General features: G+C 33.5%; 62 protein-coding genes and 1 pseudogene (1 of these 63 running past the window's edge). 28 read left to right on the top strand and 35 right to left on the bottom strand.

Annotation, left to right across the window (positions count from 1 at the left end; all coding sequences use genetic code 11):
- From B5X64_RS09485 to hisIE, 10 genes are all read left to right on the top strand, one after another.
- Window positions 1–184: the final stretch of a glycosyltransferase family 32 protein gene (locus tag B5X64_RS09485; RefSeq protein ID WP_079464987.1), read on the top strand. 491 nt of this gene lie to the left of the window's left edge; 184 of the gene's 675 nt are visible here — the last part of the coding sequence; its start codon lies beyond the left edge, outside the window; it ends in the stop codon at window positions 182–184.
- Window positions 168–1,268, top strand: coding sequence for a glycosyltransferase family 4 protein (locus B5X64_RS09480; RefSeq protein ID WP_079464986.1), 1,101 nt, complete (start codon window positions 168–170; stop codon window positions 1,266–1,268). The genes B5X64_RS09485 and B5X64_RS09480 overlap by 17 nt, the downstream gene beginning before the upstream one ends.
- A 254-nt stretch (window positions 1,269–1,522) precedes the next feature.
- Window positions 1,523–2,380, top strand: coding sequence for an ATP phosphoribosyltransferase (gene hisG / locus B5X64_RS09475; protein WP_079464985.1), 858 nt, complete (start codon window positions 1,523–1,525; stop codon window positions 2,378–2,380).
- Window position 2,381: 1 nt separating this feature from the next.
- On the top strand, window positions 2,382–3,656 hold the full coding sequence (hisD, locus tag B5X64_RS09470) for a histidinol dehydrogenase (protein ID WP_079464984.1): 1,275 nt from the start codon (window positions 2,382–2,384) through the stop codon (window positions 3,654–3,656).
- Window positions 3,657–3,660: 4 nt separating this feature from the next.
- A complete protein-coding gene (hisC, locus tag B5X64_RS09465; RefSeq protein ID WP_079464983.1) occupies window positions 3,661–4,695 on the top strand; it encodes a histidinol-phosphate transaminase in 1,035 nt (344 codons plus the stop codon).
- 43 nt (window positions 4,696–4,738) lie between these two features.
- Window positions 4,739–5,833 (top strand): bifunctional histidinol-phosphatase/imidazoleglycerol-phosphate dehydratase HisB, encoded by a 1,095-nt coding sequence (hisB, locus tag B5X64_RS09460; RefSeq protein ID WP_079464982.1) that lies wholly within the window; start codon window positions 4,739–4,741, stop codon window positions 5,831–5,833.
- Window position 5,834: 1 nt separating this feature from the next.
- A complete protein-coding gene (hisH, locus tag B5X64_RS09455) occupies window positions 5,835–6,413 on the top strand; it encodes an imidazole glycerol phosphate synthase subunit HisH (protein ID WP_079464981.1) in 579 nt (192 codons plus the stop codon).
- Between the two features lie 2 nt (window positions 6,414–6,415).
- Window positions 6,416–7,129, top strand: a complete 714-nt coding sequence (gene hisA / locus B5X64_RS09450; protein ID WP_079464980.1) for a 1-(5-phosphoribosyl)-5-[(5-phosphoribosylamino)methylideneamino]imidazole-4-carboxamide isomerase — start codon at window positions 6,416–6,418, stop codon at window positions 7,127–7,129.
- 200 nt (window positions 7,130–7,329) lie between these two features.
- Window positions 7,330–8,082 (top strand): imidazole glycerol phosphate synthase subunit HisF, encoded by a 753-nt coding sequence (gene hisF, locus B5X64_RS09445; RefSeq protein ID WP_079464979.1) that lies wholly within the window; start codon window positions 7,330–7,332, stop codon window positions 8,080–8,082.
- Window positions 8,079–8,669 (top strand): bifunctional phosphoribosyl-AMP cyclohydrolase/phosphoribosyl-ATP diphosphatase HisIE, encoded by a 591-nt coding sequence (gene hisIE, locus B5X64_RS09440; protein WP_079464978.1) that lies wholly within the window; start codon window positions 8,079–8,081, stop codon window positions 8,667–8,669. Before hisF ends, hisIE begins: the two co-directional genes overlap by 4 nt.
- Before the next feature lie 22 nt (window positions 8,670–8,691).
- On the opposite strand, the gene B5X64_RS09435 is transcribed toward hisIE, so the two are convergent.
- From B5X64_RS09435 to B5X64_RS09380, 12 genes are all read right to left on the bottom strand, one after another.
- Window positions 8,692–9,861, bottom strand: a complete 1,170-nt coding sequence (locus B5X64_RS09435; protein ID WP_079464977.1) for a M28 family peptidase — start codon at window positions 9,859–9,861, stop codon at window positions 8,692–8,694.
- Between the two features lie 96 nt (window positions 9,862–9,957).
- Window positions 9,958–10,302, bottom strand: coding sequence for a 50S ribosomal protein L20 (gene rplT / locus B5X64_RS09430; protein ID WP_066678564.1), 345 nt, complete (start codon window positions 10,300–10,302; stop codon window positions 9,958–9,960).
- Window positions 10,303–10,420: 118 nt separating this feature from the next.
- A complete protein-coding gene (gene rpmI, locus B5X64_RS09425; protein ID WP_066678566.1) occupies window positions 10,421–10,618 on the bottom strand; it encodes a 50S ribosomal protein L35 in 198 nt (65 codons plus the stop codon).
- A gap of 382 nt (window positions 10,619–11,000) precedes the next feature.
- The gene (locus B5X64_RS09420; RefSeq protein WP_079464976.1) at window positions 11,001–11,822 is read right to left on the bottom strand and encodes an alpha/beta fold hydrolase; all 822 of its coding nucleotides are present in this window, start codon (window positions 11,820–11,822) and stop codon (window positions 11,001–11,003) included.
- A 241-nt stretch (window positions 11,823–12,063) separates the two neighbouring features.
- Window positions 12,064–12,564 (bottom strand): translation initiation factor IF-3, encoded by a 501-nt coding sequence (gene infC / locus B5X64_RS09415; protein ID WP_034676299.1) that lies wholly within the window; start codon window positions 12,562–12,564, stop codon window positions 12,064–12,066.
- Between the two features lie 138 nt (window positions 12,565–12,702).
- Entirely contained in the window at window positions 12,703–14,640 is a 1,938-nt protein-coding gene (thrS, locus tag B5X64_RS09410) for a threonine--tRNA ligase (RefSeq protein ID WP_079464974.1), read from the bottom strand.
- A 303-nt stretch (window positions 14,641–14,943) separates the two neighbouring features.
- Window positions 14,944–15,126 carry a hypothetical protein gene (locus B5X64_RS09405; protein ID WP_074228712.1) on the bottom strand — a complete coding sequence of 61 codons (183 nt, stop codon included), beginning with the start codon at window positions 15,124–15,126 and terminating at the stop codon, window positions 14,944–14,946.
- Between the two features lie 11 nt (window positions 15,127–15,137).
- The gene (locus tag B5X64_RS09400) at window positions 15,138–15,743 is read right to left on the bottom strand and encodes a DUF4230 domain-containing protein (RefSeq protein WP_074228713.1); all 606 of its coding nucleotides are present in this window, start codon (window positions 15,741–15,743) and stop codon (window positions 15,138–15,140) included.
- The gene (locus tag B5X64_RS09395) at window positions 15,740–16,336 is read right to left on the bottom strand and encodes a TlpA family protein disulfide reductase (protein WP_079464973.1); all 597 of its coding nucleotides are present in this window, start codon (window positions 16,334–16,336) and stop codon (window positions 15,740–15,742) included. The genes B5X64_RS09400 and B5X64_RS09395 overlap by 4 nt, the downstream gene beginning before the upstream one ends.
- 26 nt (window positions 16,337–16,362) lie before the next feature.
- A complete protein-coding gene (locus B5X64_RS09390) occupies window positions 16,363–16,830 on the bottom strand; it encodes a pyrophosphohydrolase domain-containing protein (RefSeq protein WP_079464972.1) in 468 nt (155 codons plus the stop codon).
- Window positions 16,831–17,080: 250 nt separating this feature from the next.
- Window positions 17,081–20,011, bottom strand: a complete 2,931-nt coding sequence (locus tag B5X64_RS09385; protein ID WP_079464971.1) for a reprolysin-like metallopeptidase — start codon at window positions 20,009–20,011, stop codon at window positions 17,081–17,083.
- Between the two features lie 221 nt (window positions 20,012–20,232).
- Window positions 20,233–21,372: an acyl-CoA dehydrogenase family protein gene (locus tag B5X64_RS09380; RefSeq protein ID WP_076558408.1), complete on the bottom strand. Its 1,140-nt coding sequence runs from the start codon at window positions 21,370–21,372 to the stop codon at window positions 20,233–20,235.
- 192 nt (window positions 21,373–21,564) lie between these two features.
- On the opposite strand from B5X64_RS09380, the gene B5X64_RS09375 reads away from it, so the two are divergent.
- The 5 genes from B5X64_RS09375 to purF all read left to right on the top strand — a co-directional run bounded on the left by B5X64_RS09375 (window position 21,565) and on the right by purF (window position 27,438).
- A complete protein-coding gene (locus B5X64_RS09375) occupies window positions 21,565–23,430 on the top strand; it encodes an endonuclease (RefSeq protein ID WP_079464970.1) in 1,866 nt (621 codons plus the stop codon).
- 299 nt (window positions 23,431–23,729) lie between these two features.
- On the top strand, window positions 23,730–24,335 hold the full coding sequence (locus tag B5X64_RS09370) for a SatD family protein (RefSeq protein WP_079464969.1): 606 nt from the start codon (window positions 23,730–23,732) through the stop codon (window positions 24,333–24,335).
- A 2-nt stretch (window positions 24,336–24,337) separates the two neighbouring features.
- Window positions 24,338–25,033 carry a DUF3307 domain-containing protein gene (locus B5X64_RS09365; protein ID WP_079464968.1) on the top strand — a complete coding sequence of 232 codons (696 nt, stop codon included), beginning with the start codon at window positions 24,338–24,340 and terminating at the stop codon, window positions 25,031–25,033.
- A gap of 73 nt (window positions 25,034–25,106) precedes the next feature.
- On the top strand, window positions 25,107–25,829 hold the full coding sequence (gene purC, locus B5X64_RS09360; RefSeq protein WP_079464967.1) for a phosphoribosylaminoimidazolesuccinocarboxamide synthase: 723 nt from the start codon (window positions 25,107–25,109) through the stop codon (window positions 25,827–25,829).
- Between the two features lie 109 nt (window positions 25,830–25,938).
- On the top strand, window positions 25,939–27,438 hold the full coding sequence (gene purF, locus B5X64_RS09355) for an amidophosphoribosyltransferase (RefSeq protein ID WP_079464966.1): 1,500 nt from the start codon (window positions 25,939–25,941) through the stop codon (window positions 27,436–27,438).
- Between the two features lie 80 nt (window positions 27,439–27,518).
- Here purF and B5X64_RS09350 read toward each other — a convergent pair whose 3' ends face one another.
- Both B5X64_RS09350 and aroB read right to left on the bottom strand, forming a co-directional pair.
- The gene (locus B5X64_RS09350; protein ID WP_079464965.1) at window positions 27,519–28,172 is read right to left on the bottom strand and encodes a porin family protein; all 654 of its coding nucleotides are present in this window, start codon (window positions 28,170–28,172) and stop codon (window positions 27,519–27,521) included.
- Window positions 28,173–28,421: 249 nt separating this feature from the next.
- A complete protein-coding gene (aroB, locus tag B5X64_RS09345) occupies window positions 28,422–29,468 on the bottom strand; it encodes a 3-dehydroquinate synthase (protein WP_079464964.1) in 1,047 nt (348 codons plus the stop codon).
- 286 nt (window positions 29,469–29,754) lie between these two features.
- Between aroB and B5X64_RS09340 the strand changes: the two genes are divergently transcribed.
- Window positions 29,755–30,720 carry a pseudouridine synthase gene (locus tag B5X64_RS09340; RefSeq protein ID WP_079465115.1) on the top strand — a complete coding sequence of 322 codons (966 nt, stop codon included), beginning with the start codon at window positions 29,755–29,757 and terminating at the stop codon, window positions 30,718–30,720.
- 223 nt (window positions 30,721–30,943) lie between these two features.
- Here the strand turns inward: B5X64_RS09340 and pncA are convergent, their stop codons facing one another.
- Complete coding sequence (gene pncA, locus B5X64_RS09335) at window positions 30,944–31,549, bottom strand: bifunctional nicotinamidase/pyrazinamidase (protein ID WP_079464963.1); 606 nt, start codon at window positions 31,547–31,549, stop codon at window positions 30,944–30,946.
- 170 nt (window positions 31,550–31,719) lie between these two features.
- On the opposite strand from pncA, the gene B5X64_RS09330 reads away from it, so the two are divergent.
- The 5 genes from B5X64_RS09330 (at window position 31,720) to B5X64_RS09310 (ending at window position 34,967) form a co-directional block, all read left to right on the top strand.
- Window positions 31,720–32,862 (top strand): DEAD/DEAH box helicase, encoded by a 1,143-nt coding sequence (locus B5X64_RS09330; RefSeq protein ID WP_079464962.1) that lies wholly within the window; start codon window positions 31,720–31,722, stop codon window positions 32,860–32,862.
- 146 nt (window positions 32,863–33,008) lie between these two features.
- Entirely contained in the window at window positions 33,009–33,548 is a 540-nt protein-coding gene (locus tag B5X64_RS09325) for a YfiT family bacillithiol transferase (RefSeq protein WP_079464961.1), read from the top strand.
- Entirely contained in the window at window positions 33,545–34,000 is a 456-nt protein-coding gene (locus B5X64_RS09320; RefSeq protein ID WP_228418831.1) for a DUF1569 domain-containing protein, read from the top strand. The genes B5X64_RS09325 and B5X64_RS09320 overlap by 4 nt, the downstream gene beginning before the upstream one ends.
- Window positions 33,997–34,377 (top strand): bacillithiol system redox-active protein YtxJ, encoded by a 381-nt coding sequence (gene ytxJ / locus B5X64_RS09315; RefSeq protein WP_066676371.1) that lies wholly within the window; start codon window positions 33,997–33,999, stop codon window positions 34,375–34,377. Before B5X64_RS09320 ends, ytxJ begins: the two co-directional genes overlap by 4 nt.
- Complete coding sequence (locus B5X64_RS09310) at window positions 34,374–34,967, top strand: Crp/Fnr family transcriptional regulator (RefSeq protein ID WP_066676372.1); 594 nt, start codon at window positions 34,374–34,376, stop codon at window positions 34,965–34,967. The genes ytxJ and B5X64_RS09310 overlap by 4 nt, the downstream gene beginning before the upstream one ends.
- 41 nt (window positions 34,968–35,008) lie before the next feature.
- Here B5X64_RS09310 and B5X64_RS09305 read toward each other — a convergent pair whose 3' ends face one another.
- Entirely contained in the window at window positions 35,009–35,359 is a 351-nt protein-coding gene (locus B5X64_RS09305; protein ID WP_079464960.1) for a hypothetical protein, read from the bottom strand.
- A gap of 40 nt (window positions 35,360–35,399) precedes the next feature.
- Complete coding sequence (locus B5X64_RS09300; RefSeq protein WP_079464959.1) at window positions 35,400–35,906, bottom strand: pyridoxamine 5'-phosphate oxidase family protein; 507 nt, start codon at window positions 35,904–35,906, stop codon at window positions 35,400–35,402.
- 454 nt (window positions 35,907–36,360) lie between these two features.
- Here B5X64_RS09300 and B5X64_RS09295 point away from each other — a divergent pair, with 454 nt between their 5' ends.
- The 3 genes from B5X64_RS09295 (at window position 36,361) to B5X64_RS09285 (ending at window position 38,301) form a co-directional block, all read left to right on the top strand.
- Entirely contained in the window at window positions 36,361–36,726 is a 366-nt protein-coding gene (locus tag B5X64_RS09295; protein WP_079464958.1) for a Crp/Fnr family transcriptional regulator, read from the top strand.
- A 92-nt stretch (window positions 36,727–36,818) separates the two neighbouring features.
- A complete protein-coding gene (locus B5X64_RS09290) occupies window positions 36,819–37,433 on the top strand; it encodes a Crp/Fnr family transcriptional regulator (protein WP_228418829.1) in 615 nt (204 codons plus the stop codon).
- A 367-nt stretch (window positions 37,434–37,800) separates the two neighbouring features.
- On the top strand, window positions 37,801–38,301 hold the full coding sequence (locus B5X64_RS09285) for a CinA family protein (RefSeq protein ID WP_079464956.1): 501 nt from the start codon (window positions 37,801–37,803) through the stop codon (window positions 38,299–38,301).
- Window positions 38,302–38,333: 32 nt separating this feature from the next.
- Here the strand turns inward: B5X64_RS09285 and B5X64_RS09280 are convergent, their stop codons facing one another.
- The gene (locus tag B5X64_RS09280; RefSeq protein WP_228418826.1) at window positions 38,334–38,978 is read right to left on the bottom strand and encodes a Crp/Fnr family transcriptional regulator; all 645 of its coding nucleotides are present in this window, start codon (window positions 38,976–38,978) and stop codon (window positions 38,334–38,336) included.
- A 408-nt stretch (window positions 38,979–39,386) separates the two neighbouring features.
- Here B5X64_RS09280 and B5X64_RS09275 point away from each other — a divergent pair, with 408 nt between their 5' ends.
- Window positions 39,387–39,737 carry a helix-turn-helix domain-containing protein gene (locus tag B5X64_RS09275; protein WP_079464955.1) on the top strand — a complete coding sequence of 117 codons (351 nt, stop codon included), beginning with the start codon at window positions 39,387–39,389 and terminating at the stop codon, window positions 39,735–39,737.
- 6 nt (window positions 39,738–39,743) lie between these two features.
- Here B5X64_RS09275 and pdeM read toward each other — a convergent pair whose 3' ends face one another.
- The 15 genes from pdeM to B5X64_RS09200 form a co-directional block, all read right to left on the bottom strand.
- Window positions 39,744–40,469 carry a ligase-associated DNA damage response endonuclease PdeM gene (gene pdeM / locus B5X64_RS09270; protein ID WP_228418823.1) on the bottom strand — a complete coding sequence of 242 codons (726 nt, stop codon included), beginning with the start codon at window positions 40,467–40,469 and terminating at the stop codon, window positions 39,744–39,746.
- Window positions 40,470–40,489: 20 nt separating this feature from the next.
- Window positions 40,490–42,946, bottom strand: coding sequence for a ligase-associated DNA damage response DEXH box helicase (locus B5X64_RS09265; protein WP_111944958.1), 2,457 nt, complete (start codon window positions 42,944–42,946; stop codon window positions 40,490–40,492).
- Window positions 42,947–43,129: 183 nt separating this feature from the next.
- Window positions 43,130–44,710, bottom strand: coding sequence for an ATP-dependent DNA ligase (locus B5X64_RS09260; RefSeq protein ID WP_079465110.1), 1,581 nt, complete (start codon window positions 44,708–44,710; stop codon window positions 43,130–43,132).
- Window positions 44,711–44,962: 252 nt separating this feature from the next.
- Window positions 44,963–45,982, bottom strand: a complete 1,020-nt coding sequence (locus B5X64_RS09255; protein WP_079464954.1) for a ligase-associated DNA damage response exonuclease — start codon at window positions 45,980–45,982, stop codon at window positions 44,963–44,965.
- Window positions 45,983–46,029: 47 nt separating this feature from the next.
- Entirely contained in the window at window positions 46,030–46,275 is a 246-nt protein-coding gene (locus B5X64_RS09250; protein ID WP_228418844.1) for a rhodanese-like domain-containing protein, read from the bottom strand.
- 10 nt (window positions 46,276–46,285) lie between these two features.
- Complete coding sequence (locus B5X64_RS09245; protein ID WP_079464953.1) at window positions 46,286–46,588, bottom strand: DUF3817 domain-containing protein; 303 nt, start codon at window positions 46,586–46,588, stop codon at window positions 46,286–46,288.
- Window positions 46,589–46,590: 2 nt separating this feature from the next.
- Window positions 46,591–47,049 (bottom strand): hypothetical protein, encoded by a 459-nt coding sequence (locus tag B5X64_RS09240; protein ID WP_079465108.1) that lies wholly within the window; start codon window positions 47,047–47,049, stop codon window positions 46,591–46,593.
- A 70-nt stretch (window positions 47,050–47,119) separates the two neighbouring features.
- Entirely contained in the window at window positions 47,120–47,710 is a 591-nt protein-coding gene (locus tag B5X64_RS09235) for a TetR/AcrR family transcriptional regulator (RefSeq protein WP_079464952.1), read from the bottom strand.
- An 89-nt stretch (window positions 47,711–47,799) separates the two neighbouring features.
- Entirely contained in the window at window positions 47,800–48,876 is a 1,077-nt protein-coding gene (locus tag B5X64_RS09230; protein WP_079464951.1) for an SDR family oxidoreductase, read from the bottom strand.
- Between the two features lie 103 nt (window positions 48,877–48,979).
- Window positions 48,980–49,561 (bottom strand): Crp/Fnr family transcriptional regulator, encoded by a 582-nt coding sequence (locus B5X64_RS09225; RefSeq protein ID WP_079464950.1) that lies wholly within the window; start codon window positions 49,559–49,561, stop codon window positions 48,980–48,982.
- Between the two features lie 21 nt (window positions 49,562–49,582).
- The gene (locus tag B5X64_RS09220; RefSeq protein WP_079464949.1) at window positions 49,583–50,053 is read right to left on the bottom strand and encodes a PPC domain-containing DNA-binding protein; all 471 of its coding nucleotides are present in this window, start codon (window positions 50,051–50,053) and stop codon (window positions 49,583–49,585) included.
- A gap of 6 nt (window positions 50,054–50,059) precedes the next feature.
- Entirely contained in the window at window positions 50,060–50,455 is a 396-nt protein-coding gene (locus tag B5X64_RS09215; protein ID WP_066678298.1) for a MauE/DoxX family redox-associated membrane protein, read from the bottom strand.
- A 3-nt stretch (window positions 50,456–50,458) separates the two neighbouring features.
- Complete coding sequence (locus tag B5X64_RS09210) at window positions 50,459–50,749, bottom strand: DUF3861 domain-containing protein (RefSeq protein WP_079464948.1); 291 nt, start codon at window positions 50,747–50,749, stop codon at window positions 50,459–50,461.
- A 3-nt stretch (window positions 50,750–50,752) separates the two neighbouring features.
- Window positions 50,753–51,874 carry an aldo/keto reductase gene (locus tag B5X64_RS09205; RefSeq protein ID WP_079464947.1) on the bottom strand — a complete coding sequence of 374 codons (1,122 nt, stop codon included), beginning with the start codon at window positions 51,872–51,874 and terminating at the stop codon, window positions 50,753–50,755.
- 30 nt (window positions 51,875–51,904) lie between these two features.
- The gene (locus tag B5X64_RS09200) at window positions 51,905–52,888 is read right to left on the bottom strand and encodes an aldo/keto reductase (RefSeq protein WP_079465107.1); all 984 of its coding nucleotides are present in this window, start codon (window positions 52,886–52,888) and stop codon (window positions 51,905–51,907) included.
- 161 nt (window positions 52,889–53,049) lie between these two features.
- Between B5X64_RS09200 and B5X64_RS09195 the strand changes: the two genes are divergently transcribed.
- Window positions 53,050–53,889: an AraC family transcriptional regulator gene (locus B5X64_RS09195; protein ID WP_079464946.1), complete on the top strand. Its 840-nt coding sequence runs from the start codon at window positions 53,050–53,052 to the stop codon at window positions 53,887–53,889.
- Window positions 53,890–53,970: 81 nt separating this feature from the next.
- Window positions 53,971–54,597 carry a chloramphenicol acetyltransferase gene (locus tag B5X64_RS09190; protein ID WP_079464945.1) on the top strand — a complete coding sequence of 209 codons (627 nt, stop codon included), beginning with the start codon at window positions 53,971–53,973 and terminating at the stop codon, window positions 54,595–54,597.
- Window positions 54,598–54,714: 117 nt separating this feature from the next.
- On the opposite strand, the gene B5X64_RS09185 is transcribed toward B5X64_RS09190, so the two are convergent.
- The gene (locus B5X64_RS09185) at window positions 54,715–55,464 is read right to left on the bottom strand and encodes an NUDIX hydrolase (RefSeq protein WP_079464944.1); all 750 of its coding nucleotides are present in this window, start codon (window positions 55,462–55,464) and stop codon (window positions 54,715–54,717) included.
- A gap of 299 nt (window positions 55,465–55,763) precedes the next feature.
- On the opposite strand from B5X64_RS09185, the gene B5X64_RS09180 reads away from it, so the two are divergent.
- Window positions 55,764–57,185, top strand: a complete 1,422-nt coding sequence (locus tag B5X64_RS09180) for a sugar MFS transporter (protein WP_066678310.1) — start codon at window positions 55,764–55,766, stop codon at window positions 57,183–57,185.
- Window positions 57,186–57,467: 282 nt separating this feature from the next.
- On the opposite strand, the pseudogene B5X64_RS09170 reads toward B5X64_RS09180, so the two are convergent.
- Window positions 57,468–57,671 (bottom strand): annotated as a pseudogene (locus B5X64_RS09170) (IS5/IS1182 family transposase); the annotation flags it as partial.

The raw sequence follows: 57,671 nt of genomic DNA, 5'->3' as shown, positions 1-57,671 counted from the left end.
TAAAGCCTGTTTAAAAGAAGATCCAACTATTCCGCATCGATTTATGGGACCGCATTATGATAATAATATGCAGTTTAAATATAAGCTGGGAAAATTCTTTCTTTACAGTGACAAATCTGAACACTGGAAGAGAAAACAGCTTACCCAAAACATTATAAAACCTGAGAATGAAGATAGCATTTGATGCCAAACGTTTTTTTCATAATACCTCAGGATTAGGGAATTATTCGAGAGATTTAGTAAGAATTTTGTCTAAATATTATCCTGAAAATCAATACTTACTACTCAATAAAAATAAGTCGAAAAGAGGTTCTGATATTTTAGAAAACGCCAATGTTACCTTTGTAGAAACCTCCAAAGGAACAATGTCTCGACAGTTTAAAATGGGAAAAGATGCGCAAAAAAAAAATGCGGACATTTTCCATGGATTATCGGGCGAATTACCTTTAAAATGGGACAAAAAACCGATTAAAAAAATCGTCACTATTCACGATTTGATATTCGTAAGATATCCTCAATATTATTCTTTTTTTGACAGAAAAATCCATCTTTGGAAATTTAAAACAGCAGCAAATACAGCAGACAAAATCATTGCCATTTCAGAGCAGACCAAAAGAGATATTATTCAATACCTGAAAGTTCCGGAAAGCAAAATTGAAGTGATTTATCAAGGTTGTCACAAAACTTTTAAAGAAGAACAAACTGAAGAATTTATTCAGAAAACTAAAGAGAAATTCAATCTTCCAGAACGGTTTATTTTAAATGTTGGAACGATTGAAGAGCGCAAAAATCTTTTCAATATTGTTAAAGCTGTAAAAGACACAACAATTCCTCTAGTTGTTGTTGGGAAGAAAACAAAGTATTTTCAAAAAATAAAGCATTTTATTGAGAAAAATAAAATGGAGAACCAGATTCATTTTTTGGAAGGAGTTTCTATGGATGAGTTGGCTGTCATTTACAAATCAGCAGACATTTTTGTTTATCCAAGCTTTTTTGAAGGCTTTGGTATCCCTGTAATTGAAGCCCTTTTCTCAAAAACAGTTACAATTACGAGCAATATAAGTTGTCTTCCAGAAGCAGGAGGTCCAGATTCTGTTTACATTGATCCCAAAAATCATCTGGATATTCAGGCAAAAATAAAATTTTTATGGGATAGCGAATCTGAAAGAAAACGTCGTTCTGATAAGGGTTTTGAGTTCGTTCAGAAGTTCAATGATGAACCCATTGCACATCAACTGATGAATCTCTATCAAAAAATTATTTCGTAAAATTCTTGCGGGATTAAAAATTAGTCCTACATTTGTACCACAATATTCAAAGAAATATGAAACCGAATTTTTTAACAGTACATCATTATTATCATCATCTCTGCTAGACGGAATTGTTGATCTATTGACTATGTTAAAAATCAAAATAATTAAAAACCGTCTGAGTAAACAGACGGTTTTTTGTTTCTAAATTCTTCCGCGGCAATTTATTTCAAACAATCAGTTTTTATTTACTCAGACTCAATACAATTGAAATGAGTACATTAAAAATTGCCATACAAAAAAGCGGTCGCCTTTACGAAGAATCTCTTCAGCTTCTCAAAGACTGCGGAATTTTCGTCAACAACGGAAAAGACCAACTGAAAGTTTCTGTAGATAATTTCCCAATGGAAATCATGTATCTGCGAAATTCTGACATCCCTCAGTATTTGGAAGATGGTGTAGTTGACATCGCGATTGTCGGCGAAAACCTCTTGGTCGAAAAACAAAAAAATATTGAAATTATCCAAAGTTTAGGATTTTCAAAATGCAGAGTTTCTTTAGCCATTCCAAAAGAAATTGAAACAGACGATATCAATTACTTTCAGGGCAAAAAAATTGCTACTTCTTACCCGAATACATTGAAAAATTTTCTTCAGAAAAATAATATTTCAGCAGACATACACGTCATTTCCGGCTCTGTAGAAATTGCTCCCAATATCGGTCTTGCAGATGGAATCTGTGATATTGTAAGCTCCGGAAGTACTCTTTTTAAAAATGGTTTGAGAGAAACAATTACCATCTTAAAGTCTGAAGCGGTTCTTGCAAAAACATTCCAGTTAAATAATGATAAGCAAAAAATCTTAGAAAAATTTCTGTTTAGAATTCAATCTGTTTTAAGGGCAAAAAATTCCAAATATATTTTGATGAATGTCCCAAATGAAAAGATTTCAGAAGTATCAAATATTCTTCCGGTTTTAAAAAGTCCTACGGTAATTCCTTTAGCTGAAAAGAATTGGAGCAGCATTCATTCTGTGATTGATGCAGAACGGTTTTGGGAAGTCATAGATGAACTAAAAGAAAAAGGGGCACAAGATATTTTAATCATTCCAATCGATAAAATGGTGATTTAATATGAAAATTAATAAATATCCTCAAAAAGAAATCTGGCCAGAATTGGTAAAAAGACCGGTCATCAAAAGAGAAGAATTGACAGAATTAATAGCCGGTATTTTTAATGAAGTTGAAAAAAATGGTGATCAGGCTTTAATAGCTTTCAATAAAAAATTTGATCAGGCTACAGTTGAAAAGATTCAAGTTTCAGAAGAAGAAATAGAAAGTTCAGAAAATTTAATAAGCGAAGAACTGACACTTGCCATTCAAAAGGCAAAAGAAAATATTACGAAATTTCACTCGTCACAAATTCCTGAAATTCAAAAGATTGAAACCACAAAAGGAGTTGTTTGCTGGAGAGAAAACAGAGCCATCGAAAAAGTTGGGATCTATATTCCAGGAGGAACAGCACCTTTATTTTCTACAGTTTTAATGTTGGCAATTCCTGCTCAATTGGCTGGTTGTAAAGAAATTATTTTATGCACTCCGCCTGATAAAAAAGGCAATATTAATCCAGCCATATTGTATACTGCAAAGCTTTGTGGAGTTACAAAAATATTTAAAATCGGCGGAGCTCAGGCTATTGCAGCCATGACTTTAGGAACAGAAAGTATTCCGAATGTTTATAAAATTTTTGGACCAGGAAATCAGTATGTTGTCGCAGCAAAAGAGTTTACTCAAAATTATAATGTCGCAATAGATATGCCTGCAGGACCAAGTGAAGTTTTGGTCATTGCTGATAAGCAGGCAATTCCAGAATATTGCGCTGCAGATTTACTTTCTCAGGCAGAACACGGAAGTGACAGTCAGGTGATTTTTCTTTCAACTGATGAGAAAATTTTTAACCAAACCATTGAAGAAACAGAAAAACAGCTTAAAAAACTTCCAAGAAATGAATTTGCAAAAGAAGCTTTGAAAAACAGTCATTTCATTTTGTTAGATTCTTTAGATGAAGCCATTGAATTCAGCAATCTGTATGCTCCTGAACATTTGATTTTAGCTTTGGAAGATTTTGAAAAATATATTCCAAAAATTCAAAATGCAGGTTCGGTTTTCCTTGGAAATTACTCATGTGAAAGTGCAGGAGATTATGCAAGTGGAACCAATCATACGCTTCCAACCAACGGATTTGCAAAAAATTACAACGGAGTTTCTTTAGACAGTTTTGTAAAGAAAATTACGTTTCAGAATTTATCACAAGAAGGGCTCCAAAATTTAGGAAAAACAATAGAACTCATGGCAGAAGCAGAAGGATTATTTGCTCACAAAAACGCCGTATCAATCAGATTAAAATAAGAAAATGAAAGAATTTAATATCAATAGTTTAGTAAGAAAAAATATCTTAGAATTACAGCCTTACATTAGTTTTAGGGATCATAATGAATTTGAAAATGCGGTTTTGCTGGATGCTAATGAAAGCCCGTTTGGAGAATTGAACCGTTATCCTGATTCTACTCAAAAAAAAATGAAGCAAAAACTCTCTGAAATAAAAAATATTTCTGCCAATCAAATTGCAGTAGGAAATGGAAGTGATGAATTAATTGATTTAATTATAAAAGTTTTCTGTGAACCTAAAAAAGATTCAATTTTAATGATGAATCCGTCGTTTGCAATGTATGATTTTTATGCTTCAATCAATGAAAATAAAGTTATAAAACTAGATTTAAATGCAGATTTTGAGATTGTAAAAGATGATTTCATAAGAATTTCAAAAGATTTTAAATCGAAAGTTTTTTTCTTATGCTCACCCAATAATCCTACAGGAAATTCTGTAAAAGATATTGAGTTTTATATTCAAAATTTCAATGGAATTGTGGTTGTGGATGAAGCTTACATTGAGTTTTCAGGGGAAAAATCTTGTATTGACTTATTAGAAAAATATCCAAATCTAATTGTTCTTCAGACTTTTTCAAAAGCCTGGGGAATGGCTGGAGCGAGAGTAGGAATGGCATATTCTTCTGAAGAAATTATTAGGTTAATTAATACGGTAAAAGCGCCTTACAATGTAAATTCTTTAAGCTCGAATAAAGTAATTGAGCTCATCGATAAACAGGAAAATGTAAAGCAAAATATTGAAAGTATTTTAAATGAAATTTCATGGTTAAAAAATGAATTTCAATCAGTTAACTGTATTAAAAAAGTGTATCCCACTGATGCTAATTTCTTCTTGATGGAGTTTGAAGATGTAGAAAAGGTTTACGAAAAACTGTTGGAAAAAGAAATTTTGACAAGCAAAAGAAGTCCGCAAATCCCAAATTGTATCAGAATTAATGTAGGGAATAGAGAAGAAAACATTCAATTGATTAACGTTTTAAATCAGTGCGAAACCTTATAGGTTTAATAGAGTTTCAAAATAATAGATTTACAATTATTTAAAAATGAAAAAAGTATTATTTATAGACCGTGACGGAACTTTGATTTTAGAACCTCCAACAGATTTTCAAGTAGATTCTTTAGAAAAGCTTGAGTTCTATCCCGGAGTTTTTCAAAACCTTTCAAAAATTGCCAAAGAACTTGATTTTGAATTGGTCATGGTGACGAACCAGGATGGATTGGGAACAGAAAGTTTCCCAGTTGAAGATTTCATAAAACCACATGAAAAAATGTTGAAAGCTTTTGAAAATGAAGGAATTATTTTCAATGAAATTTTGATCGATAAAAGTTTTGAAAGTGAAAATTCACTAAATCGAAAACCTGGAACCGGAATGTTGGGAAAATATATTTACGGTAATTACGATCTTGAAAATTCTTTCGTTGTCGGAGATAGAACTACGGATATTCAATTGGCAAAAAACTTAGGTTCTAAATCTATATTTATTAGTGAAATTCAAAATAATGATGCGAATTTGACGACTGAAAGTTGGAGTGAAATTTACCAATATTTAAAGCAAATTCCTCGAAAAGCTACTGTTTTTAGAAAAACCAATGAAACTGAAATTGAAATTCAAATCAATCTTGACGGAAGTGGAAAATCTGAAATTTCAACAGGATTAAATTTTTTCGATCACATGCTTGAACAAATTTCAAAACACGGCAATTTAGATTTAAAAATTAAAGTAATTGGAGATTTACAAGTTGATGAACATCACACGATAGAAGATACAGGAATTGTTTTAGGAGAAGCTATTTTAAAAGCATTAGGAAAGAAAAAAGGAATTGAAAGATATGGTTTTCTGCTTCCCATGGATGATTGTTTAGCGCAAGTTGCTTTGGATTTTGGCGGTCGTTCCTGGTTGGTTTGGAAAGCTAATTTTACACGTGAAAAAATTGGAGATGTTCCCACCGAAATGTTTGAGCATTTTTTCAAATCTTTCACCGATTCGGCAAAATGTAATCTCAATATTAAAGTGGAAGGAGAAAATGAGCACCATAAGATCGAATCTATTTTTAAAGCCTTTGCAAAATCGATAAAAATGGCTGTAAATCAATCGGACCAAAATTTTAATGTACCGTCAACTAAAGGAAGTTTGTAAAATGATTGCAATTATAAAATATAATGGAGGAAATGTGAATTCTGTACAAAATGCTTTGAATAGATTAAATGCGAAATCAATTGTTACGGATGATTTTGAGTTAATAAAAAATGCCGATAAAGTGATTTTTCCGGGAGTTGGAGAAGCATCTTCAACAATGAAAATTTTAAAGGAAAAAGGATTAGACCAGTTAATTCCAACTTTGAAGCAACCTGTTTTGGGAATCTGCCTAGGAATGCAATTGATGTGTAAAAATAATGAAGAAGGAAATACAATCGGAATGGGAATTTTTGATTGTAACGTGAGGATGTTTCCACCGCTTGACCTTGTTCCACATATGGGTTGGAATACTGTTTCAGATTTTAAATCATCCTTGTTTACAGAGATTACAGAAGAAAATGACTTCTATTTTGTTCACAGTTTTTATTGTGAATTATCAGAAAATACAACTTCTATTTGTGATTACATTTTACCTTTCAGTGCTTCATTACAAAAAGATAATTTTTATGCAATGCAGTTTCACCCTGAAAAATCGGGAGTAATTGGAAGTAGATTATTACAAAACTTTTTAAAACTTTAAATATGAAAATTATCCCTGCCATTGACATTATCGACGGAAAATGTGTACGTCTGTCGAAAGGTGATTATGGAACAAAAAAAATATACAACGAAAATCCTCTAGAAGTAGCTAAAGAATTTGAAAGTTTCGGAATAAAATATCTTCATTTGGTTGATTTAGATGGCGCAAAATCTAAACATATTGTTAATCAAAAAGTATTAGAAAATATTGCCAATGAGACATCTTTAGAAATCGATTTTGGCGGCGGTTTGAAAACTATTGAAGATATAGAAATCGCTTTTAATTCAGGAACAAAGCAAATTACAATCGGAAGTATTGCTGTTCAAAATCCTGAATTTTGTTTTGATTTAATTGAAAAATATGGTTCAGAGAAAATTATTTTAGGAGCCGATTGTGAGGATAGAAAAATAAAAACTTCAGGTTGGCTGGAAAAAAGCGATCGAGATGTGATTGATTTTATTCTTGACTATCAGAAAAAAGGAATTAAAAATGTGATCTGTACTGATATTTCAAAAGATGGAATGTTGGAGGGAGCCTCAGAAGATTTGTACATAGAAATTTTAGAGAAAACAAATATTAAACTTGTTGCAAGTGGTGGAATTTCCTGCATTGAAGATGTTTATAAAATGAAAGAAATAGGCTGCACCGGAACAATTATAGGAAAAGCGATTTATGAAGGAAGAATTTTACTGAAAGATTTACAGAATTTATTTTAGCCGCAAAAGGCACAAAAGTTTTTAAACACATTAGGAATTTTTAAGTTGCTACTAACTGCTAAATAAGAACACATAAGCTTTAGTAAATCAAAGATTTCCAGAGAGAGTCCCAAAGGGACGATTTAGTAAAGGATAGGATGAAGTCCTATCAAAAATATAATTAAAAAATTTGCGCCTTTGCATATAACCAATTAAATAAAATGTTAAAAAAAAGAATCATTCCATGTTTGGATATAAAAGACGGAACAACCGTAAAAGGAATTAATTTTGAAGGCTTGAGAAACGCTGGAGATCCAATAGAATTGGCAAAAAAATATGAAAATGAAGGCGCTGACGAATTGGTTTTCCTAGATATTACCGCAACTATTGAAGAGCGAAAAACTTTTGCAGAACTAGTAAAAAGCATAGCCAAAGAACTGAGTATTCCTTTTACCGTCGGAGGTGGAATTTCTTCTGTTGAAGATGTGCGAAAACTCTTGGAAGCCGGAGCAGATAAAATCAGCATTAATTCGTCAGCCGTGAAAAATCCAAAACTTATTTCTGATTTAGCTAAAGAATTTGGTAGCCAGTGCATCGTTGTTGCCATAGATACAAAATTGATTAACGACACCGATTGCGTTTTTGTAAAAGGTGGAAGAGAGTTGACCCATTTAAAAACTTTAGAGTGGGCAAAAAAAGTAGAAGAATTAGGTGCAGGCGAAATCCTTTTAACCTCAATGAATGGAGACGGAACCAAAAATGGTTTTGATTTGAGATTGATACGGTTGATTGCTGATGCTGTAAATATACCGGTGATTGCTTCGGGAGGCGCAGGAAAAACTGAAGATTTTGAAAATGTTTTTACCGAAACCAAAGTAACTGGAGCTTTGGCGGCGAGCATTTTTCACTTTGGGGAAATTAAAATTAATGATTTAAAAAACGAATTAAAATCTAAAAAAATAGCCATACGATGAATATAAATTTTAATAACAATAATGATAACCTACTTCCTGTCATCATTCAGGACGATAGAACTTTGCAAGTTTTAATGTTGGGTTATATGAACGAAGAAGCTTTCGAAAAAACAAATAATAATGGAATTGTTACTTTTTTCAGCCGTTCAAAAAACAGACTTTGGACAAAAGGTGAGGAGTCAGGAAACTTTTTAACTGTAAAAAGTATTCATATAGATTGCGATAACGATACCATTTTAATTAAAGCGATTCCCACAAATACCGTTTGCCATACCGGAAGCTTCAGCTGTTTTGGAGAAAAAAATGATAAAGGATTTTTATATGAATTAGAAGAAAAGATCAATCAGCGAATTGATGATAAAATTGAAGATTCTTATACTTATTCTTTATTTCAGACAGGGATTAATAAAGTTGCTCAAAAAGTAGGAGAGGAAGCTGTGGAATTAGTGATAGAAGCTAAAGATCATAATGATAACCTATTTAAAAATGAAGCCGCAGATTTATTATATCACTTTTTAATTTTATTGAAAGCTAAAAATATACATTTAGAAGATATTGAAGAAATACTTTTAGCCAGAAACAAATAAGCCTGCAAATTGCAGGCTTATTTTATTTTTCGATAATTACTTTTTTCGTAACCGTTTCACCCTCGGATTTTACAGTGCATAAATAAACTCCGCTTGATAATTTTGAAACATTAATAGCCGTTTCATTTTCGTGGTTTGAAATGAGCCTGCCATTCATATCTTTTATTTCAAAACTGAAGTCTTTAATTTCTTTCGGAATTTCAACATTCAAAATATCTTTTGCCGGATTAGGATATATTTTAATAGATTCCAATTTACTTTGAGAACTTTCATTAGTTCCTAAGACCGAAGTTGCCACTGCAAAATGTTGCAAAGCTCCTACTGCAGCCTTTCCTACTTTGAAAACATAAGTTGGGTCTACATTAGCAAAAGTATCATTAGCAGTATGCTCATTCTGACTCTGTGGAGTCTCATAAAAACCGGTAATAATATCTCCTTTTTCTTCAAATGGTATATAATCTGATGAATATGCATTAGACATTACAGTCTGTAAAGGAGAATAGAGCGTTGTACACGCCGCCAACTGTTGTGTAAAAGATAAAGAAGCGGCATTATTTCCCGGTAACCCCGACTGATCACTTTCGCATTTGACTGAATTACTCGGTGCAGATAATTTACCTCCAACCTGATCGATATTAAAAACTAATCTAACATCTAATTGACGTACATCATTCTGAAAAACCACATTATTTACATAGTGATAGCTACCTAAAAGACCTTGTTCTTCTCCAGAAAAATGAATAAACTTTATAGAATATTCAGTAGGAATATCTTTTAAAATTCTAGCAGCTTCCAGCAAAATTGACGTTCCGCTTCCGTTGTCACTAACTCCTGGGCCCACTATTGTATCGTAGTGACCACAAATAATGACGTATGTATTTGGATAAACTGTTCCTGTTTTTGTAATAACTAAATTCTTTGTCGTATTTCCGTTCACAGTAAAGCTGTCTTCAGTAATTTGACTTTGTGCATAACCGTAGGTTTGGTATTTAGCTTTAAGCCAGTTCAAGGTATTATTATTTGCTGTTGAACCTGAAGTTTTCACACCAAATGATGCAAAATCTTGTAGCAATGATGTGATGTTAGCTTGTGTTACCTGATTGACTCTGTTTTGATAAGCCTGAATGAAACTTTGAGCCTGAACACTATAAGATGCTAATGAAAATAATAGAAGAGTAGTTAATTTTTTCACTTTTAATAAGATACTTTAATAATTTAGCAAATGTAGATAATAAAAAAATCCCGAGCAAAAAACCCGGGATTTATATTGATAACAAAAAATTTTACATTATTTTACTTGATCTACAACTGCTTTGAAAGCTTCAGGGTGATTCATTGCTAAATCAGCTAAAACTTTTCTGTTAAGCTCAATGTTGTTCTTTTTAAGAGCTCCCATAAACTGAGAGTAAGACATTCCGTGTTCTCTAGCTCCTGCGTTGATACGCATGATCCAAAGTGATCTGAAATTTCTCTTTTTCTCTTTTCTTCCACGGTAAGCATATTGCATTGCTTTTTGTACCGCGTTTTTAGCAACAGTCCAAACGTTCTTTCTTCTACCGAAAAAACCTTTAGCTTGTTTCATTAATTTTTTTCTGCGAGCTCTAGAAGCTACTGCATTTACTGATCTTGGCATAATTTAAATTGTTTTTTTGAAAAGGGCGGCAACACATGTTGCTCTTTGGTGCACCGTTTCAGGGTTAAAATGTTGAATTTGTTTGAATTCTTATAAACCGAATAATGATTTATAAAAACTACTTAATTGCTAATTGACGTTGAACGCTTTTAGTATCCACTTTAGCTACATAAGAAGTAGTAGTAAGATTTCTCTTCTGCTTAGTTTCTTTTTTAGTTAAGATGTGGCTTTTGTAAGCGTTTTTTCTTTTGATTTTACCAGTTCCGGTAAGAGCAAAACGTTTCTTAGCACCTGATTTCGTTTTTAATTTTGGCATTGTTTGCTTTTTTATGTTTTTGTTATCAATATCGTTTCAAATGTACCAATGTAGCAGTTTATCGATTTACCAATAATTGTTACATTGATTGGGGTGTGCCCCTCACTCGTTCATTCCGCTTCGCTTCATTCACTCATTCGGGTCGGGCTATACATTGCAAGTCCTCGCTCCGCCGCATATTCTGTCGCTTGCTGTGGGCTTTTCATTACTATCCCTCACGCAGATAATTGGTGTGCAAAATTACGAAAAATTTTCGAGATGAAAAAAGATTTTATACATAGAATAGGGAGACCTTCATTTAATATCCGTAATTTACTCAAATAAAAGAGAAAAACCACGATTCGTTGAAGCTCGTGGTTTAAATATATAAGTGTTTTTAAAATTAAGATTTGATAAACTCCAATAAATCTTTATTAATTGTTTCTGCTTCTGTCGTCGGCATTCCATGTGGGAAACCAGGATAAGAAATCAGTTTTCCGTTTTTTAATAGAGTAGCGGCAATTTTACCCGTAGTTTCAAAAGGAACGATCTGATCATCTTCACCGTGCATCACCAAAACCGGAACATCTACACTTTTTAAATCTTCGGTAAAATCAGTTTCAGAAAAAGCTTTGATACAGTCGAAATGTGCTTTAATCGAGCCATTCATTCCCTGTCTCCACCAATTTCTCTGAATACCTTCAGAAACATTTGCTCCCTCTCTGTTGTATCCGTAAAAAGGGAAAGTAAGATCAATATAAAATTGCTGTCTGTGTTTTGCTGTATTATTTCTGATATCATCGAAAACCGACATTGGTACACCATTAGGATTATTTTCGTTCTGCACCATAATCGGCGTAACGGCACTTATCAAAACAGCTTTCGCCACTCTGCCTTCCCCATGTTTAGCAACATATCTTATCACTTCACCACCTCCGGTAGAATGACCGATATGAACTACATCTTTTAAGTCTAAAGCTTTTACAATTTCTGCAACATCAGAAGCATAAGTATCCATATCATGTCCATAAGGAGTCTGCTCAGATCTTCCGTGGCCTCTTCTGTCATGAGCGATTACTCTGTAACCTTGCTCAAGAAAGAAAAACATTTGTGCATCCCAATCATCACTTGATAATGGCCATCCGTGGTGAAAAAATAAAGGCTGACCTTTTCCCCAGTCTTTGTAAAAAATTTCTGTTCCGTCTTGTAATTTAAGTGTACTCATTGTTTAATTTTTTTTGTATTAATATTAAAGAGAATAAGGTTATTGTTTCTTATTTCTAAAGCAAAGGTAGAACTAAAGTTTTACCCTCATCTTGATCTACCTCAAGATTCAAAAAAATTATTCAAAAAATAACAGAAACGTTTTAAACGATTCAATTTAATTTTTCACTATCGAAAACAACAAAAACCTCAAATTACTTTGAGGTTATATAATCTTCATTCCAAAAAAGGAATTTACTGAATTATTTAGCTGGTTTCTTAGGACTCATCATCATAATCATTCTCTTACCTTCAAGTTTAGGCAACTGGTCTACTTTACCAACGTGCTCCAATTCCTGAGCTAGTTTTAAAAGTAAGATTTCACCCTGATCTTTAAAGATAATAGAACGTCCTTTGAAAAATACGTATGTTTTCAGTTTAGAACCTTCTTCCAAGAATTTTTCAGCATGTTTCTTCTTAAAGTCATAATCATGTTCGTCAGTCTGAGGTCCGAAACGGATTTCCTTCACGACAACTTTGATTTGTTTTGCTTTAAGCTCTTTCTGCTTTTTCTTCTGCTCGTATAAAAACTTTTTATAGTCTAATATTCTCGCAATAAAAGGCTCAGCTTTATCTGAAATTACGACCAAGTCTAGTTCCTGCTCTTTAGCAATTTGTCTTGCTTTATCGATAGGGAAAATTCCTGGCTCTACGTTGTCGCCCACTAAACGAAGTTCTCTTACGCGAATCTTGTCGTTTATCATGTGTAAGTCCTCTTGTACAGGACGTCTCTGTGGGCCTCTGTTGTTAAATCGCTGTGCTATTGTATTAAATTTTATTGGTTAATTTTCTATTAAAATTATTCAAACAAAACTATTTTGTTCAGAATAACTGTTTGGATCTTAAGCTTGGTACTCAACGCCTGTTTTTGAAGCTTCTTTGAAATAAGCGACAAAATCTTCAAGGCTCATTGCTCCCAAATCTCCTTCTCCACGTCTTCTTACAGAAATTGTGCCATCCTTTTCTTCATTTTCTCCCACTACAAGCATGAATGGGATCTTTTTCAATTCGGCATCACGGATCTTTTTACCCGTTTTCTCATTTCTGTCGTCAATCAGACCGCTAATATCGTGATTTTCTAAAAGTTGTGAAACTTTTTTAGCATAATCTACATATTTTTCACTGATTGGTAATATTGTAAACTGATCCGGAGCCAACCATAATGGGAAATCTCCGGCAGTATTTTCTAATAAGATTGCGATGAAACGCTCCATAGAACCAAATGGTGCTCTGTGAATCATCACTGGTCTGTGCTTTTCGTTATCACTTCCGATGTAAGTTAAGTCGAATCTTTCAGGCAAGTTATAATCAACCTGGATTGTTCCTAACTGCCATTTTCTTCCTAAAGCATCTTTCACCATGAAATCTAACTTAGGACCGTAGAATGCAGCTTCGCCATATTCTGTAACAGTATTAAGTCCTTTTTCTTTGGCAGCAGTTACGATTGCGTTTTCTGCTTTTTCCCAATTTTCGTCAGTTCCGATGTACTTTTCTTTGTTATCAGGATCTCTAAGAGAAATCTGAGCTGTAAAGTCTGCAAAACCTAACGAACCGAAAACATAAAGAACCAAATCAATCGTTTTCTTAAACTCGTCCATCAACTGATCCGGAGTACAGAAAAGGTGTGCATCATCCTGAGTAAACCCACGAACTCTTGTTAAGCCGTGAAGTTCACCGCTTTGCTCATATCTGTAAACCGTACCGAATTCTGCATATCTTTTTGGCAAATCTCTGTAGCTCCATTGTGAAGTTTTGTAAATCTCACAGTGATGCGGACAGTTCATAGGCTTCAGCATAAATTCTTCTCCTTCGTTAGGAGTTTTGATCGGCTGGAAGCTGTCTGCTCCATATTTATCCCAGTGCCCGGAAGTTACATATAATTCTTTAGCTCCGATGTGAGGAGACATTACAAATTCGTAACCCCCTTTTTTCTGAGCATCAGAAAGGAAATTTTCTAATTTTTTTCTCAAAGCTGTACCTTTTGGCAACCAAAGTGGTAAACCTGCACCTACTTTTTCTGAGAAAGCAAAAATCCCTAATTCTTTACCTAATTTTCTGTGATCTCTTCTTTTAGCCTCTTCTAATAACTCAAGATACTCAGTCAATTCTTTCTGTTTTGGGAAAGAAATACCATATACTCTTGTTAACTGAGGATTTTTCTCATTTCCTCTCCAATATGCTCCTGCAGCATTTAAGATTTTCATTGCTTTCACAATTCCCGTATTTGGAATGTGACCACCACGACAAAGATCCGTGAAGTTATCGTGTGTTACAAAAGTGATTTCTCCATCATTAAGATTAGAGATTAATTCTACTTTGTAAGGATTGTCTGCATACGTTTTTAAAGCTTCTTCTTTAGAAACCGGATATAATGAGAACGTTGACCCTTTTTTAGCATTTTCTAAAACCTTCTTTTCGATTTTTTCGAAATCTTTTTCAGATAAAGTTTCGTCACCGAAATCTACATCATAATAAAAACCGCTTTCAATCGCAGGACCAATCGTTAACTTAGCATTAGGATAAAACTCAAGGATAGCCTGCGCCAAAAGGTGTGCAGAAGAGTGCCAAAAGGCTTTCTTACCAAGATCGTCATTCCATGTCAAAAGCTGTACCGTAGAATCTGTGGTTATAGGCGTGGTAATTTCGACTTGTGTGCCGTTTACAACTGCGGAAATGGTGTTTCTAGCCAATCCCTCGCTTATAGATTTTGCCACATCCAAAGGAGTCGTTGCTCCTTCAAATTCTCTGACGCTATTGTCTGGAAGTGTAATTTTTATCATTGTTTACTAAGAAATTTTAAGTTGCAAAAATACGCTTTTTTTACGTCTTTAGGAAATCGTAGCGCGATAATTCACAAAAAATACAATTTATTTTAAATTTTTACGTTAATGATTCCTTTTGAATATCAAACATGGACATCATATCCGGATTATAACAGATCTTGAAAATCTGCAGAAAGTTGCAGCCCGACCTGAGCGGAGCTCATTTTTTGCTTGATCATAAAGTTCTGTTAAACCTAAAATGTATGCAAAAAATAGCGGGAGCGGAGGGCGGAAATTGCTGCCATAAAAAATACCAAGCTTTCACTTGGTATTATCTGTTTTTCCTGATTTGTTTTTGGAAGATTTCTGAACGTCTTCCTTATCAACATCGGGTGGATTTTGTTTCTGTGAAGAAGCCGGAATATCGCGGAAGTCTTCATTTTGCTTTTTTGTTTCTGCGGAATTGGCAGATTCTTTCTTTTTGTTATCGTCTTTTGAATCCATAGTTTTGAATTTTAGAGTCCAAGAACACCGATTTTGCCGGTTTGATCTTCTATCTTATAATTCAAAGCCTTTGCCAAAACAAAAATATTATTAAGATTTTCCATCAATTGCTGATGACCTTCACTTCTTAATTTATTCTGATCTACAGATTTTATAGCAGCTTGTTTGGCTTTTTGCTGTACATTTTTGATATCCTGCTCAGAAATCCTATTGATGAAAGAATCGTCTAACGACTGAATTTCTACACTTGGCGTAATTCTGATATCCGCATTGGGAAGTTCTGTAATAATCAGTTTTTTGTTAATAGAATCAACTTCTATTTTCATTTTATTCAGATCATATGAAACCTGCGCATTGGTTTTGGTATAAGTAATAATGCTATTACTCGTCATTTCTTTCCCAAGAAATTCATACCCAAACTTGGTTTTCTGCATCGCAGAAAAATCCTGCTCCAAGACCACCATTTTGTTCATTTTGGAGATCTGATTGGTCAGAATATAATAATCGGACTTTTCAGTTTTTTCGCTCATTTTAAAACAAGACTTAAAACTAAAAAACAGAATCAGCATCAAAAGAATTCCCGCAACAAAGGGAATAATTAATTTTAGATTTTTCAATTTTCTTTTTTAAATATTTCTTTCAATACCGACCCGTCATCTTTTTTTAAGATTTCTACAAGGTCTCTTTCTACATAACCCGTAGTCGGCATTTCTATGATTCTTCCAATTTCCTTGCCATATTTTTCGACAATAATTGTAGGAACCTTTGAAACATTATATTTAACTTCATCACCTGTAGGAGATTCTTTTTTACGGTTCACCGCAATAATCGTCAATCTGCTGTCCGGATATTTTACTTCTTCCAGAATTTTCATCAGTCTAGGAAAATCTCTGTGGCTGTCTTCGCACCAAGTTCCCACAAAAACAATCAGATTATAAGAGTTAATATTATTTTTTCTTAGTTCTGTAACTGCTTTTTGGTCTAAAGCATATTCATTAAACTCTTTGGCATACCATTCCGAATAAGGTTCTTTCGCAAACTGCTCTTTAAGCTGGTGCCCTAAAAGCATTTTTCCGTCATTGGTAGTTTCTACCTCTCTGTTGACCACAACTTTCTGAGCATTAAACTGCTGCATAGCCAAAGTAAGAACTGAAAGAGTAAAAATATTGGTGATGATTTTTTTACAAATTATATTTCTATTATTTTTCATTGTATTTGTGAATCTTTGATTTCATATTAATTTTCAATAATTGTTTTTAAATCAGCAGGAGAGTAGTATTTATTTTTCAATACTTTATGATCTGCTTTTCTGTAAACATTGAATTTTTCTCCTGATTTCTCATAGAAAGACTCAACATCTTTTTCTTTATAAAATTCTACTGTTTCATTTGCCTGTTCTTCGTTATCGCAAGCTTTAGACATATTAGAACGCTGCACTTCGTTGAATAATTCTACAAACTTATTACCCAATCCGAATTCTAAAACTGCGCCACTCAAAACATACTGCAAATCACACAATGCATCAGCAATTTCTACAATATCGTTATCTGCAATAGCTTGTTTTAATTCATTTAATTCTTCCTGCAAAAGTTCAACTCTCAAATTACATCTTTCCTGAGAAGGAATTTGTGGAGTATCTAAAATAGGTGCTTTAAAAGTGGTGTGGAATTCTGCTACTTGGTTCAGGCTGTCAATTTTATCCATGAAATTTTTTATTTAGGGCAAATATAAAAATTAGATATTAGATATTAGATATCAGATGTTAGGTTTTTAATAGGTTTTACAATTCCAGCAAAAAAAACACATTCATTATTTATATAAAAATTGATTAACAAATACTATTTGTTTTTAAACTACCATTAATAAATCGATCATTAATTACCATTCATCAATTATAAAAAAAGACTGCCCATTTCTGAGCAGCCTAAAGATTAAGGTTTAATTGAAAGGATATTTAGTTTTTAATAAATCGTTTAGAAACTTCGCCCACCTGAATTACATAAGCTCCTTTTACAAGACCACTTACATTCACTGAGCCTCCTTTGAGTTTTCCTGAATTGATTAGCTTCCCACCCATATCGAAGATTTTATAATCTTCATTAGTCGTATTTGAAACATTTAAAATGTCTCTCGCAGGATTTGGATATAACTTAATATCTGTCATTAAATCTTTTGTATCAAAATCGTCACCCCTTCCCGATGACACAATATTTAAAGTATAATCCTCAACCTGTCCGTAAGTATAAGAACCGCAAGAAGATGACGGAACAGAACTATATTGCATCATTACTCTCATTCTTGTTGTTCCAAGAGTTGCAGTTGACGGTATTGTGATAGATCCTGTTACCGGACTTGTCTGTGAACCCGTTTTCGTCCAAGCCAATTCTCCACTGTCTGTAAAGTCTCCATCTTTATTGTAATCAATGTAAACTGCATAAGCTTCATTATATTTAGTTGAAGTCCAAACCGGAGTTACAGAAATCGTATACGCTGAACCTCTCGTTACATTCGTAGAAACTGCGGTAAAGTTTTCGTAACCTGCAGTTCCTGTGGATGTATTATTAATCGTTCCGAAGCTTACATTTCCGATTCTTTCATCCGCTGTATTGGTTGATGTTGCAGAACAATAGGTAGTTGTGCTTCCAGCAAGAGTGGTCACAGAAACCGTATTGCTTGAAACAGAATTATTTCCTGCCGCATCTTTAGCTTTAACCGTAAAACTGTACGTCGTAGAAGGCGTTAAACTTGTTACGGTATAAGAAGTAGAAGTCGTAGAGCCTACCAATGAAGCCCCTTGATAAACATCATAACCCGTCACAGCAACATTATCTGTAGCGCCCGACCAAGAAAGATTTGTACTTGTAGAAGTTGTTCCTGAAGCCGCTAAAGTTGGAGCCGTCGGTGGAGTAGTATCAGAAATTCCTGAACCTGCATTTACCGTAATATTTGCATTATTTACATCAAAGAAAATGTGATTTGAACCTTTTACCATAATTCTTCCTGTAGTCGTAGACGAATTTGGAATAACTACCGCCTGAGAACCGTCGTTTGGAGTTCCTGAAAGTAGAGTAGTCCATGTATTTCCGCTGTCTGTAGACCAAAGAATATCTACGTTTGCAGCATTTACGCCGTTTGCTGTAGTTCCGGCAACATTCCAGGTTATGGTTTGAGAAGTGCCTCCCGAATAAGTTGTTGCTGTATTTTGAGAACTTACACTGAATGGGCCTGCAGTTCCGTTAACAGTAATTACCGCATCATCAGAATTATTTCCAGAACCTCCAGCTCTGTTATCACGAACGGTAAATCTGAAATTATAAGTTCTTGCAACGTTTGATAATGCTTCAACAGTAATTTCTGAGCCAGCCGTTGTTGTCGCACCCGTTAAAACAGAAGCCATTCTCGGAAAATATCTTGTAGGAGTCGTTTGCGGGGTCCACGATCTAAAGGTTGGCCCTGTCGCTTTTGTAACACTTGCCGCTGAACTCGCTCCAGTTTGAGAAGAAGACGCATTATTCATCTGTTCCCAGATATAAGTAAGAGCATCTCCGTTTGCATCAGTTCCCGCACCGGTTAGCATAAATGGAGTTCCTTTTGGAATAGTATAATCTGCACCTGCATTTGCTGTTGGTACTGAGTTTCCTGTACTCGTACTTGTAGGACAGGTTTTAGCCTTAATATTATCTGTAATCTGCTGAATACTTACTGCATGGAAGAAAGAATCTGAATGCGCCTGAATGTCCTGACTTGTAATTCCTGCATATCCCATAATAGTCGATCCGGAACCAGGTTCCATATTAACTCCGGTTCCTTCATTACTCATTGAGAACGTATGATTTCCGCCAAACTGATGACCCAATTCGTGAGCTACATAATCGATATCAAAATTATCTCCCGAAGGGATTGCATCTGCCGGAGAAGTATAACCACTTCCTTTTGATCCGTTCACACAAACACAACCGATGCAACCTGCATTTCCGCCACCTCCGGAAGCTCCGAATAAATGTCCTACATCGTAATTAGCTTCACCAATTACCGAAGTTAAGGTCGATTGAAGCTGAGAATTCCAGCTGCTCATTCCTGAAGCTGCAGAATAAGGATCCGTAGAAGCACTGGTATAAATTACAGCGTCATTATTGGCAATTAAAACCATTCTCGCCGAAAAATCTTTTTCAAAAACTCCGTTTACACGGGTCATTGTATTATTCATTGCTGCTAAAGCAAGAGCTTTTGTCCCTCCAAAATAGGTCGTGTATTCTCCTGTGGAAGACAAAGCTAATCTGAATGTTCTTAATTTGGCATCATCCGCATTAGGTCTTGCCTGAAGATTATCTAAACCTGAGACTCCTTTTTGAGCCACATCAATTACGGTACATTCAAATTTGTTTAAATCATCTTTTTTGTCTGATTTTCTATAAACGACATACGTTGAAAGATCTTTTGTGTAAGGCTCAATAAAAACAGCAGACTTATCACCGTAAATTTCCATAGAGGATAAACCCAATGGAGAAATACTGAAATACACTGTAGAATTTGAATCTCCCATTCCTTCACCAACATAAGATTTGATATCCGGATACTTCGCAGCCAGTTGAGGATCAAAATTCGAATTTTCCCTTACTTTGAAATGCTCCAATTTTCCATCAGAATTTGGAAAAGAAATAATAATTTCTGACTTTTCACCAACAGCCAATCTTTTTGGTGCTTTTGCCAAAGCATTTTTCAATCCGTCAATATCTAAACTATAGATCTTCGGATTGTTGATTGTTGATTTGTTTTCAAAAATTTCTGAATTTGTTTTTCTAGAACTTTCACACCAAAGACGGTCTGTCTGAGCGAATGAAATGCCTGAAACCAGCATTCCAATCACCAATAGTTGTTTTTTCATATAGTATCTATTTTGATTTTGGAATATCAAAGCTAATAAAAATTATATTATGAAAAACAAAATTATTTAAGAAAATTTTAGATATTTAATTTAATAAATTATGCAATGCATTAAACAAACAATACAACATTATGAAAATACTTACATAAAATAAAAATAGCATACGTAAATTACGTATGCTATTGCTTTATATTAATTTTAAGGTAAATTAACCCAAAAAATTATTTTGTGATATCTCTACCGATAACCATTCTCTGAATTTCTGAAGTACCTTCACCAATTGTACAAAGTTTAGAATCTCTGTAATATTTTTCAGCCGGGAAATCTTTTGTATATCCGTAACCTCCAAAAATCTGAACTGCATTGTTAGAAATTCTTACACAAGCTTCAGAAGCATACAATTTTGCCATTGCCCCTTCTTTTGTCATTTTCTGTTTTGCATTTTTCAGCGTAGAAGCTCTTTGGATCAATAATTCTGCAGCATCAATTTCTGTTGCCATATCTGCCAACATAAAGTTGATTGCTTGGAATTCTGAAATAGATTTTCCGAACTGTTTTCTTTCTTTAGCGTATTTTAAAGCCGCTTTATAAGCTCCTCTTGCAGTTCCTAAACTTAACGCAGCAATAGAAATTCTACCACCGTCAAGAATTTTCATCGCCTGCTTGAAACCTTCACCAACTTCACCTAAACGATTCGCATCTGAAACACGAACGTTATCAAAAATAAGTTCTGCAGTTTCTGAAGCTCTCATTCCAAGTTTGTTTTCTTTTTTACCTGAAGTAAAGCCAGCCATTCCTTTTTCTAAAACAAACGCTGTAGAATTATTTTTAGCTCCAATTTCTCCAGTTCTAGTCATTACAACAGCGATGTCACCAGAAATTGCATGAGTGATAAAGTTTTTAGCTCCGTTGATTATCCACTCGTCACCGTCTTTTACTGCAGTAGTAGACATCCCTCCAGAATCAGATCCTGTATTGTGCTCTGTCAATCCCCAAGCTCCGATTACTTTACCCGTAGCTAACTGTGGAAGCCATTTGTTTCTCTGTTCTTCATTTCCAAATTCATAGATATGATTGGTGCACAATGAATTGTGTGCCGCAACTGATAATCCAATTGAAGGATCAACCTGAGAAATTTCATCTAGAATAGCAACATATTCGTGATAGCCAAGACCAGAACCGCCATATTCTTCAGGAATTACAATTCCCATAAAACCCATATCTCCTAACTGGTGAAATAGCTCTTTAGGAAAAGTCTGACTTTCGTCCCACTCCATAATATTTGGTCTGATATTCTTTTCAGCAAATTCCTTTGCTGTTTCCGCGATCATTTTGATGTTGTTAATCGTTTCTGTGTTCATATTACTTGTATAGTTATGTCCCAAAGATACTTAAATTGCTGAAATACTAAAATAATTTGTTTTGAAGATAAATTAGAGTAAATAAGTAATTCGTTTTCAGTAAATTAATTTTAAATTATTAACAATATATTAATCATCTTAATTAATTTTAAATGTGTTTATTTCTTACTTTAGCTGTCCAATTTTTTAGACATGAAAAAACTTCTACTTCCTATACTTTTAATATCCGCTTCTATTTCAGCCCAGATTCCATCAGGGTATTATAATGGAACAATAGGATTGACTGGGTATGCTTTGAAGACTAAGCTGCATGAAATTACTGCAATCAAAAATGTAAATTGGGGCTATGGTGACTTGCCTAACTTTTACAACCAAACTGATTTAGACCAATATTATGATCACGGATCAAGCAATACAACAATTTTACTAGATATGTATTCTGAGATTCCTGCAGGGCCTGACGCTTACGAATATACTTCTGCAAATCTTATCAGCACCTCAGGAGCCGAAGGATTAGGCTACAACAGAGAGCATGCGGTACCACAAAGTACATTTAATAGCAATTACCCTATGTATTCAGATTTACATTTTGTAATTCCTACAGATGCAAGAATCAATCAATTAAGAAGTAATTATCCTTACGGCATTGGAAATTCTACCATCCATCACACCTTTAGCAATACATCTAAAATTGCCAATAGCGCTATTCCTAATTACGTATATACCAATAGAGTATACGAGCCCCTTAATGAATTTAAAGGAGACATTGCAAGAATGCTGCTTTATTTTGCGGTTAGATACGAAGACAAATTACCTGTATTTAACCATTCTACCAATATCAATCCTGCGATAGACCGCTCTCCATTTGATGGTACAGCAGAGCGTGCTTTTGATCCCGCTTATATTTCAATGCTTATTCAATGGCATACACAAGACCCTGTTTCTCAACGAGAGATCAATAGGAACAATGCAATATATGCCATCCAGAACAATAGAAATCCTTTTATTGATAACCCTCAATGGGTTAATACAATTTGGACACAAACTCCAGATACTATTGTTCCGCAGGCTCCTACTAATGTAAACACAAACCAATCAGGAGCTTATTATACAAATCTGACCTGGTCACCAAGCGCAAGTAGTGACGTAATAGGCTATAACGTGTATCAGAATGGGACTTTTCTGACCTCCACAAAATCAACTTCGCTTATTATTGATCATTTAAACCCTGCAACATCCTATTCGTTTACCGTAAGGGCTTATGACCAAGGTTATCTACAATCTACAGACAGTAATATTGCAACTGTATCAACTCTTGCAACAGATTTAAATTTTAAAGAACTTTTAATTACAAAATACATTGAAGGAACAGATAATAATAAAGCTTTGGAAATCATAAATAAAACCGGCCATGAAGTTAATTTAAATAATTATAGCATAAGAACTCAATATTACAATAGTATAACTGGTTCTTATTATTTTACAGGTAGTTTTGAGCTTGAGGGAAAAATACCTAACAATAAAAGTTTTGTTATCCTCAATCCAAAAGCTGCATTACAATGCACAACAAACAATGACGCATTATTTCTTACTGCGGGTGAAGCCTTAAGTTTCAGCGGAACTCAATATGTTGAATTAGCTTACAATTCAACAATAGTAGATGTTATAGGTAGTAAATTTACAAGCAACACTAACGCAAATGTTTCGCTTTATAGAAAGGATATTGTTACAGAGCCTACTTCAACTTTTAATATCAGCGAATGGGATTCTTATGCAAGCAATTACTGTCAGAATTTAGGAACATTATCTACTTCTGAAACCGAATTATTAACTGAAACCGAATTTAAAATCTACCCAAACCCAGTTCATGATAATATTTTTATAAGAGGAAAAACTGAAAAAATTCAGACTGCTCAAATTGTAGATTATTCGGGACAGTTAATTTATATCGAGAAAAATCCGTTTAAAAACAAGAAAAATATTTCTGTACAAAATTTAAAAACAGGTTCTTATCTATTGAAACTCGATGACAAAGCTTATCAATTTATTAAAAAATAATATTGAGATTAAATTTAACATAAGACTTCGTTCAACCTGAGCGAAGTTTTTTTTGTGAAAACTTATAAGCAAAAGCTCAATAAGAAATTTCCAATTAGACAGATTGCTGACAATCAGTACTTAATTTAAAAATGATATTCTAATTTTAAAACAAGTAATATATGCGATTGTATCTTTTGCTATGTGTGATAGTCGTAAAGTTCTGAATTAATATATAAGCAAAAAAGCTAATATTTAAAACTTATAAGTAAATTTGCTTATAAGTTTTATTTATAAGTAATAATGATTATATTTGCAGAATGATAGCGGTCATCACTGGTGATATTATTAATTCGCAACATGCAGACACTGAAGTTTGGATTACCAAACTTAAAGATCTCCTAGAAAATTGGGGGAATGCTCCACAAGTATGGGAAATATACAGAGGAGACGAATTTCAGTTTAAATGTAATATCGATGATGTCTTTTGGCATTTCCTAGCTATCAAATCTCTTATAAAAAGTCAGGAAAATTTAGACGTAAGAATTGCAATTGGCATTGGGCTGGAGAATTTTTCATCTGAAAAAATCACAGAATCCAACGGTTCAGCCTATGTGAATTCTGGTAGATTATTAAATGACCTGAAGAGTGATGGCGATACGGTTTCCATTAAAACTTCTAATGATTCTATAGATCGCGATCTTAATATTTTATTAAAATGGGCATCCAAAGATTTTGATAACTGGACGATGGCAACTTCCGAGATCATTCACGAAATGATCATGAACAAAGACATTACTCAGGAAGATTTGGCAAAGAAATTTGCAATTTCACAATCTTCAATCAGCCAAAGACTAAAACGGGCAAACTACGAGCTTATCGTAGAAACCAATCAATATTTTAGAAAGAAAATTTCAGAACTGTAAACATGATTTTTATTCAACTCATATTGGCACATTTACTTGGAGATTTTATTCTTCAGCCAAATTCTTGGGTTGCAGATAAAGAAAACCGTAAACTGAAAAGTGCATACTTATATTTTCATATTCTTATTCATACTGTTTTAAGTTTTATTTTCCTTTGGGATCTTAAACTTTGGTGGGTAGCTGTTTTAGTGGGAATCACTCATTTTATTATTGATGCCTGCAAACTAAGTTTTCAGAATATTCAAACAAAAAAAACATGGTTTTTTATTGATCAGGCTCTTCATGTAGCAGTGATTGGTGGAATTTCTCTTTATTGCGGTGAGTTTAATTTTGAATTTCTGAAAGATCAGGAATTTTTGAAAATTCTAATGGCAGCTTTGTTTTTAACATCGCCAGCTTCAATTTTCATTAAACTATTATTATCATCATGGACTCCCGTAACCGAAGAAGAAAATAATCTACAAAGCGATTCATTATCAAGTGCCGGAAAATACATCGGGATTTTAGAACGTTTATTAGTCTTCACTTTTATTGTTGTCAATCATTGGGAAGGAGTGGGTTTTATGATTGCAGCAAAATCTGTTTTCAGATTCAGTGACTTGGCACAGGCAAAACAGAGGAAATTAACAGAATATGTACTAATTGGCACATTGTTAAGTTTTGGAATCGCTGTTTTAGCAGGAATTTTAATTAAGTAAAAAGTAATATAAATCTAACTATAATTGAAAACCTTTGATTCGAGGTTTTCTAAAGTAAAAAAAAGTAAAAATTATGAGTCAAAAGCTAGAAATGCTGTATGAAGGTAAAGCAAAACAAGTATTTGCAACCGAAAATCCTGACGAAGTTGTAGTACGTTTCAAAGACGATGCAACTGCATTTAATGCTCAAAAAAGAGGATCTGTAGATTTGAAAGGTGAAATGAATAATGCGATCACCACTCTTATTTTTGAATATTTAAATGAAAAAGGAATTAAAACTCATTTCATCAAACAATTAGACGAAAGAGAGCAATTGGTAAAGAAAGTATCAATTATTCCTTTGGAAATGGTCGTAAGAAACTATTCTGCAGGAAGTATGGCTCAGAGATTAGGAGTTGAGGAAGGAATTAAATCTCCGGTTACCATCTTCGATATCTGCTACAAAAAAGACGAATTGGGAGATCCGCTTATCAACGATCACCACGCTGTTTTCTTAGGAGCAGCAACGTATGAAGAGCTTGATGAGATGTATGAATTAACTTCAGACATCAACGAAATTTTAATCGATCTTTTCGATAAAATGAATATCATCTTGGTAGATTTCAAAATCGAATTAGGAAAAACTTCAGACGGCGAAATCATTCTTGCTGACGAAATTTCTCCTGATACTTGCAGACTTTGGGATAAAGACACGATGAAGAAGTTAGACAAAGACAGATTCAGAAGAGATCTTGGGGAAGTTACTGAAGCTTATGTTGAGATCTACAATAGATTGAAAACTGTTCTTGGTAAATAAGATTTTAGATTAAAATTTAGATGTAAGGAATTTCAATTTAACATAATATTTAAACTTGCATCTAATAAAAGTATCTATCAAAATAAATTCTAGATTAGAAAAAATAGAAATGAAAAGTTTAGACATTCATAAAAGTGAATATTTAAAACAGTTTGAAACTCAAACCTACGGAAGAAATCTTTTCAGAACGCAGGAAGAAGAAAGACTGGACGCTCCAACCGAGGAGTGTGGAATCTTTGGAATGTATTCTGATAACGATCTGGATACGTTTTCTCTTTCTCAGTTCGGGCTTTTTGCGCTTCAGCACAGAGGTCAGGAAGCTTGTGGTATTTCTGTTCTTAAAGACGGAAAAATCACCAACATGAAAGATGAAGGTTTGGTTTTGGATGTTTATAAAGAGATTCAAAATCCTGAAACTTTTATGGGAAATTCTGCAATCGGACATACCCGTTATACGACTGCAGGAGACAAAAAGAAATATAATTTCCAGCCATTTTTTGCCAAAAACGAATATGACCAGATTATACTTTCTATCGCTCACAATGGTAACTTAACCAATGCGAAAGAACTAAAGCATGAACTGGAAGCTGAAGGTGTAGTTTTCAGAGCGACTTCAGATTCTGAGGTTATTTTAAGATTAATCCAAAAAAATCTAGACCTTGGACTTCGTGGTGCTATTAAGGCAACAATGGAGAAAATTGAAGGCGCTTATTCCGTGGTGGGAATGACGAGAAATAAATTCTTTGCATTCAGAGATTTCAACGGAATCAGACCTTTAGTTTTGGGAGCAATTAACGAAAATTCTTACGTTGTCGCTTCTGAGTCTGTTGCTTTAGACGCTGTTGGAGCTCAATATGTAAGAGATGTTTTGCCAGGCGAAATCATTTATACCAATGAAAACGAACCTGGAAAATTAAATTCTTACATGGTAAATGAGGAGAGAGGGAAGCAGAGAATCTGTTCTTTTGAATACATTTATTTTGCAAGACCTGACTCTACGTTAGAAAACATCAACGTTTACGAGATCAGAGAAAAATCTGGTGAGAAAATCTGGGAACAGGCTCCTGTAGAAGCTGATATCGTTATTGGAGTTCCTGATTCTGGAGTTCCGGCTGCAATTGGTTTTTCTAAAGCTTCAGGAATACCTTTCCGCCCGGTTTTGATTAAAAACAGATATATTGGAAGAAGTTTCATCGTTCCAACTCAGGAAATGAGAGAAAGAATCGTTAATCTGAAACTGAACCCGATCATTTCTGAGATCAAAGACAAAAGAGTGGTTATCATTGACGATTCAATCGTTCGTGGAACGACTTCTAAGAGATTGGTTAAAATTCTTAAAGAAGCAGGCGTAAAGGAAATTCACTTCAGAAGTGTTTCTCCGCCAATCATTGCACCTTGTTATTTGGGAATTGATACCCCATCAAAAGATGATTTGATTTCTGCCAATATGACGACAGAAGAGCTTAGAGTTTATTTAGGAGTAGATTCTTTAGAATTTTTAAGTACTGATAATTTAAAAGAAATTCTAGGTTCTTCAAACCATTGTTTCGGATGCTTCACTGAAGAATATCCTGTAGCAAAGGGAGAAGAAATAGAATTGTTTAATTAAGATTAATTTCTAAATATAAAAAAGGTCAGACTTAATTGTAAGTCTGACCTTTATTATTGAAATAAGATTTTTTCTTTTTCTTAGAATTTGTAAGCTAAACCTACTTGGAAAGTATTGTTTCTTACAGCATCAGAATTACTTGGTCTGTCTTTAGCAATATCCGTTACACCTGCAACATATCTAGCTGTAATACCAATATTATCTGTGAAATAATAACCAGCACCCAAACCAATACCTAAATTAAATGAATTTAAATCATCTTTATAATCACCAGATTCAGTAATTACATCATTATTTGTTTCATTTTTAAATTTATTCTTAGCATTAACTAATAGTCCGAATTCTGGACCTGCTTCAACATAGAAGTTAGGAACGAAGTTATATTGGAACATTACCGGAACCGCAACATAATCTAAATGTCTAGCTCTAGAATATCTGTTTCCTAAAACAACTTCATCATATTTGTCACCATATTGTGTATATAGAACCTCTGGTTGAATGCTAAATGATTCTGCTACTGGAATCGTTGCAAATACACCTGCATTAAAACCAATTTTTGATCCTTGATCTTCTAATGCTCCATCTTTTGATAATGAAGAAACGTTCATACCTGCCTTGATACCAAATCTTACATCTGAAGACGATGTCGTTCTAGTTGTAGTAGTGGTCGTTGTAGTCTGAGCAAATGCCAAAGATGTTGACAAAACTGCGATTCCTAAAATTAACTTTTTCATAACTTAAATTTTTTAATATTTTACTAATTCTAATTTTAAATTTTACTGCCAAACTTTTTCAGTTTGACGAGACGTATCTTTCAAATTGTTTGCCAAAACTCACAGAAAAGTAAAAACATAAAAAAACCATTCACAATAGTAAATGGCTTATATCATAACAACATGATTGTTAAGTAATTAAATTTCAATTAATTTATATGTTATAAATAATAGTTATTTGAATTTAAATCTAAAAATTTAGTTTAAACCTTAAAATTCACTCAGATTTTTGTAATAATTAATTGATTTTTGAATATTTTCTGTGCTGCATTCGTGGTCATAAATACAAGAACCAATCCCCGAAAGCAAAGAAAAATTTATTTTTGCATCTGTATTTTTCTTATCATTCAATAATAAATTGAAAATATCTTCATCTTTAAAATCACCCAAATCAATAAAGCTGAAATATCTCTGAATATTTTCTATAATTAAATCTGCATCTTCTTTAGAAATTAAACCTTCAAGATAAGAAAGATGGCTTTCGCAAATCATCCCCAAAGCAACCGCTTCACCGTGAAGAATAGGATTTTCGCTCTGCAGACATAAACTTTCGATAGCATGACCGATGGTATGACCGAAGTTTAAAGTTTTTCTCACATTTTTCTCATGAAAATCTGCATTCACAACTTCCTGCTTAATTTCCATTGACTGCGGAATGAGAGGCTCAATTCCTGTAGGATCTAAATGTTGCAGCTTTATTAAAGCTTCCCAGTGCTTTTTATCAGCAATTAGCCCGTGTTTTAGCATTTCAGCAAATCCGCTTTTCAGTTCTTTTGCGGGAAAGGTATCTAAAAATCGGGTGTAAGCATATATTTGTTCAGGAAACGAAAATGTTCCTACCATATTTTTATAATGCATCAGGTCAATTCCTGTTTTACCACCGATAGATGCATCACACATCGAAAGAAGAGTAGTGGGAATATTGATAAACTGAATTCCTCTTTTATAAGTTGACGCTACAAAACCTCCCATATCGGTAATCACACCGCCACCAAGATTGATCATTAAAGCTTTTCGGTCGGCTTTCATTTCTGTAAGAATTTCCCAAAGCTGATTGGCGGTTTGAATGTTTTTCATCTCTTCACCCGCTTCAATCTCCAGAATTTCAAAAGAAATATCGGTTTCTAAATTACCTAAAAATATAGGAAGACAATATTCATGAGTATTTTCATCCACTAAAATAAAAATTTTACTGAATGATTTTTCGGTCAGAAATTGATTGAGTTGCGAAAAATTTTCGTCTAATAAGGTAATCATCGTATGATTTTTTTATAATTAAAGCTATACTAAGCTACAAAGTTATGATTCTTAATTTCTAACTCGTAACTAAATTACTATCTTTGCAAAAATATTTAGAATGAGCAGAGACAATAATAATTCAGGGAGACCTAAAAAACCTAGATCTTCAACTAGAAATTCAGACAGTCCTCGTTCTCTTAAATCTGGAGATTCCGGATCAAAACCTTTCAAAAAGTCATTCCCTAAAGCAGGAGAAAGAAATTCTGATTCCAAAAGAAGTGATGATACCAGTTATCAGGCTCGAATGAATAAGAAATATTCAAAAACTGAACAAGAACCTTTTATTACCAGCCAAGGTGAAGACAAGAAGCCTTTCAGTAAATCAACTCCAAGTAGAGGTGGTAGCAGACCCGGTAGTTTTGACGTTAGAGATAAATACGAAAGAGGCAGCCTGAAATATGGAAGAAGACCCGGAACTGAAGGTAACGAAAGAGATCAAGACAAAGCAAAATCTTTTGTACAGAAAAGAAGATTCAAAAAAGTAGAACAAGACGTTCATAAGGATACTATTCGTCTAAACAAATATATCGCCAATTCAGGAATTTGCAGTAGGAGAGAAGCTGATGAGTTAATTACTCAAGGTTTGGTAGAAGTAAATGGGAAAGTAGTGACTGAAATGGGTTACCAAGTTGAAAAAACTGACAAAGTAGTTTTCGACGGACAAAACATTACTCCTGAAAAGCCTGTTTATGTATTATTGAATAAGCCAAAAGGTTATATCTCTACTACAAAAGACGACAAAGCAAGAAAAACGGTAATGGATTTGGTTGCGAATGCTTCTCCATACAGAGTTTTCCCGGTAGGAAGATTAGACCGTTCTACAACCGGAGTTATTCTTTTGACAAATGACGGACACATGACGAAAAAATTGACGCATCCATCTTTTGATGCTAAGAAAATTTATCATGTAACGTTAGATAAAAAACTAACGAATGAAGATATGAAACTTATTGCTGAAGGAATTCGTTTGGATGAAGGTATTGCAGAGGTTGATCAGATTTCATTTATCGAAGGAAAACCTAAAAATGAAATCGGAATCGAAATTCATATCGGTTGGAACCGTGTCATCAGAAGAATTTTCCAAAGATTAGGATATGAAGTGGAAGCTCTAGACAGAGTAATGTTTGCAGGAATGACTAAGAAAAACATCAAAAGAGGACACTGGAGAATCCTTACAGAGCAAGAGGTTAATAATCTTAAAATGCTTTAGTCGAGATACGAGATTAAAAGTTTCGGGTTTTAACTTAAAATATAAAGACGTTGAAAAAATTCAACGTCTTTTTTTATTTTCAAAGTTTGTCATTCTGACGAAGGAAGAATCTATTATTTAGATTAAAGAGATTCTTCATTTCACTTTGTTCCATTCAGAATGACAAACTGAATATTAAGCTTAAAACAAATTACAAAATTGAAATTTATGTTTATTCAAAAAACTATCCCAAAATTGTTACCCCTTTCTGCAACATTTCAAAAATTGCATCTTTACCGTTATCTGGTTTTACATTAACAGCACGGGTTCCGTTGAAGTGAAGACAGGTAATGTATCCATTGGCAGCAGCATCGGTACAAGTAAATTTCACACAGTAATCTAGTGCTAAACCTACAATTTCTACCAATTGAATTTCATTATATTTCAAGAAATCATCTAATCCGGTTTTCATAAAGTGATTGTTATCCTGAAAACCACTATAAGCATCAATCTCAGTATTTTTTCCTTTCTGAATAATGTGAGTTACTTTTTCTCTGTTCAAATCTTTATGAAATTCTGCACCAAAAGTATTTTCTACACAATGATCTGGCCACATAAACTGCGGAACACCATTTAAGATAATGCTTTCACCAATTTTTCTGTTGTTATTGCTTGCAAAACTTTTGTGATTTGCAGGATGCCAATCTTGGGTAAGAATAATTTGATCGTATTGGTTTTCTTCCATCAGAAGATTGATGTAGGGAATCACTTCGTTTGCTCCTGGAACAGCCAAAGCTCCACCTTCACAAAAATCGTTTTGTACGTCTACTATTATTAATGCTTTTTTCATATATAGCTTTCTAATTTCTTATTAATTGATGAAAGTTAGCATTCAAAAATTTGTCCAAAACATGATTATCTGACAAAACGGCATTTTAAAAAATAAAATTGCAATCTGAAAGGCATTTAGAAAGAAAAAACAAACTGTAATAGTTTATCTTTGCATTAAATAATTACTATATGTCATTCGAATCTTTAGGTCTATCACACAATATCATTCATTCTGTTAAAAAATTGGGTTATCTGAAGCCTTTTCCAATTCAGGAGCAAGCTGTACCCGTTATTTTGCAGGGAAAAGATTTGATGGGAATTGCACAGACAGGTTCCGGAAAAACAGCTTGTTTTGTGATGCCGATTTTGGAAAAGTTACAAAATGCGGAGGTTAAAAAAGATCGTAATGTACAGGTTTTAATATTGGTTCCTACAAGAGAATTGGCCATTCAGATTGATGAGGTTTTCAGAGCGTTTACAGACAATTTGAAACGTGAAGTCCGTACAATGGCAGTTTATGGCGGTGTTTCTATCAATCCGCAGATGAAAGGAATGTTTGGTGTAGAAATTCTTATTGCAACGCCTGGTCGTTTGTTAGATTTAATTGATCATAATGCTTTAAGTATTTCCGGAATACAGCATTTGGTGATCGATGAAGCAGATAAAATGTTTCAGTTAGGTTTTGGCGAAGAAATGGATAAACTTTTTGCCATGATGCCCGTTGCAAAACAAACGACTCTGTTTTCAGCGACTTTAAATGATAAAGTTGCTGAAATGAAAGAACGTTTATCAATCAATCCTACCATTATTGAAATAAAAAAAGAGGAAGTAGAAATTGATAATATTGAACAGTTGGCTTATCATGTTTCTCCTGAAAATAAAGGTCCATTCTTAAGATATTTAATTAAAGAAAAGAAGGTTGAGAAAGCTTTAATATTCGTTTCTTCTACAAGATCTGCTGATAATTTGGTTGAAAAATTAAAGAAAAATAAAATAAAAGCCGTTGCAATCCACAGTCAAAAGTCGCAAGGTGCACGTAGAAATAATTTGGAAGAATTTAAAGTAAACGGAGCTCAAATTTTGGTTGCTACAGACTTGATCGGTCGTGGAATTCACATCGAATCTTTACCTTGTGTAATCAATTACGAATTGCCACGTTCGCCTTTAGATTATATTCACCGTATTGGTAGAACCGGCCGTGCGGGAGAAAAAGGAACTGCCATTTCAATTTTAACTGATGATGAATTGCAACATTTCAGAGTGATTCAAAAGAAAATGGGGAAGAAAGTAACTTTGCAAAGAACAGAGGATATTAATCTGCATGGTTATTAATATTTTAAATATTTCTCACTGACGGAGCTTATCTTAGAAGATTTTTTTTAATTTTCAATAACTAATTTTTAAGTTAGTATTATATTGTTTTAAACAATAAACAACGCAGTAATATTGATCAAAATATTAAATATTTATCATTAAAAATGGACAATTTAGAACAGAAAAGATTCCCGATCGGTCGCTTTGAAATTCCTGAAAATATCTGCGACATTAAACTCAATGAATATATTAAAGTCATCAAAGATTTTCCAAACAAATTAAAAAACCTTATTGAAGATTTTAGCGATGACCAATTAGATACACAATACAGAGAAGGAGGTTGGACAGTAAGACAGCTTATCAATCATATTGCAGACAGTCACATGAATAGTCTTATCCGTTTAAAATTGGCGCTTACGGAAGAAAATCCCACCATAAAACCTTACGACGAAGCAAAATTTGCAGAACTTCAGGATAGTGTGAATATGCCGATAAAACCTGCGATGAGAATTATAAAAGGAACTCATCAAAGATGGACTGTTCTATTAAAAGCCATGACCAATAAACAGTTTGAAAGAACTTTTCATCATCCTGAACACAATGAAAGTTATAATCTGAGAGTTTACCTTGCGAATTATGTTTGGCACTGCAATCATCATTTTGCACATATTGAAAATCTTAGGAAAGAAAAAAACTGGTCGTGAAAAGTCTTCATAATGAGAGTAATTTTAATGAAATAAAGCAGCGAATTGCTCAGCTTTCAGAAACTTCTGAGAGAAAATGGGGAAACATGAATGTTTCACAAATGCTGGTTCATTGCGACTTGATCTTACAGATTGCCTTAAAGAAAATCACTCTTCCACCTATTAATTTTCTATTCAAATCGATTGGGATTTTTGTGAAAAGGGAAATGCAAATTTTCAATAACGGAATTCCCAGAAATATGCCTACTTTTAAAAAAGTAATCGTTAATTTTGAATGTAACTTTGAAGAAGCAAGAAACAATCTTTTAAAAAGGTTAGACGAGTATTATCTTGCTTACAAAAACCATGTTTTGCCAAATCGTCATGAGCTTTTTGGTGAAATGAAAGAGAAAGATTGGGGATTTATGGAATATAAACATCTCAATCACCATTTAAAACAATTTAATGTATGAGTTTTTTAGATAAAATATTTGGCGGAAAACAGGAACAGGGAGAAACAAAATCTTTCTGGAAAACGATAAAGTCTGAAGAAGATTTAGAAAAAGCAATCAAGCAATCTTACGAAAATAGAGTAGCGGTCTTCAAACATTCTACAAGCTGTTTTATCAGTAAAACGGTTTTGAAAAATTTTGAAAAAGAAATAGAAAATTCAGACGAACAAAATGTAAGTTTTTATTTCCTGGATCTTTTGGCATTCAGACCGATTTCTAACAAGATTGCTGAAGATTTTGGGATTCGTCACGAAAGCCCGCAATTGATTGTTATAGAAGATGGAAAAGCCATCAACAACGCATCACATCAGGATATTTCTTTAAGCCAGATTGTATGAGCAATATAAACGAATATTTAGCAAAAGTTTTTGAAGTTCCTGCTGAAAAAGTAAATTTATGCAGCATTCAGTATGAAATGAAAAAAGTAGGGAAGCACGAAATGCTTTTACAAGAAGGCCAAGTGTGTCGAAATACTTTTTTTGTTGAAAAAGGACTTCTAAGAATGTATTCTATCGATAAAAACGGGAAAGAGCACGTGATACAGTTTGCTCCTGAAAATTGGCTGATTGGTGACCGAAGCAGTCTTTATTTTAATGAAAAATCCCGATACTATATTGAAGCTGTGGAAGATTCTGAAGTATTATTTTTGCAGCCGGATTTTTTTAGCAAACTTTTGGAAGAATTCCCCAATACGATTGAAAAAAATGATTTGATTATTCAGAAACATGTAAAAAGTTTGCAGGATAGAATCAATTCTTTGTTGGGAGAAACAGCGGAAGAACGCTATTTAAAATTCATCAAAATGTATCCAGATCTTTTACTGAGAGTTCCGCAATGGATGATCGCTTCTTATCTGGGAATTACTCCTGAAAGCTTAAGCCGTGTGAGAAAAGAACTGGCAAAAAAGAATTTTGTTACCGATAAATAATCTTTAGTTTAAGATGAAAATATAATCACCACACCAAACAACTAATCGTTGTTGAGTGTGGTGATTATTCTATTTAGGTATTCCTGTTCCCTTAAAACTTTTTCATAAGATTGTTTCGCATAAGAAGGTGACAACTGATAACCATCAGAATGAAGATGATAACTGTCGTTCTCAACATATCCTGTAAAGTTGACAGTATATTCATGAATAAATTTATCAATCACTTTTCTTTTTATTTCGCAAATAGTGCTGTTTTTTATCTTCTGCAGAGAATTTAAGATGAAAGACTTATCTCCACTGAATTGAATTACCTGAGTAATCATTGCAAAATTGCTCAAAGGCTTATTATTCGTTTCATGAACAACAGCGTGCGGGTCATCTTCGAATATCATGATCTTATAGTTTTTAAAGTAAGGAATTAGATTTTAAAAATTAAACTGTAGCATTACCTTCTACACCGTCAGAATTATCGGTTTTATTTCCGGTAACTGCAGCAGCTACAAAGGTGAGTAAACTCACTAGTTTTCCTGCTTTAGTATCCCAATAATAAGTATCCTTCGGTGTTACACGGATGATCGAAACATTCGGATCATCTTTTCCATCAAACCAAGCATTTGCCATTGCTGACCATTTTTCTTCAATAGTTGATCTATCTTTATAAATCACAGCATCACCAAATATAGAAAGATATTCTGAATCTGAGTTATTCATAAATAAAAGTTGCACTCTTTTGTCATCTTTTATCTCAAAATTTTTGTTGCTGGCTTCACTGCTGATGAACCATAGATTTCCGCTTTCATCTGTTTCCTGAAGACCCATCGGTCGGGTATTGATAGGTAAGCTTTCAAGATTGGTGCAAAACATACAAATTTTTGCTTTTTCTGAAAGTTCTTTAATTTTTTTCGCCGCTTCTGCGTAATTCAAATTTTCTGTTGACATAATGATATATTTTGTAATTGTGGTGTATTATAGAATAAAAAATTCTATGATTATTGGTCGCTTCAAAAACCTAACCAAAAATATAAAATCTTCAAAAAAAAATTCAACTTTCCTATAAAATAAATTAAAAAGAACATTATTAATAAAAATCAAGCAGCATTAAGTAAAATTTATGATTGAAATCATAAAGATATAATTTAATTTATCGTATATTTGGGTAAAGTTGATAGTTTACACTTATTCAATTTTATAATAAACTATTACTATTCACAAACTAAAAATTGTGAAAGATTTCTCTATTTAAAAATATTAAATACTGAAAATCAGTAAAATATTTAAGTATTGACATTCTCTTTAATCGTAGCTCATCATCCGCTTAAACCTTGTTACCACTAATATTTACTTATATCTTTTGTGAAGATTACCATCACAATTCATTGTAATATTAGAAATTATGGTAATTCACCAAAAAATCCTGGAATCCGCAGGAGCTATCAGCAAAAACTATCTGGCTTCAGAAAATATTTTCACAGAAGGCGAATCTGCCCAGTATTATTTCCAGATTGTTTCCGGAAGTGTAAAAATGAATAATTATGATGAATCTGGTAAAGAATACATTCAGAATCGTTTGGAAGCAGGAGAGTGCCTTGGTGAGTCTTTTCTTTTTATAGATCATCAATATCCTATGAATGCAGTAGCTATCAATTCCTGTGAAGTTTTGAGTTTAAAAAAAAGCTTATTTATCAGTTTATTACAGCAAAATCCGAAAATGTGTTTTGAAATAAATAAAAACCTTTCTAAAAAGCTCCATTTTAAATAAATTATGGCACAAAATATGTGTTGAAAAAATTCCGACAGTACAACTTACTACTGATCCCAAATGATAAAATTAAATGATAAAATTTTTATACCATGAAAACAATAAGTTGCATGAAGATTGATGAGCAATTGCTCACATCTTACAGCGCTGAAATTAAAACTTACAAAGAAAAAGAGCTTATTTTTAGAGAAGGCGAATCGCCGAATTTTTACTACCAAGTAACAGAAGGTATTGTAAAAGTGAATAATTTTAATGAAGAGGGAAAAGAATTCATCCATAATATTTTAGGGAAAGGACAAAGTTTTGGAGATGCACATCTGTTTATAGACAAAAAATATACGGTCAATGCTTACGCTTTAAAGCCTACAACAGTTATCATATTACCAAGAAAAAATTTCATTAATCTGGTAAAAGAACATCCTCATGTTTCCTTGGAAATAAATGCCTGTTTATCGCACCGCCTTTATTTCAAAATGAAAATGATTCATGATATGGTGTCACAACAGCCTTCTGCAAGAATTCTTGGTCTTTTCAATTATCTGAGAAGCTATACCGATTGTGAAGATCAGCATTCATTTAATATAAAGCTTACAAGACAACAAATTGCCGACCTTACCGGTTTACGTGTAGAAACAATTATCAGAACTATCAAAAAAATGGAAAAAGAAAATCTGCTGAAAATTGAAGACCGCAAAATATATTATTAAAAAAAATGACATGACTCAAATCATAAATTGATAAATACTGAGCGAAGTATATTTGTTATATTTTATCATAAAAACCACAATCTCAACACCAACCACCTAAATTAATAATATGAAAACAGAAACATTATATTTTACCCAATAAGGTTTAGAATTACAGTTTGTAAATCTCAGATTTAAACTGTAACATCAGTTTTTTATTCATAATTTACTTTCATGATTACCTCTTTTGTGGAGGAAGAGGTAATCTTTAGAACGCTATAGAATTGGCAGATTTATTAAGCCTTTTTACGCTATATTTAAAAAACTGATGATCTCCATTACTTTGAAAAACACATGAATATTTTACAACTTCATTAAAACAAATCTTATGGAATTTCAACAAAACTTACTCAATTATATCAGCGATGCATTAATTGCGACCAATGAAACAATTTCTATTGCTGAAAGTGTAACTTCCGGGCTTTTTCAGCTTGCTTTTTCACAAATGCCAAATGCATCAATGTTCTATAAAGGCGGAATTACGGCTTATACATTAGATCAAAAAGTTAAACTTCTAAATGTAGATTATGCCGAAGGAAACTTGTGCGATTGTGTTTCTGAAGAGATTGCAGAAACAATGGCACTCAGTGTAGCAAAACTATTCGAAACCGATTGGTCTATAGCAGTTACAGGTTATGCCAACCCAATGAGAAGTTCAACTTATAAAATATTTTCATACTATTCTTTTGCATATAAAGGTGAAATCATTTTATCTAAAAAACTCGAACTTCATCCCAAAACACAGGCTTTGGGAGCTCAACAATATTATACAGAATTTATTTTAGGATGTTTTAAAAGTGAGATTAATAAACTTTTGATTCTAAAATAAAATAACTCAGATAAAGAATAACATTGTAGAAATTAATAAAAAATCTTTCTGTTTTTGATTTTTAAAATTTCTTCTTTCTCCATGCTTTTTATTACCCTGATCACAGTTTCTACGCTCAAACCGGTAAGTGAGGCGAGCTGTTGTCTGGTTAAAAGAATCTGCAGAGCATATTGCGACTGGTCATGATGATGATCTTTAAGATAATTCATTAAGGTTAAAAGTTTCTGACCAGGTTTTTGAAAAGCCATACTCTGCATCATCAAAAACTTGTAATGCATATGCTCGGAAAGGAACTGTATATTTTTAAAATAATTTTCAGGATGCTTTTGCAAAAACTGCAAATATTGAGCTTTAGGTAATCTTATAACTTCAGATTCTTCTACTGCAACAGCATTTAATGGATATGTTTTTTCTGTAAAAAGTGACGATAAGCCAATACTGTGACCTTGTGAAAGTATGCCTTGAATAAACTCTTTACCTCCTTCATTATAATTATTTAATTTCACTTTTCCTTTGGAAATCAGGAAAAAGAAGCCTGGAACTTCACCTTCAGAAAAAATAAAATCATCAGGGTCATAAGTTTTTAAATCTGCTCCAAAAGAAAATAATATATCTTCATTTATCATATTATAGGGATTAATTCTATCTAAAAATTTAATTGCTATGCTGGGAAACATAATAATGTCCACATTTTTAGACTTGTAAAGAAAGAGTAATTTTATACAAAAGTGAATTATTTGCCTACCACACAGGTACCACATTAAACATTAAAAAATGGAATACTTTTTGAAAATAAATTTTTAAGCGAATATTACTGCTCAAATTCAAATTAATAATCCTGAAATATAAATCGGTTTGTTGATTAGAATCATAAAAAGAAATATGAAAATTCTGATACATTTGAATCACGAATTTTGAAGGATGAAAGATTTCCTACAATTAATAGCCATTTAGAAGTTATTTCGGTTAAAATAATCAGATTCCGAACCTATAAACAAATTGAAAAAAACTAATAATAAGAACGTTAATCAGATCAAAGCTTTTCCTATAACTTTGATAATGATAGAGAAAAATTCTGCTAAATAATGAATAGAAATAGAGAAAACACACAAGACTTTAATGCAGAACACTACAACGCGAAAATTTTGGTTGATGAAGAAATCATCAGACTTGCAAAACAAAATTCACCGCGCCTTTTAAGTAAATTTAAATCTGCATACCCTGATTTTTTTGAGAACCTTTCCAACGTTAATGGAAAGCTGCAAAATTCTGAAATTATTTTTTGTATTTATCTCAAGTTGAGATTGAGTACAAAAGAAATTGCTACCTATACATTTGTGACTCCAAAAGCAATTCAGAACAGGAAAAACAGATTAAGAAAAAAACTCAAAATCTCTTCAGATACCGATATTTACAAATGGTTTGATCAATTATAAAGATTATTATATCTCATAAATTTCAGCATCTGTAAAAACATAGAATCTTCCTTTTTTAGGAAGATTTTTTGTATCCAGACCTGTAAATTCACTGAATGCCGGAAGCAACAACTGATTTTCTGTTACTACAAAACAAGGAAGCTTTATTCTTTTTACAGGCGAATTAATCATAAAACCCGGATGAATATGTCCGGTAATCTGAAATTTTGAATTTGTTTTATCGAAATCGTGAACAAATGAAATATCATCAATTTCTAACGAATCAGATCTTGAATCTAAACATAATTTTTTCTCTAAAGTTTTTGAAATCCTGTCGTGATTGCCTTCTACCAAACAGAATTTAATATCTGAATATTGATTTTTCCATATACAGAATTCATCAACATCAACATTATCTCCGGCGTGAAGCAAATCTCCGACAATAATAAATTTTTCAGGCTGAAAGTATTCAATCAAAATTGATAATCTTTCCAAATCATTTTTCATAATATGGTTCGCCAAAGCAATTCCGTTTTTGCGAAAATGTGCTGTTTTACCGATATGTAAATCCGAGAAAATCAAAGCTTTTTCTTTTTTCCAAAACAATGCACGCTGATTGGTGAGAGTGAAAATTTCGTTTTGAATATTGATATTTTTAGTTACTATTTTCATATAATCTTCAACAGTTCTTTTGTCTTTCCAACGGAGTTTAAGCTTAGTTTTATTTTCGACAGCAGAGATTCCTAATGACAAACTTTATGAATATTTTTTAATTATTCGTCCTTTATATTTCTTCCCGATTGTTTAATCAATTTCTGAATTCTTGCATCCAAATTTTCACTTGTCAAAGTCTGTCGTAGGCTGTCAACTTTTATTGGGAAACTTAAAGGTGTAAATTTATTTGAATATTTTAAAATAAGCTTAGATTTTTCGATCCGTTTGAAAGCTTCTACCAAACGCTGCTCCTGCAATTGCATATTGAAAACTTCAGTGTAAGCCTGTCTTACGAGAAAATGATTGGGATCATAATCTTCCAAAACTTTAAAAATCAATCCAGCCGAACTTTGCAAAGCTTTATTTGAACGTTGCTGTCCCGGAAAATTCTGAATCACCATTCCTGAAATCACTGCAATATCTCTGAATTTCCGTCTTGCCATTTCAGCTGAATTAATACTTGAAATTACATCAATCATTAAATTTTCTCTCGTCAATATTTTCTCCAGATTATCTTCATTCAAAGGGATTTCTTTATCGCTGAATAATTCAAAACCGTAATCATTCATTGCCATCGAAAAAGAAATAGGCGCCAATCTTGAAATCCTATAAGCAATTAAAGCTGCCATCACTTCGTGTACCAAACGGCCTTCAAAAGGATACATAAAGAGATGATAGCCTTCCCGGTTTTTAATCAGTTCAATCAAAAATTCATCTTCTTTTGGGATGTGTGATCGTTCTTCCTGATTGATTAATAAGGGATGCAAAAATTTCAATTCTTTTTCTGATGCTTTTGGATTTAATGCTCCGGATAATTTTTCTCTTAAGAAACGTCCTAAATTTGAACTTAAAGGTAATCTTCCACCCAAATAACTTGGTGCCATTGCTTTTCCTTTAGAAGCACGCACAAAAACCGTCATATCTTTTACCATCGCCACCTCCAGAACGCGACCAGCCAGAATAAATTTTTCTTCTTTTTTCAGCCTCGAAATAAAATATTCTTCAACCATTCCGATATATCCACCGGAAATAAATTTCACTTTTAGCATTGCATCACTTACAATTGCACCCATATTCATTCTGTGAAGCATCGCAATTTTTCTCGAAATGACTTTGTGCAGACCATCTTCCATTACCACAACTTTATGGTATTCTTCGTAGTTTTTCAGTGCACTTCCGCCAATTGTCAAAAAATCGATGATCTCTTTCCATTCTTCATCCCGGATTTCCTGAAAAGTATAAACCTGTTTAATTCTTTCAAATGTTTCTTCGGGAAAAAATCCATCACCAATCGCTAAAGTCATCAGAAACTGAACCAAAACATCAAAGCACAAAACCTGAGGTTCGCGAGGTTCAATTACATTTTGTTTTACGGCTTCTTTCAAAGCTGCCACTTCAATCAGTTCTAAAGAATGGGTAGGAACACAATAGATTTTTGACGTTTCAAAAGGGGAGTGTCCACTTCGTCCCGCCCTTTGGAGAAACCTCGCAACACCTTTTGCAGAACCAATTTGTATCACTGTATCCACAGGTTTAAAATCAATTCCTAAATCTAAAGATGAGGTGGAAACAACGGCTTTTAATTTTCCATTACTCAGATTTTCTTCGATCCAGATTCTTAAATGGGCATCGATCGAGCTATGATGAATTGCGATTTGTCCGGCAAAATCAGGATAAGCATCCAGTAATAATTGATACCACATTTCACTCTGACTTCGGGTATTGGTAAAAACAATCGTTGATTTAGATTCTAAAATAATCGGAACCACTTTATCTGCCAATTTATGACCGAGATGTCCTGCCCAAGGCAAAATTTCTACTTCATCAGGAAAAACAGAAATAATATCTATCTTTTTATGTTGTTTCGCTGTGATTTTTGTTTTCTTTATATCGTAAGGAATCAAAACTTCCATTGCTTCATCCAAGTTTCCTATCGTTGCCGTAATTCCCCAAATCTTCAGTTTTGGAACATATTTTCTCAACTGAGAAATTCCTAATTCAACAATCACTCCGCGTTTTGAACCCAATAATTCATGCCATTCATCAATGACAATACTTTGCAGATTCGAGAAGAATCTTGGGTGATTTTTTTGTCCGAGAAGAAGATGTAAACTTTCCGGTGTTGCAACTAAAATTTCCGGCATATTTTTTACCTGTTGCTGCCTCACTTTCGGGTTTGTATCTCCGTTTCTTACACCAACCAGCCAATCTAAACCAATCTCATCAATGGCTTCCTGCATTGCTTTGGCGATATCTTTTGAAAGGGATCGAAGTGGCGTAATCCAAATCATCTTTAATCCATTCTTATATTTTTCAGGATGATTCAGAAAATCAGAAATTAAAGCTAAAAAAACAGAATAGGTTTTCCCGAAACCCGTCGGAGCAACCACAATTCCGCTATAACCATTCCCGAATTTTTTCCAGGTATCTATTTGAAATTTGAACGGAGAAATCGATTTTTCCATCATCCAGTTTTGAATGATTTTGAATCCTTCGGTATTTTCGTAGTTGCTCAAATTTTGTTAATTGTTATTTTTAAACGCAAAGTTTTTTTGACATTCTCTTGCATGTTTTTCGTTCGCAAAGGCGTTTCACTCAGCTAAGAAATTTGCTATCATTTGCTGAACGCAGTGCCCTTGCGAATAAGAAATGTTTTCAAAAATTTAAATAAAAACCTTGCGACCATTGCGTTAAACACTTTATTGTATCAGTTTTTTAATCTCTTCAATATCATCAATTTCGTCAACGGTTTTATCTTTTCGCCATCTTAGAATCCTTGGGAAACGTAATGCGACACCACTTTTATGACGATTGCTGAAACCAATTCCTTCAAAAGCAATCTCAAAGACCAATTCAGCTTTCACGGTACGAACCGGACCAAATTTCTCAATAGCATTTTTATTCACAAACTTGCTGACTTCCATAATTTCTTTGTCGGTCAATCCGGAATAGGCTTTGGCAATCGTGACCAATTTATCTCCGTTTTTTACGGCAAAACTGTAATCGGTGTAGTAAGCACTTCGTCTTCCGCTTCCTTTTTGAGCATAAATAAGAACTGCATCAATTGTCATCGGATTGATTTTCCATTTCCACCAATCACCTTTTTTTCGTCCTGAATGATAATGTGAATTTTTCTGTTTCAGCATCAAGCCTTCACTGTTAATTTCTCTGGAATTTTCTCTTATTAAATCTAATTGATTCCAGTCTTCAAAACTGATTGCCTGAGAAATTTTTATGTTTTCTGGGGCTTCATTTAACAACAATTCTTCCAACATTGCTCTTCTTGCTGAGATTGGTTTTTCCCGCAAATCAGTTCCTTCGAGTTCTAAAATATCATATGCAAAAACTTCAATCGGAATTTCTGCGAGCATTTTTTTTGTTAACGTTTTACGGTTTAATCTTTTTTGTAATTCATTAAAATTTAAAACATTCCCTTCCTTTACCGCAAGTATTTCTCCATCAATTACAAAATTACCTCTCATCGCTTTTACGGTATCCGCAATTTCAGGAAACTGCTCGGTTACCAATTCTTCACCACGAGACCAAATAAAGACTTCATCATTTCTTTTGATGATTTGTCCACGAATTCCGTCCCATTTATATTCGATGAGCCAATCTTCAGGTTTTCCCAAATCTTCCAAATCTTTTTCCAAAGGATATGCAAGACAAAAAGGGTAGGGTTTTGAATTATCAGGATTAATATTTTCAGCAGAAATCAATTCTTTAAAGGAGATTTCATCAGGCTGCCATTTTCCCATCAAACTATGCATTAAAGTGCTTGCTTCCTGTCCGGAAAATTTTGTCAAAGAATTTATCAATGTTTTTGACGAAACACCAATTCTGAAACTTCCGCCTAATAATTTATTGAAAATCAAACGCTCAGTATAATCCAATCCGTTCCACGAATTAAGAACGAATTCTTTCTTTTCAACATCCATTTTATTTTTTAAGCCGATAATTTCACGCATCCATTCAGACAACGTTTTTTCAATTTTTTCGGTTGGAGGCGGAAGAATTAACGATAGCGTTTCGCCTAGATCTCCAACCGATGAATAGCTTTCCTGAAATAGCCAAAACGGTAATTGTGTAATTTCCAACGCCCATTCTTTCATAAAATTGGTGTTGACATTTCGCTTGGGTCTTTTGCCCGTAAACAAAGCGATGAACCACAATTTATCATCATCTGGAGCTCGTTCCAAATAATCGATGATAGCATCGATTTTAGCATTGGTTTTATTGGTGCTTTCGAGAGCGTTGATGAGTTCTGCGAAATTTTTCATTCTAAATTTTGTTTTTTTGGGCAGCTTAATTCGCCTTCCGTTCCCAATCTTTTTTTGCAAAACGTTTTCAGATATAATCAAAATTTGTACTTAGCAAAAAAAGGATTTACACTCAAGTCGGGCTGCGATTATTTGACCCTTAGCAATCCGTAATTAACAGGTCGCTCCTACGGAGCTATATCTCTTGGTTATTAATATCTGCTATTAACAGTTGGCTTCTATGAAGCCTTCAGATCCAAAAACCTTGAAAGTTCAATTTTCAATAATTGTTTTCTCTTTTTCTACTTCTTCATCATCATCTCCATACAAAGTTTCCACCACATCAGATTTAATTCCGATTTCGTTTAAATATTTTGAAAAAACTTCGGTTTGTCCGTGTGTAACGTGAACGATTTCGGCTTCGGTAGCTTTTATTGCCTGTAAAAGACCTTTCCAATCAGCGTGGTCGCTCATTGGAAAACCAGCGTCCATACTTCGCCATCTTCTGGCGCCGCGAACCTGCATCCATCCTGAACAAATTGCCGTTGCAGCGTCAGGAATTTTCTTAATCACATTACTATCTAATAAAGCCGGCGGAACAATCACAATGTCACCTTGAACGTGCTTGATACTTTCCCTAAAATCAGGAACTTCATAATCTGGAAGTACGATTCCTACTTCTTCAAAGGCTTTATTCAATTTTCCGATCGAGTAGTGGACGTGGATTTTTCCCATTCCTTCCACGGCTTTCATAATTCTTTGCGCTTTACCCAAAGAATATCCGATGAATACAGATGTTTTTTCATTCTCCTGATTTCTGAGAACCCAATTTTGAAGTCTCTTATTTAAATCGGGAACTTCCAACCAGTTGTAAATCGGAAGTCCGAATGTACTTTCAGTAACGAATTCATTACATTTTACCACTTCAAAAGGAGTGCTCAAACCATCATCCTGAATTTTATAATCTCCTGAAACTACAGTTACATAACCTTTATATTCAAGACGAATCTGTGCCGAACCAATAATATGCCCAGCCGGATGAAGCGAAAGTTTAACGCCATTGATATCCAAAACTTCACCATACTGCAAAGTCTGACATTCAATATCCGGAGAAATTCTTTGATGTAAAATGGGTTTTGTAAAATGATGGCAAAGATATTTTTTCATTCCCCAACGAGCGTGATCGGCGTGTCCGTGAGTGATGACCGCAAAATCAACAGGTCGCCAAGGATCAATATAAAATTTTCCCTGCGGACAGTAAATACCTTTGTTTGTAAATGTGATGAGTTTCAAAAGTGTGATGATTAGTGTATTTCTGAATATTCAAAAACCTAACCAAATTATTTCTTTTCAAGACTTTTCTGCAAATCGCTCCATGCACCGCCGTTATAAACTTTTTTTAAGCCTTTTTCTTTTAAAATATGTTCTGCTTTTACGCTTCTTAAACCGTGCGAACAAACTGTGATATATGTTGTATCGGGAGCAAGTTCTACATATCTTTCACGGATTGTTCCTAAAGAAATATTCTGCGAACCAACAATATGTCCGGTTTCAAATTCTTTTCCATTAGCTTTTGTATTTCCAATCGAGATGATTTCATAATCTGCTTAAAATTTTATAGTCAATATAGAATGTTCCAAACGGAATAACGCATGCCAACAATACCTTCCAGGTTATTTCTTTAAACTTCCAGTTTTGCTCGGCACCAACACTTAATGTATTAAATAGAAAAAGCAGAAATAATGTGCCGTGAATTGGTCCCATCATTTTTACAAATGCAGGATTATCTAATCCATATTTTAGAGGAACTGCGATGAATACTAAGGTTAATAATGAAATTCCTTCAAGAATTGCGATAATTCTTAAACGTCCGATTTTAGTTTTAAATAAATGAATCATAATTATCTGAAATAAGGTCTGTTTGCAAGTGGAGAAAAGGACCAAGGAATAGCAATAAAAATAATAAGTAAAGCAATGATAAAATAGATCAACATTATTTTAAACTTCTCTTTATCAGTTGTTTTTCTCTTGGAAACGGCTGAACCAATTGTAATTAAAATAATCGAAAACAGCATTAAAAAAATGTGAATCATTCCAAAAAATAAAAGATCAAATGATTCTTTAGCTTCATTGAAATTCTTCCAAAAATATTTGATAATCGGGCTTTGAGAATATAAAATAATTCCTAAAACCAATTGAACATGAGCAATTGTTGCCGTCCAATGTCTTATGGAGTTATCTGCCTTTGTAAATTCTTTATTCGAAAAATAACCTTTATAAGCTCTGAAAATTGAGTATAATAAACTCAGTAAAACTAGCCATCGAACAGTGGAATGCAGAAATGTAAGTGCCTGGTACATTATCAAATTTTTATCAACATGACAAAGATAAAATAAAAACATACTAATTAGTATGTTTTTTAAGAAAAAATTATTCCAGACTATTAAAATAAGATTTAAGTCCTTTTAAATAAATAAGATAAACTCCTTTAGAATTTTCTAATTTCCCTAAATTCCGAACACCCCAATAACCCGACATCACAAAAACAGTAACTTCTTTTGCATTAACCTCCGATTTTATTGTACCATTTTCTTTTCCCTTTTCAATCGCATTGATCATTGCTTTCTCCCATTCCAGAGAAAGTTCGTTTAAAGCTTTTGTAAATTCAATATTCCAGGGAGCCATTTCCTGAGTAAAATTGGAAGCCGGACAACCATATTCAACCTTTAAATCTTCGTTTTCTATCAGTAAATGGTACATCAGATTATAAATTGTATCTAAAGGATTTACATCACTTTGAAAAGGCTCAGTAAAAGTATTTTTAAAAGTAGGTTTCATTCGTTCATTGATGATTGCCAAACCCATTTCATCCTTCGTTTTAAAGTGATAATAGAAAGCTCCTTTTGTCACTTGAGTCGTTGCAATAATCTCGTCAACGCTGGTCGTTTGATATCCGTGACTGTAGATTAGTTCAAATGCTTTTTGAAGAATATTCTGGCGTGTTGCTTCCGATTTTTTCATAAAATACCAATTGGTCTGTTTTACAAAGGAACAAATTTTATTAATCAAAAAAAAGAGCTGCTTAACAACAACTCTTTTATATTAACGAACTAAGGAATCAGATTTTCTTCCTTTAATTTTTTAAACAAATCAATAAAAGATTCTTCTGTATTTTGATATTCCAGAAAACCTGATTTTCTACTGTTGCTCATGTCAGTCATTACTTCCAGAGGTCTTCCTAAATCTAAATCGGTATGCCACGCTGAAGATAAACGATCTAAATTATTTTCTTTTAAACCATATTTTTCAGCAATTGTTTTCCAGATCTCATGATTGTTTTGCATTTCTTTTTCTAGAGGTTTAATTTCATTTTCGAAACCGACAGCTTCTATATCAAACCAATCTGCAAGTCTTTTCCAAAGCCATTTCCAGCGAAACACATCACCGTTCGAGATATTAAATGCTTTATTTTTAGCCTCTTCTGAAGTTGATGCCCAAACCAATTGTTTCGCCAAAATTCTGGCGTCTGTCACATCAGAAATTCCGTTCCATTGTGCAGAAGATCCCGGCCAGATAAATTTCCTGCCTGTTTCTTTGCAAATACTTGCATAAACCGCCAAAGTAGTTCCCATATTCATCGCATTTCCTACTGCATACCCAATTACAGTATGCGGTCTGTGAATGCTCCAGGTAAAACCATCTCTTTCAGAAGCTGCATAAACCTCATCTTCCTGAGCATAATAAAAATTGGGTAGCGGAAGTCTAGGTTGCTCTTCTCTTAAAGGAGTTTCCGGTAATTTTCCTTCTTTTGCATAGGCTTCGAATGGTCCTAAATAATGCTTCAATCCTGTAACCAAAGCAACATGTTTTACAGATTTTTTTGGAGACAAAACATTTAACAGATTTCTAATTAAGGCGCTGTTTACACGAATGTTTTCTTCTTCTGTATCATTTCGCATCCAGGTTGTGAAAAAAATGTGAGTAGGAGAGATATTTCCTAATGCTTTTTCTAAACTTTGTACGTCTAGTAAATCAGCTTTTACCGGGATTAATCCTTCAATATTATTGTTTGTATTTCTGGATATTCCGTAAGTTGTCCAGCCTTGAGATATAAGTTCCTGAGCGAGATTGCTTCCCGTAATTCCAGTTGCACCGACAACTAAGGCAATATTTTTATTGTTTTCCATAATGTAAAATTTCTTCTACAAAATTATGGTGGTGATCAGCGAAAATACTTGATCTATATCATGAGTTTCAGTTGACCTCAGTCAAGTTTACATTCAGTAAGAATTAACCTTTCAACAAAATTTTCTTACGAATTCGGCTGATCGTTTCCGGAGCCAAACCAAGGTAGGATGCAATCAGATTATGTGGAACTCTTTTGATCATTTCGGGATTTTTTTGAACTAACTGAAGATATTTTTCCTCAGCTGTATAACTGTTTGAAGCTATTAAACGATAATCTTTCGTCACCAAACTATTTTGGTACAAAATCCTAAAGTAACGATCCATCACTGGAATCTTCAGCATTAGTTTATCATAATCTTCAAGAGTGATCATGAGCAATTCTGTTTCTTCAACAGCATCGATATTCAAAACCGCTTTTTCCTGATTGATAAAACTCTTAAAATCTGAAATCCACCAACCTTCAAATGCAAACATATTGATGTTTTCACCTCCTTTTTCATCAGTAAAATAAGACTTTAGCAAACCTTTATTAACAAAAGAAAGGCATTTACAAACATCGCCTTCCTGCAACAAATATTGTTTTTTCTTCAATTTTTTAACCGAAAAAAAAGACTGTAGTTCAGTTTTTTCTTCTTCAGTTAAACTGACTTTGTTTTGAATATGAGAAATAAGAATGTCAAACATTTGAAAAAATATAAAACAAAATTAAGGTTTCTCATCAGACTTTTCAAAATCATAGAGATTGATTCCTACTTCTTCATTTTTAGTTTTATATACCGTTGTTTCTAAAGGATAGAAAAAGAATTCTCCTGCGCCCCGAATTCTTGCATCTTGCAAATGCCCGGCAATTGCAGAATAATCCTGTCGTCCCAAAGTAATGTGAAGATGAAGCAACGGTTTTTCGTCAAGTACAGAAACATTTCCAGAAATATTGGTAACTTCCATTTGTTCATCAAACTTCTTATCAACATAATCTTTCGTTGAGAAATCAAAAAACCTCAGCGTTGCTTCACTTACCGCACCAATTCCTGTTACCTGACCAGATTTGATATTCTGATTTAGTACAAAATCATTCAAAGCTTGTACAATGCTAGATTTGTCTTTAATGCTAACAATATAATTATTTTCAACTTTTTTGGAGGTCCAAAGTTCGCCTTCTAAAATTCGTTCGTTCATAGCTTATTAAATTAATGGTTGATTTTCTTCAGAACTGTATTTTAAATAAAACCACAAAAGCGCAAACAGATACAAAGAATGGAGTAGTTGTGCTTCAATAGCTGACCAATTTTCAATAGAACTGCTTCCCAAAATCAAAATACTCATCAAGGCAATTGCAGAATATATCGTTAGTTTAGGTTTAAAACCAATTAAAAGAGAAATTCCTATAATCGCTTCTAAGAATGGCAAAACATATCCGAAAGGCGTAATCAACGCTTCAGGAATTGCAGATTTCTCCATAGACTTTACCATTCCTTCGGTGAAGGTCTGTAATTTTGGTAATCTTACCAATCCGTGTCCTGCTAATGAAATGGCAATTGGAAGTCTTAAAAAGAAAAATATGGTTTTAAAGTCTTTCATAGTTTACTGACTTTTCAGTTTTTTCATAAATTCTGTGATAGCAGGTCGCAAGTCTTCAAATAAAGGATGTTGCTTGTTTTTTAGCATCACTTCTGTGAATAGCTTTAATCCTAAACTAAATTCGTTTACGGTATTTTCATCCTCAAAAATATTTTTAGATTTTATCACCTCAAAAATTTTAAAAAGATCATCATGATTTTCAAATTCAAAACTTAGTTTTTTTTCAGCTGAAGAACCATCTTTAAGCGACAATTCATTCAGTTGAAGTTGATATTTATTATTTCTTTTTTCCATAATTTATCCTTTTGGAACAGGTGCATTTTCTTCTATTAACTTTTCTTTCTTTAATTCTGCCCAGAAACCTGCAGGAATTTTCGCTTTAAATGAAGCTGCATTTTCCTGAGCCTGTTTAACGGTGTGAGCTCCCGGAATCACTCCTGAAACCACGTCCGGAGCAGCTGCAAACTGAAGAGCAGCCGTTCTTACATCTACTTTATGATTATTAGCGACACGCTGTAAAGACGCCAGTTTTTCTTTAACTCCCGCTGGAAAGTCTCCATTATATAAATAACGGTCTTTACCGGACAAAAAGCCTGCACATAAAGGTGCACCTACAACAATTGAAATATCTTTTTCAGCAGCTTTCGGGAAAACTTTATTCAAATCATCTTTGTGATGAATCAATGAATACTGACAAGCAGATAAGAAAACATCGGGATCTGAAACTTCGATGGCTTTTAAAATGGGTTCAATCGTGTTTACGCCAAATCCCCAGCCTTTAATCAAACCTTCTTCACGCATTTTGATCAATTCGGGCATAGCCCCTTTTGCGGCAATATCAAAATATTTTTCCCAATCGCCTTTCATATCTTTGTTATCAGGAGACAGATCATGAATGAAAACGATGTCTAATGAAGCAACGCCCAATCTTTGCAAGCTGTCTTCTACACTTTTTCTAGCTCCTGCAGCAGAATAATCGTAGTCATAAGAAAAATTGAGTTTTCCTTTCCATAATCCGTCTAATTTGAAATCATCGTGAGGTTTCAGAATTCTTCCGATTTTTGTGGAGAGTGTAAATTCGTCACGTTTTTTATCTTTCAAAAACAATCCCATTCTGTGTTCGCTAAGCCCTAAACCGTACCAAGGTGAAGTGTCAAAATAACGAACTCCGGCATTCCATGCTGCCTCAATGGATTGCAGACATTCAATATCCGGGTTGGCATTAAATCCGTTTCCTAAAGCAACTCCGCCAAAGCCTGATTTATTTTTTGGTCTGAATCTTTTTCCAAGGCCTGTATTTTCAAATTGTTCCATACTATTTTCTTTTAATAATTGGGATGCAAAAGCAGGAACGGCAGATGATGCCATTAATCCTGCAGCTGCGAGTCCGCTGTTTTTTAAGAAAGTTCTTCTTTCCATTTTATTATTGTGAGTGGTGATTTTTAAAATTTAAAAAGCATTGACCAAATCGTCAATAGTTTTTAATTCTTCTTTGCTTAAGCTAATATCAATTGCTTTTGCATTTTGTACAGCCTGTTCCGCATTTCTGGCTCCTGCCAAAGCGATGGTAATTCCAGGTCTTTCTATTGTCCATCTCAAAACAAGTTGTCCTAAACTTGCATTATGGTTTTCTGCAATCGGTTTTATTTTATCTAAAAGCTGATTTGTTTTTTCAATAAATTCTGGTTGGAAGTGTGGTAGTTTTGCTCGATGATCTCCTTCCTGAAACTTATAATCGATAGTGATTTTTCCTGTCAGCAAACCTCTTTCTAAAGGACTGTATGCCAAAATAGATTTATTGTGATCTATACAGTAAGGAACTGTCTCTTCCTCAATTCCACGATTAACCATACTAAACGGAATCTGGTTGGAAACTAAATTCAATGTTTTTTCTGCTTCTGCCATTTGTTGAGCATTATAATTACAAACTCCTGCAAAACGAACCTTTCCCTGATCGATCAATCTTGAAACGGCTTCAAAAGTCTCGTCAATCGGTGTGGTAGAATCCGGCCAGTGAATTTGATACAGATCGATGTAGTCTGTGCCTAATCTTTTTAAACTTTGTTCGCATTCATAGATGATGCTTTCTTTTCCTGCATATTTATAGACATCAATATCTTGTCCGTCATTATTTTTGCTGTGCATTGCAAAATCTCCTTTCGCCAAATCCCAACGCATTCCGAATTTAGTAAGAATCTGTACTTTATCACGGGAAATACTTTTGATGGCTTCACCCACTATTTCTTCACTTGTTCCCTGTCCGTAAATAGGAGCCGTATCAATAGAACTCACACCAACATCGTAAGAAGCTTTTATGGCTTCAATAGCATCATTTCTATCTGTACTTCCCCACATCCAGCCTCCTGCAGCCCAAGCTCCAAAGGTGATTGCTGAAATTTCTAAATCGCTGTTTCCTAATTTTCTGTATTGCATTGCTGTATAATATTTTTTTAATGAATTGTGAATAATAAAAAGATTAACTTGATTTTTATTCAACATCTACAAAGGAGATGCAGAATAAGCTATTACAAATTTTGTCAAAAAAAACGGCAAAACACTTGTAATAATTATATAACAAATTGTAATTTTATTACATGAAGAGAAAACAGTTTGAGCCTTTGGAGCTTGATTGCTTTGAAGCTGAAGTTTATCCGTTTCCCAATCACAGTCATACCTATTACGAACTTGTTTTTATTGTAAAAGGAACAGGAAATCATCACATCAATAAATTGGTGATCCCTTATAAATCCGGAGACCTTTATCTGATCTCTCCGGATGATGAGCATTTTTTTGACATCAAAAAATCAACCAAATTCTGTTTTATAAAATTTAACGACAGTTATTTTAATTTTCACAAAAATCTTTCACCGGACGATATTTTCATGGCTTCACCTTTTGATATTATGCGAAACCCTGTCTTTAAAGAAGAAAAACTAAGGTTTAATGAGCCATGCAAAAGCATTTTAAAGAAGACTGTTGAAAACATTTTTGAGTATCACCAATATCATAAAGTTTCAGATTCGCCGATTGTCTTTTTTCAGATCATGTCGCTTTTTGGTTTAATCCGTGAAGTTTCAATGAAAAACATGACGTTTAATATCGACCGGAAAACTCCAGAAAAGGAAGATCTTATCACCTATATCCACAAGAACATTTATAATCCTGAACTTATCAGAATGCAAATCATTGCTCAACATTTCAGTATTTCACCAGGTTATTTCAGTAATTATTTTAAACGAAATTTTGAAGTAAGTTATCGGGATTACGTGAAAAATTATAAATTAAGGTTAATAGAACGGAGAATTCTGTCGGGTAAAATGACCATGAAGCAGATTGCCTTCGAGTTTGGGTTTACAGATGAAAGCCATCTCACCAATTATTTTAAAAAGCAGATGAAAATGAATCCTTCTCAGTATAAATTGAAGTTTGCATAATAATTTTTCAAAAAATCAAATTTCTGTTTTTCGTCACTTTAGAATTAATAAATCTTACGGAAATTTGCAAAAAATAAATCAATGAAGGTTATAGATGTAGAAAGTTGGAACAGAAAAGAGCATTTTGAATTTTTTTCTAAAATGAAAAGCCCGTATTTCGGATTTACAACGGAGGTAGACTGCACGAAAGCTTATGATAAAGCCAAAAGAGAAGGTCATTCTTTTTATGCTGTTTATCTTTATAAATCAATGGTGGCAATTAATACTGTGGATGAATTAAAACTCAGAATTGTTGACGGACAAGTGATTTTGTATGATGAGGTACATGTAGGAGGCACAATTGGAAGAGCAGACGGAACGTTTGGGTTTTCATTTTTTCACTATTCTCAAGACTTTGAAACTTTTAACGAAAGACTTCAAGAAGAAATTAAATCTGTGCAAAATTCTACAGGTTTAGGAATAAGCAACGATGTTTTACCAATTAATCACATTAGGCATACTACAATCCCGTGGAACTCATTTACTACCATTTTGCATCCGACCAATTTTGATCCTAAAGAATCTATACCAAAGATTGCATTTGGAAAATTCACCATTCGTGAAGGTAAAAAGTATCTTCCGGTTTCCATTGAGGCACATCATGGATTGGCAGACGGGATTCATTTAGCAAAATATATAGAAGAATTTGAAAGACAGTTAAGCTTATAAATAGTTGATGGTTTTTAGTTGGTAGTTTATGGCCGAAATTGAAAGTATTAAAAACTAAAATATATTGCAATAACTTCATACAAAAAGAAAAATCCTGAGTAAATCAGGATTTTTTTATTACCAATTGCTTAGTCCGTTTTCTAATGCTTTTTTATAATTTTCTTCGTCAAAAGAGTAGAGGTCGGGAGATTTGTGGGCACCACCACGACGTTGCTCATTTAATTTTCTGAGAATCTCTAAATTTTTTATTTTTCTGTAAAAGTTACCGCGGTTAAGCTCTTTCCCCAGAATGGTTTCGTACAACTTTTGTAATTCTGAAAGTGTGAATTTTTCAGGCAATAAATTATAACCGATAGGCTTATACGTAATTCTTTCACGCAAAGTCAATAGAGCTTTTTCTATAATTTCACGATGATCCATTGCCAATTCTATTTCGTTTAGCTGGCTCAGAGAAATCCATTCACATTTTTCACTGAGCTCATCCACGACAAGGTTTGCATTATCCGGATTGTACAAAGCATAATATCCTATGGAAACAAAACGTTGTTTCTGCCATAGAGAGTCGTCGAAGTCTTCAAAATAAAATTCGCTTCTTTTATTTTTACCAAAAACAGCAAACTCTTCTAAATATACATCAGAAATTCCTGCTCGCTCTTTTAAAACCCGTTTCGCTGCATCATCTATATCTTCTTCTTTTTTTACATAACCTCCCGGTAAAAGCCATTGCTTACGATACGTCATCTGAAGAAGAAGAACCTTTAATTCACTTTGATCAAAACCAAAAACTACAGGGTCTGCAGAAAGGTGTGGAAGAAAAAGATCTTTTGCCTCCTCAGATTTCTTTAAAAATTGTTGTTGTGAATCCATAAAACTGTTTGTGAATACTTAGTGTGACAAATTTAACATTAAAAATTTAACATTACCCTAATAATACATTTCCGCAACTGTTTTTAGGTATTTTTTAACTTTTATCTTTACTATAAATTCATTATGAAGCAATGAGATTTTCGTTTTCAAATCAATAATAAATAATTAAAAATCAATTAATTACTTCTTTATTTTCATTTAATATCATCTTAAAATCGGTCATCTAAATTAAATTTATTGTCTCAAATTAAGAGATTATCAGCAAAAGAGATTATCTTAGCCTCTTAATTTTAATGTATATGATAAATAATGAAGTACAATCTAAAAGGAATTATACCATTCCTTTGATTACTATTACGCTTTTATTTTTTATGTGGGGATTCATCACATGCATGAATGACATCCTCATCCCATACCTGAAACAACTGTTTAAACTGACATTTTTCGAATCGATGTTGGTACAATTCTGTTTCTTTGGAGCTTATTTTATAGGTTCGCTAATTTATTTTCTGGTTTCTACATCAAGCGGAGATCCCATCAACAAAGTAGGTTACAAAAAAGGAATTCTTTTCGGAATTTTCCTTGCGGCTTTCGGATGTATTTTATTTTATCCGGCGGCAACATTCTCTTCTTACGGATTGTTTTTAGGAGCTTTATTCGTTCTTGGATTAGGATTTACCGTTCTTCAGATTACTGCAAACGCTTACGTTTCGCTTTTAGGTTCGGAAGATTCTGCATCAAGCCGACTGAATATGACGCAGGCTTTCAATGCCTTCGGAACAACGATTGCTCCGGTTTTGGGTGGACATTTAATTTTTGAATTCTTCTCTGCAGCAGATGGATCTTTCTCAGCAGTCGCAACAAGAATTCCTTATTTAATTTTTGCGGGAATTTTATTATTGGTGGCTTTATTGATTTCAAGAGTAAAGTTGCCATCATTCCAAACTGCGGAAGAGGAAATTGAAAAAGGCTTTGGAGCTTTTAAGTTTAATCACTTAAAGTTCGGCGTTTTTGCGATGTTCTGTTATGTAGGTGGGGAAGTGGCAGTAGGAAGTTTTATCATCAGCTTTTTAGAGCAGCCTCAGATCATGAATCTTTCTGAAGTAGTAAGTAAAAACTATCTTTCTCTATATTGGGGTGGTGCAATGATCGGCCGTTTCTTAGGTGCGATTTCATTAAATCATTCGATCAGTCAAGGAAAGAAAGCATTATATATGTTGGGAGCTGCAGCTGCGGTTTTCCTAGTAATTTTTAGCATTGTTGATCTTACGTTTTCACAAATTAGTTTCTTCTTGGTATTTATTGCTTTAAATTTTGTGGCATTCTTTGTTGGGAAATCTGCTCCGGCAAGAACGTTATCGATTTTTGCAGGAATCAACGTTTTATTACTGATTTCAGCGATGTTAAACCACGGCGAATTGGCAATGTACAGCATTTTAGGAATCGGAATTTTCAACTCGATTATGTTCTCTAATATTTATACACTTGCCATTTCAGGATTAGGAAAATACACGAGTCAAGGATCTTCATTGGTCGTAATGGCTATTTTAGGTGGTGCGATTGTTCCTATTTTCCAGGGTTATTTGGCGGATGTTTTCGGCGTACAGCAATCATTTATTATTCCTGTGTTCTGTTATATTGCCATCTTAATTTTTGGTGCGTATTGTACTAAATATTTAAGCCATGTAAAACAGGATGCTGATGCAAAATCTGGACATTAAGATTTTTAATTTTATATATGGAAAAACCTGCTTTGAAGCAGGTTTTTTTGTTTTTATATTGTCAATCAAATTTAAAGTTATCAATTAATTCTATCTTATTTATAAAGTAGTCAAATTTTAATTCTAAATAATTAGCAAAACCGCTATTACTATTATTATAAAAATTCAGCAGCTCAATATCGTTAATTTTAGATTCTACGTTTAATTTATATTTTCCAGCAGCTCTATCATATTCATAAACTTCCTTTTCTCTATATTTAACCAAATAATCGTTAAACCTGTTTAAACTTTTATTTTTCTGAGAAACAAGATAGAGAAAGCGAGATAATGTAGATTTGTCCAAGTAATATTCAAAGTCTCAAACCTTACTAATAAAGCTTTGAAGCTATCGAGCCATGCATTTGCTTTTTCTATTTTGAATCTTCTTTTATACAACTCATTATCAAAATATTTTTCATTCTTTGTATCCCTGTTACGAGGATTCCC

The organism is Chryseobacterium balustinum (assembly GCF_900168205.1).
Classification (GTDB): Bacteria; Bacteroidota; Bacteroidia; order Flavobacteriales; family Weeksellaceae; genus Chryseobacterium; species Chryseobacterium balustinum.
Note: the sequence above shows the minus strand (reverse complement) of the source record. Positions and strands in the feature narration are given on the sequence as shown.

Excerpts from the sequence above, each read along its gene's own strand:
- B5X64_RS09340 (WP_079465115.1), top strand. The coding sequence starts at position 29,755 with ATGAATAAGAAATATTCAAAAACTGAACAAGAACCTTTTATTACCAGC.
- B5X64_RS09205 (WP_079464947.1), bottom strand. The coding sequence starts at position 51,874 with ATGGAAAGAAGAACTTTCTTAAAAAACAGCGGACTCGCAGCTGCAGGA.
- hisA (WP_079464980.1), top strand. The coding sequence starts at position 6,416 with ATGAAAATTATCCCTGCCATTGACATTATCGACGGAAAATGTGTACGT.
- B5X64_RS09420 (WP_079464976.1), bottom strand. The coding sequence starts at position 11,822 with ATGAGTACACTTAAATTACAAGACGGAACAGAAATTTTTTACAAAGAC.
- B5X64_RS09380 (WP_076558408.1), bottom strand. The coding sequence starts at position 21,372 with ATGAACACAGAAACGATTAACAACATCAAAATGATCGCGGAAACAGCA.
- purC (WP_079464967.1), top strand. The coding sequence starts at position 25,107 with ATGAGTCAAAAGCTAGAAATGCTGTATGAAGGTAAAGCAAAACAAGTA.
- ytxJ (WP_066676371.1), top strand. The coding sequence starts at position 33,997 with ATGAGTTTTTTAGATAAAATATTTGGCGGAAAACAGGAACAGGGAGAA.
- B5X64_RS09285 (WP_079464956.1), top strand. The coding sequence starts at position 37,801 with ATGGAATTTCAACAAAACTTACTCAATTATATCAGCGATGCATTAATT.
- B5X64_RS09240 (WP_079465108.1), bottom strand. The coding sequence starts at position 47,049 with ATGTACCAGGCACTTACATTTCTGCATTCCACTGTTCGATGGCTAGTT.
- B5X64_RS09370 (WP_079464969.1), top strand. The coding sequence starts at position 23,730 with ATGATAGCGGTCATCACTGGTGATATTATTAATTCGCAACATGCAGAC.
- rplT (WP_066678564.1), bottom strand. The coding sequence starts at position 10,302 with ATGCCAAGATCAGTAAATGCAGTAGCTTCTAGAGCTCGCAGAAAAAAA.
- B5X64_RS09350 (WP_079464965.1), bottom strand. The coding sequence starts at position 28,172 with ATGAAAAAGTTAATTTTAGGAATCGCAGTTTTGTCAACATCTTTGGCA.
- B5X64_RS09310 (WP_066676372.1), top strand. The coding sequence starts at position 34,374 with ATGAGCAATATAAACGAATATTTAGCAAAAGTTTTTGAAGTTCCTGCT.
- B5X64_RS09235 (WP_079464952.1), bottom strand. The coding sequence starts at position 47,710 with ATGAAAAAATCGGAAGCAACACGCCAGAATATTCTTCAAAAAGCATTT.
- hisH (WP_079464981.1), top strand. The coding sequence starts at position 5,835 with ATGATTGCAATTATAAAATATAATGGAGGAAATGTGAATTCTGTACAA.
- B5X64_RS09365 (WP_079464968.1), top strand. The coding sequence starts at position 24,338 with ATGATTTTTATTCAACTCATATTGGCACATTTACTTGGAGATTTTATT.
- B5X64_RS09305 (WP_079464960.1), bottom strand. The coding sequence starts at position 35,359 with ATGATATTCGAAGATGACCCGCACGCTGTTGTTCATGAAACGAATAAT.
- B5X64_RS09480 (WP_079464986.1), top strand. The coding sequence starts at position 168 with ATGAAGATAGCATTTGATGCCAAACGTTTTTTTCATAATACCTCAGGA.
- B5X64_RS09275 (WP_079464955.1), top strand. The coding sequence starts at position 39,387 with ATGAATAGAAATAGAGAAAACACACAAGACTTTAATGCAGAACACTAC.
- B5X64_RS09195 (WP_079464946.1), top strand. The coding sequence starts at position 53,050 with ATGAAGAGAAAACAGTTTGAGCCTTTGGAGCTTGATTGCTTTGAAGCT.
- aroB (WP_079464964.1), bottom strand. The coding sequence starts at position 29,468 with ATGATTACCTTATTAGACGAAAATTTTTCGCAACTCAATCAATTTCTG.
- B5X64_RS09300 (WP_079464959.1), bottom strand. The coding sequence starts at position 35,906 with ATGTCAACAGAAAATTTGAATTACGCAGAAGCGGCGAAAAAAATTAAA.
- B5X64_RS09190 (WP_079464945.1), top strand. The coding sequence starts at position 53,971 with ATGAAGGTTATAGATGTAGAAAGTTGGAACAGAAAAGAGCATTTTGAA.
- B5X64_RS09180 (WP_066678310.1), top strand. The coding sequence starts at position 55,764 with ATGATAAATAATGAAGTACAATCTAAAAGGAATTATACCATTCCTTTG.
- hisF (WP_079464979.1), top strand. The coding sequence starts at position 7,330 with ATGTTAAAAAAAAGAATCATTCCATGTTTGGATATAAAAGACGGAACA.
- B5X64_RS09375 (WP_079464970.1), top strand. The coding sequence starts at position 21,565 with ATGAAAAAACTTCTACTTCCTATACTTTTAATATCCGCTTCTATTTCA.
- B5X64_RS09225 (WP_079464950.1), bottom strand. The coding sequence starts at position 49,561 with ATGTTTGACATTCTTATTTCTCATATTCAAAACAAAGTCAGTTTAACT.
- B5X64_RS09295 (WP_079464958.1), top strand. The coding sequence starts at position 36,361 with ATGGTAATTCACCAAAAAATCCTGGAATCCGCAGGAGCTATCAGCAAA.
- hisB (WP_079464982.1), top strand. The coding sequence starts at position 4,739 with ATGAAAAAAGTATTATTTATAGACCGTGACGGAACTTTGATTTTAGAA.
- B5X64_RS09260 (WP_079465110.1), bottom strand. The coding sequence starts at position 44,710 with ATGAAAAATTTCGCAGAACTCATCAACGCTCTCGAAAGCACCAATAAA.
- B5X64_RS09405 (WP_074228712.1), bottom strand. The coding sequence starts at position 15,126 with ATGGATTCAAAAGACGATAACAAAAAGAAAGAATCTGCCAATTCCGCA.
- hisG (WP_079464985.1), top strand. The coding sequence starts at position 1,523 with ATGAGTACATTAAAAATTGCCATACAAAAAAGCGGTCGCCTTTACGAA.
- infC (WP_034676299.1), bottom strand. The coding sequence starts at position 12,564 with ATGATAAACGACAAGATTCGCGTAAGAGAACTTCGTTTAGTGGGCGAC.
- B5X64_RS09215 (WP_066678298.1), bottom strand. The coding sequence starts at position 50,455 with ATGAAAGACTTTAAAACCATATTTTTCTTTTTAAGACTTCCAATTGCC.
- B5X64_RS09385 (WP_079464971.1), bottom strand. The coding sequence starts at position 20,011 with ATGAAAAAACAACTATTGGTGATTGGAATGCTGGTTTCAGGCATTTCA.
- hisC (WP_079464983.1), top strand. The coding sequence starts at position 3,661 with ATGAAAGAATTTAATATCAATAGTTTAGTAAGAAAAAATATCTTAGAA.
- B5X64_RS09200 (WP_079465107.1), bottom strand. The coding sequence starts at position 52,888 with ATGCAATACAGAAAATTAGGAAACAGCGATTTAGAAATTTCAGCAATC.
- B5X64_RS09245 (WP_079464953.1), bottom strand. The coding sequence starts at position 46,588 with ATGATTCATTTATTTAAAACTAAAATCGGACGTTTAAGAATTATCGCA.
- B5X64_RS09330 (WP_079464962.1), top strand. The coding sequence starts at position 31,720 with ATGTCATTCGAATCTTTAGGTCTATCACACAATATCATTCATTCTGTT.
- B5X64_RS09390 (WP_079464972.1), bottom strand. The coding sequence starts at position 16,830 with ATGGATAAAATTGACAGCCTGAACCAAGTAGCAGAATTCCACACCACT.
- B5X64_RS09220 (WP_079464949.1), bottom strand. The coding sequence starts at position 50,053 with ATGAACGAACGAATTTTAGAAGGCGAACTTTGGACCTCCAAAAAAGTT.
- B5X64_RS09230 (WP_079464951.1), bottom strand. The coding sequence starts at position 48,876 with ATGGAAAACAATAAAAATATTGCCTTAGTTGTCGGTGCAACTGGAATT.
- B5X64_RS09280 (WP_228418826.1), bottom strand. The coding sequence starts at position 38,978 with ATGTTTCCCAGCATAGCAATTAAATTTTTAGATAGAATTAATCCCTAT.
- B5X64_RS09325 (WP_079464961.1), top strand. The coding sequence starts at position 33,009 with ATGGACAATTTAGAACAGAAAAGATTCCCGATCGGTCGCTTTGAAATT.
- B5X64_RS09185 (WP_079464944.1), bottom strand. The coding sequence starts at position 55,464 with ATGGATTCACAACAACAATTTTTAAAGAAATCTGAGGAGGCAAAAGAT.
- B5X64_RS09395 (WP_079464973.1), bottom strand. The coding sequence starts at position 16,336 with ATGAAAAATAATAGAAATATAATTTGTAAAAAAATCATCACCAATATT.
- thrS (WP_079464974.1), bottom strand. The coding sequence starts at position 14,640 with ATGATAAAAATTACACTTCCAGACAATAGCGTCAGAGAATTTGAAGGA.
- hisIE (WP_079464978.1), top strand. The coding sequence starts at position 8,079 with ATGAATATAAATTTTAATAACAATAATGATAACCTACTTCCTGTCATC.
- hisD (WP_079464984.1), top strand. The coding sequence starts at position 2,382 with ATGAAAATTAATAAATATCCTCAAAAAGAAATCTGGCCAGAATTGGTA.
- B5X64_RS09210 (WP_079464948.1), bottom strand. The coding sequence starts at position 50,749 with ATGGAAAAAAGAAATAATAAATATCAACTTCAACTGAATGAATTGTCG.
- B5X64_RS09290 (WP_228418829.1), top strand. The coding sequence starts at position 36,819 with ATGAAAACAATAAGTTGCATGAAGATTGATGAGCAATTGCTCACATCT.
- pncA (WP_079464963.1), bottom strand. The coding sequence starts at position 31,549 with ATGAAAAAAGCATTAATAATAGTAGACGTACAAAACGATTTTTGTGAA.
- purF (WP_079464966.1), top strand. The coding sequence starts at position 25,939 with ATGAAAAGTTTAGACATTCATAAAAGTGAATATTTAAAACAGTTTGAA.
- rpmI (WP_066678566.1), bottom strand. The coding sequence starts at position 10,618 with ATGCCAAAATTAAAAACGAAATCAGGTGCTAAGAAACGTTTTGCTCTT.